Here is a 56,915-nt window from a genome sequence, read left to right on the forward strand (position 1 = left end):
AAAAGTTCCTCCTTTGGGTTCACTATGGATCTCACTTTCAACAAATCCTGGTTATCCTCACTTCAGAGGAAAATAAAAAACCCTCTGGTATTGTTTCTTGATTTCGATGGAACCTTGGCGCCCATCGCCCCCCATCCTGATCAATCTTTTTTAGATTCTTCCACCAAACGGTTGGTTCAGTCTATCTCGAAAAAAATCCCCGTGGTACTTATTAGCGGAAGGGCACAAGCCGATTTAAAAAAACGGGTCAGGTTATCCGGGGTAACTTATGTCGGTAATCATGGTTTTGAAATATCCGGCCAGAACTTTCAATTCCGAATGAAGAATGAAACCCTATGGCGAAAGTTTCTAAAAAACATTCGCATTCAACTGGAAAAGCGTCTGGACAACCTTCCAGGGGTTTGGGTTGAAAATAAGAAAGTTACCTTGAGCGTCCATTATCGCTTGGCCCGGAGAGAGACCAGAGAAAAAGCCAACCAGATCCTTCAACAACAGGTAAAAAATTTTAATGACCAAGGAAAAATCCGTTTGAGCGGGGGAAAAGCCGTATGGGAAATAAGGCCCCCCATCGAATGGAACAAAGGGAAAGCGGTTCTTTGGGTTTTAAAACAGCCCGGTTTTAAGAGGAAGTGGCCGCTATACATCGGGGATGACCAAACCGATCAGGATGCCATGCGATTGATTCGAAACAAAGGAATTGGGATCATGGTAGGGCCCCCTTCAGGTAAAGGAGCCGCCCACTATACGTTGAATAATCCTCGCGAAGTCCACCGGTTCTTGGGGTGGGTTCTAAAAAATACCTCCTTTAAAAACCCCAAAAAAATCCAAAAGAGGTAAATTCAAAAGAAACACAAATGTTTTCCTTCCCCCGCCCACAACCTTTTTGACTTTTCCTCCATTTATTTTATAAAATTACTTTGTTTAACCTTTGGTTTAACGAATCCTTTACGGCTCAGGGTAGAAAAAGAAAACTAATAAATCTCCCCTTGCCCCTCTTTTTCAAAGATGGAAAATTTTGGGAGGCCTCTTTTTTAAAAAGGGGTGAAACCTGAAAACAAAATTCCCCTTTTCAAAAGGGGAATGAGCGGGGGATTTTAAGAAATAAAAATTTTTGGCTCATCGTGGAAGTGAGTGGGTAAAAATTGTTAAAAAGTGTTTAAGATCCATACAGGGCAAGGGTCAAGGCAAAGTCATTCTGTGGTTGAAGCCTTTGAAGTATTAGAGGTTCCTGCAAAATCCAGTTCGTCATTCCCGAATGGTTTTATCGGGAAACCAGGATTCAAAAAATCAACATCTTCTGGATTCCCGCTTTCGCGGGAATGATGGGAAGGGCCTGGATTTCCGCTTTCCCCTGCCTGCAAGTGCCCGCCGGACAGGCGGGTAATGACAAAATTTACCCACTCACTTCCACGATGAGCCTCCTTTCATAACAATAGTTTCTCTTCATACCTTTTTTTCCCCAATTGTTAGAGGATTATATTATAAATTCCCCACAACTATTTGTCATTCAAAAAAACTCGACTTTTGTCAACCTTTTCTCCCTTAAGAAAAATCCTTTTCCAGAATTAAAAGGATGTCGTAATAATTCCTGATCCGTTCAACATATATAACCGGTTCAACTCCCCTCGCATAACCGTATTTTAGATGTCGATAATACTTTTTTTGAGAAAGTAGGGGCAAAGCGTTTTTCACCGAGTGCCAGCTGTTTGGATTTTGGTTTAATTCAGCGGCAATTTTCCGGGCATCTTTAAGGTGAGAAAACCCTACATTATAAGAGGCTAAACCCATCCATGTTCGATCCGGTTCCTGAATATGTTCTGGAATTCGATTAATCATTCTTCTTAGGTATTTAGCCCCGCCGGATATGCTTTGTCGTGGGTTCAAGCGGTCGGTGACCCCGAGAGACGCCGCCGTGGTTTGGGTCAACATCATAAACCCACGGACACCCGTGGGGCTTTTGGCCCTGGGATCCCAATGAGATTCTTGATAAGAAATGGCGGCCAATAATTCCCATGGGAATTGATGCTGTTTGGCTGCGGATTTGATCTGTTGATGAAACTTCGGCAGGCGCTTCTTGATTCTTTTTTTAAAAACCTTAAGATCATAATAATCAAAGAAATCCACATGCCCATAATATTTTTCCATCAAGGCTTTCAACTTTCCATTTTTGGTCACATGGGAGAACCAGGGCTTAACTGAATTTTTTAAAATTTCTGTTTCTTTTGGAAAAAGCCATACCAATGAATCTTTTGGGGAAAGGGAAATGGAAACATTTAATTCGGGCATAAACCGCCGGTGAATCGAAACAATATTGGAATCAGCCACCGTACAGTCCACCTCCCCCTTCCAAACCAAATGCAGAATCTGCTCCGTCGATAAATCGCTTGTGGTCCGCCATTCCAGTTTTGGGTGTTTCGATTTTAATTGCCTCAATCTAGATTCATAGCTGCTTTTTTTTATGACCAAAACATCTTTCCCGATAAGATCTTTTATTTTCCTGATCCGGTTCCCTTTCTGACAGATCACCTGTTGTTCGATTTCCTGGTAAACTGGACCAAATACAAAGTGATCCGACCGCTCTTTTGTTTTGCTAAGCCCCGCTGCTGCAAAATCTCCTCCCCCTCGCTGAAGTTCACTGAGAATTTCTTCCACCGTATCTAAAACCTTAAACGTTACATCAAAGCCTTGTTCACGGGCAAAGGCGGAAACCATATCGTGTTCCGGGCCGGAAAGGTGTCCATCCCGATCTGTAAAATAGGTGGTAGGGGCATTGCGGGTAAGGACCACAATCTTACCGTTCAAAGAACCGGAAAAATCTGAAAAAGGGGTCTCTTCCGCACAAGTTAATAAGGAAACTCCCATAAAAATAATAATCAAGGTGGTTTTGAGAAGGGAATAAACCAATTTAACCTCAACGGAAATGATAAATTGAAAAAAAACCTATCAAACGGCAATCCCTGTGGAGTGGTTAATTGGAAAAACTTTTTAAGAGATTAAGGGAGGGTGAAAAAAACAAGGCCCCAGAAACCGGCTGGGAAAAATCCATGAGATGGTCGTGGACCCCGTCCCCCGATACACCAAACATCCGGTTTAACATTTTTTCAAAAATTTCAGAATTCTTCGCATAAGCAAGGAAAAAAAGCCCCGATTCTCCCATGGCTTTTCCATAAGGAAGACTATGACGAAGGATTTTAAGCTCCTCTCCGCCCTCTTCAATTTCTACGCGGCTAATGTGGGCGGTTGGGGCCTTTTCACCTCCCCCCAATTCCTCACTGTCTTTTTTTCTACGGCCAATGATCTTTTCCTGATCCTTTTCCGAAAGTGTTTCCCATCCTGAAAGGTTATGGACATACCTTTGGGTAAGGACATAGCTACCATCCTTAAACTCCGGATCTTCGGATCCAATTAGGGCCGCATTTGACCGTTCCTCACCCTGGGGATTGGCCGTTCCATCGATAAACCCCGTAAGGTCGCGGGAGTCGAGGTAGGAAAAACCATGAACCTCTTCCAAAACAGTGACCGACCCCTCTAAAAGCAGATTCATACGCCTAGCCAATTCAAAATTCAGATCCTCCCTGCCGGAATGAATATGAAACAGGATATCCCCCCCTGACCGGGGGGCCCTTCGTTCCCCGGACTCAATGGAATGAAAAGGGTGTAAATGTTTAGGCCGTTTTCCAGGGGAGATAATATCCCAAAAATCGGATCCAAAACTCACCGCCCCGGAAAGACCGCTGGAAGGATCCAAATGATGAACCGTCTTAATCAAAGAAGAAAGTTTGGCGCAATGTCTGGCAATGCTCGGCCCATTTTTTTTGGGGTCAATGGCTTTTAAAACAATGAAAAGTCCGAACCGATTAATCTCCTCCAAAATTCCTTTTTGAGCGTTTTCACCCCCCATCACTTATCCTCCCGGAAATATCAAAATTTTTTTTAAAACTTAAACCCTTCCTCCAAAAATAAGCAAAGATCATACCCGCCTCATCTGAATTTCGGGTTTCGTTCCCCCTTTATAGGTACAAATTAACCCCAAAGGCGCCAACCCCGTGGTCCAATTTTGGGGCAAACCAATTTTAAGCCCTATTGTACTATCCCGAAAAGTGAAAAAAAATCTTAAGTTGACTCTATCTGAGGATTGGAAATAAAATCAACCTTCTTTTAAACCATATTTTAGAGATGAAATGATGAGCGAAATAAAAGTCGAACAAAACCCAACCGAAAAAAAACTGAGAGACCTTGGTGTAACCGATTGGCCAATCTGGGCCAAAGAAGCATCAAAATTCCCGTGGACCTATTCCGAAACGGAAACCTGCTATTTCCTGGAAGGGAAGGTTATTGTTACCCTAAAGAATGGAAAATCTGTAAAAATGGGCAAAGGGGATTTGGTCACCTTTCCGTCTGGTATGTCTTGTACCTGGGAAATTTTATCCGCAGTTAAAAAACATTTTACATTTGAATAACATTTTCAAAAATGCCTCAGCCAATTAGAAGGTAAAGGCCATTCCGGTGTTGATCCCCAACCCTCCGCCAAAAAGGGGATCTTTGATCTCATCCCTGGTTCCGTTCACCCCCTCGGCAGTATAATACCCAATCACCCGATAGATAAGAGCTAAATTGAGAACGATTCTTGGGGTAAAATAATAGGAGAGACCCCCGCCAAGGTTCAGGCCAACGCCATAAAAGAACCCGTCTCCTACCGTGGTTGCATTAGCAGATCCATTTTCAACCACTAACCAGGGAATGTTCATACCCGCCATTAGAAAAGGTTGGGCAGGTTGGCTCATGTTAAAAAAATATTTTCCATTGATATTGACCATGTTGTAATCGGCTTCCCCAAATTTTATTCCCAGAAATTTCACATCATGGCGGGATCTCAGATAATCAAGCTCTATGGCCCCCTGGTAAGACCTTAAACCCAACGAAATGCCAAAACCGGTTCCACTTTCGACCTCAGGAACCAGGATCACATCGCTGCCCCCAACCAAAATCATTTCCCCATCAAAATCTCCGCCAATGGTATTAAAGGGAAACATTCCACCAATATAAAACCCATTTTTTGCAAAGGGTTCCTCCTGGGCATTCCCGGAAACAGGTAAAATTAAAAAAAGAATGAAAAAACCTAAAACTATTTTTTTTATTCGAATCAAGGCATTCTCTTTTAGGAAAACATTAATCTTCATAGGACCCCCCCTTGATAAAAATGTTAGGTCAGGACAGCACTCTTCCTCACAATTAGGATGGTTTTTTTTAAAAAAATATCAATGAATAAGACCTATCCAGACCCTAAATTTCATGACCAAGACGTAGGATTTAAAACAGTTTCTTACCCCTTATTTTTTTTAAAATTTTTATATTTCCCGGAAGTTCTCTTCATACCCTGTTTAGGATATTTTTATCGATTTTTGAGGGTATTTTTGGAGGGGAGGGGGATATTTTTGAGATATTCCATTTGATCAAACAATATGTTTTTTTCCGCAACTACCTCAAACTTTCCATTTTGGCCAAAAATCATACCCTCTTGCAATTTCCTTTAATTTAAATAAAAATGGGCAATATATTTAAAAATGCCACCGATTCCATTCCAAACTATTCTAAAAGGAGTCTCCAGGTCCTTTTATTTAACCCTATGGGTTCTACCCTCCAAGGTGAGGCCCCAGATCGGTTTGGCTTATCTTTTCTGCCGAGCTGCAGACACCATCGCAGACACGTCCTTAATTCCCGAAGGTGAACGATTAAAATATCTGGAATTATTCAGGGAACAGTTTCAGTGCCCCTCGGTTTCTTGGAAAACGGTTAAGGAAATTCAAACCAGCCTCAGGGATTTCCAGAAAAACACGGCCGAGGAAACCCTTTTGACCCATTTAGATGACTGTTTTCAAACCTTTCTGACATTTTCTTCTGAGGATCAGGACCGAATCCGCTCATTGGTCTCAACCTTAACAAAAGGGATGGAAATGGACCTGATCCGTTTTCCCCTCCAGAACGCCAGGGACCCTTTTCCTCTTTCCATCGAGGATGAAATGGATCAATATACCTATTATGTGGCGGGTGTGGTGGGAGAATTCTGGACCCGGATGTCCGTGGGACACTTTCAGGCTTTGAGAAATTGGAAGGAAGATGAAATGTGTAAGCTTGGGATACGATTTGGAAAAGGGCTTCAGATGACCAATATTCTCAAGGATCTCTCTAAAGACCTCTCAAAAGGTCGGTGTTATATTCCTAAAACCCTATTGGATCGATTCGAATTAAAACCTCATGATCTCCTTGAACCATCCACCATTCATCAATTAAGGCCCCTTCTCGCCTCATTAATCCGTTTAACATTGGACCACTTGGAAAAAGGATGGGACTATATCATGGCCATTCCAAAAGGAGAAATCCGTCTCCGCCTCGCTTGCCTTTGGCCTCACCTTTTTGCTTTAAAAACCATCGGTGAAATTTACCATTCCGATAAATTACTTGACCCCAACACTACGGTCAAAATTTCTCATGCCTCGGTTTATTCCACCATGTTCAAATCAACCCTGCTGGTTTCATCCAACAAAGGGCTAACCCGGTACTATGACCGGTTAAGGGAAAATATAGTTAAAGCCTTACCATAATAAAGTACCAGCTTAACCCAAACTGTTTCCATAAAACTTCGACAAAAAATAATGTTTCCCTTAGGCTGTCTTCCCATTTTACTATTTCTCCTTTTACTGGTTTTACTTCCCGTTATTTTTGGAGAAATCATGGTGGGGGCTTTACTCAAGCTTCAGCTGGATACTCAAACCGCCCTTCTTCTCCTGATGGGAATCCTTTTTGGAAGCCTCATCAATATTCCCGTGAAACGAATGATCAGAGTACAGGAGGTAGAATCCCACCCTTTAGCCGTTTTTGGTCTTACAGGATTTTTCCCGGAACTAAAAAGCGCCCAAAAAGTAACGGTGGTCGCAGTCAATGTAGGGGGATGTGTGATCCCAACCGGTATTGCTTTGTATGAAATCCTTTTTATATTTTCCAAAGGAATCGGGGCAGCCACCCTGGTGGGGGTTGCCGTATTAATCAACACATGGGTTTGCTACCGCTTGGCGAAACCGGTTAGAGGCATCGGCATCGCGATGCCCGCGTTGATCCCTCCCCTGGTTGCGGCCCTTTCGGCCTTAATTCTGATTCCGGGTGATGGCCCCCCTGTTGCATTCGTTGCAGGGGTGCTGGGGCCATTGATCGGTGCGGACCTTATGCATTTACGGGATATTCCCCGAATTTCAACTGGAATGGCCAGCATTGGAGGAGCTGGGACTTTTGATGGAATTGTGTTGTCGGGAATTTTGGCAGCCTACTTGGTTTGATTTGAATGGCGGAAGAAAGGAACACTAAAACCCATAGGCCAACCCTCCTTTTAACCCTGGAAAGATATCTTTTACCCTAATGGTCCCACCCGAGGTTCCATCGCTTTTCCAGAGTTCAAAACCACTTTGGCCATCGTTTGCAACGAAAAAAAGGGAATGATTAACTTTTGTCAGCAAGGCAGGGTAAGCGCTTCCCAGGGGATTAATATTTTTGACGATGGATGTTCCCTCTGGGGTGCCATCACTTTGCCAAAGCTCCGTACCCAGCACCTCGTCGGTTGCCACAAAATACAGTTTGGCGTCCAAACCCTGAAGATAGGTGGGAAAGGAAGATCGTGTCCCTGGATTAATATCTTTGACCAGGCCGGTTCCGTTTTGTGTTCCATCGGTTCTCCAGAGCTCAAAACCGCTTTTCTCTTCCCGGGCCGGGAAAAATAAGAAATCGTTTAGGCGGGCCACATGGATATGACTCAAAGAAAACGGATAGGAGTCTCCGGGTCCCGGATTGATATCTTTCACAATCCGGGTTCCTCCCTCCGTTCCATCACTTCTCCAAAGCTCAAAACCAAAGGACCCATCATTGGAGGAAAAAAGTAACCCTCCCTTAAGTTCCCCCAGAGAAAATGGGAGAGAATGGTTCACTCCCCGGTTAATATCTTTAACCATTTTGGTTCCCGATTCACTCCCATCGCTTCTCCAAAGCTCCGAACCGTTTGCAGGGTCCTCCGCCCAAAAATAGAGGGTTTGTTTCAATCCGATAAGAAACCCCGGTTGGGACGAAGACCTCCCTGGGTAGATGTCCTTCACCATCACCGTGCCTGATTCCGTCCCGTCACTTTTCCATAGCTCAACCCCAAAAAGTTCATGAAATGCTACAAAATATAATGTCCCATTAACAGAGGTCAGAAATCCGGGAAGGGAATCCCCTAAGGGTTGAATATCCTTGACCATAAAGGTACCCTTCTCGGTCCCGTCACTTCTCCAAAGCTCCAATCCATTAAGTCCGTCATTGGCCACAAATAAGAGTATTCCATTGAGGTGTGTCAGAGAGGAGGGATTGGAAGATTTCGATCCCGGAAATATATCTTTGACCAACAACGTTCCCGCTTCCGTCCCGTCACTCCTCCAAAGCTCAGCCCCATTTTGGCCATCATTGGCCACAAAAAAAAGAACCCCTCCCACTTCCACCAGAAAGTTCTGTGCGGCCAAGCCTCCGCTGGGCTGAATCTTTTTGACCATTCCCGTCCCTCCTTCAGTTCCGTCGGTTTTCCAAAGGGTTCTTACTCCCTCCCCGTCATCCGCCGTGAAGAAAAAAAGATCCTGAAAGGAAGAAGCACCTCCCCCTTGGTCTCCGTTGTTCCCGCTCCCGCAAGAAATTAAAACAAACATTAATAAAACAAATGAAAATTTTTTTAATAAAACCAAATTCTTCGAACTCAAATGGGGCACCATTAGCGATAGGAAAAACAAGTGAGGTAAAAAACTACCTCTTTCTACTACGACATTCCCAAACCGTCAATACTCTTTTTAGAGTATTTTGGTTGTAAAAAAGGTGTAGATCAGAAACAGATTTGATAAAAAATGACATTCCAAGTGGTTTTAAACCTTATTCCAAATTAAAACTTCAGGAAATAAAAAAAAGAGGAAAAGATTGGAAACACACAAATCATTTAGGGAAACCACGTTTTTCCCATAAAGGTCGCCCCTTTACCTTTTTTCTTGTCCCTTTTTCAAAGGTTTGATATCATTCGGGTCATCACCATTTTCCATTCTGAAAATTAAATAATTTTTTTAAAAAAAATGTCCATTGAATTAGAAAACAACCCCCCAAAAAAAAGAAAAAGGCCCATTGGGATTTGGATCATCTGCGTATTTTATTTTTTATCTGTTCTGGGGACATTTTTTTCCCTCCACATGATCTTTTCCGGGTTAATTTCCCTAGGCCCGGAAGAACAGGCCTTTTTTGACAGCCTTACCCTTTTTGACCATGCACTAACGGTTCTCATCACCTTTCTCCATCTTCTGGGGGCGATCGCCCTATTTTTACTTCGGAAAGATTCATTTTATGTTTTTTCTGGGGCCTTTGTTCTAAATATGGGTTCAACCCTCTGGCAGGCATCAACCAAGGAATTGGCTGAGGCCACGGGAGGCACCGGTGTTTTGGGTATAGCCCTGGGGTTAGGCATTGGGCTGATCATATGCATTTACGTATGGCGATTATGGACAAAAGGGGTATTGAGCTAAAATTGCGGCTTTGCTTCTCTATTTCCAATTAGAGGATTTTTTGAATCGTTTTTTCTGGGTAGGAATTTTGATTTTGATAGGGCAATTTGGGATTGCCCAGAAAACCTTTGCACTAACGACTCCGGAGGAGGAACCACCAAAAGAATATACCCTCAACCTTAAAGAGGGGAAGACTCTCAGATTTCTACCCAGAGGGGACCTCTACCCCCCTTATATTGCCGGTCCCCACCGTCCCGGTTTTGCCGCCATTGTGGGGGGAATCACGGATAATGACATTAATAGCGTAGGGGATTTTCGCATTACCCTCAAAGCAGGTGGTCTGTTTGGGGTTTTTCAAATTCATCCCCATAACCGTCCTGAGTTAGGAATTCAATTCAGTTTTGAAGCAGGAATCGATGCCCAATTCGATTTGAATAATTCTCAAGATAACCTGGGCTGGGACGGAAACTTCGGATGGCATTTGACCATGGCACGGCCGGAGGGATGGGCATATAAAATCGCTCTTCTTCACACTTCAAGCCACCTTGGGGATGAACACATCGAAGACACCGGGCGAAGGCGGATTGGATACACACGCCGTGAGTTGGCATTGGGGATCAGCAAGCAGCTCACTCCAGAATTGCGTACCTATGGGGAACTCGGTTGGGGATACAACCCCGGAAACCATGATGTGCAAAAACCGATTCGTCTACAAACGGGGATCCAATGGGAACCCCAAAAAATGATTTTATGGGATTTTTTTAACTGGTATACTGCGATTGATCTATCTACCATGGAAGAACGGGATTGGAGGCTGGATTCGGCGGTCCAGGCGGGCTTTTCCCATTCTGATCAAGAGCGAAGGTACCGCATTGGGATTGAGGTCTACAAGGGCCGACCCACCATGGGGGAATTCTTTCAGGCCAACGAAACCCATATTGCCCTGGGAGTTTGGGTCACCCTGTAAACGCCCCTTCCTATTCAATTAATTTTTAAACCCTCAGTAAGGTTATCCTCACACCTTGATTTACCTTACCTCCCTTATATATAGGGTATGGTTGTTGTCATCGGATGTGTCGTTGGAGCTGTTGTGGTGTTGATTTGCCTTTCTATGGGGCTTTCCAAATCATTTTCCCATTTTGATCATAAAGTGCAAGCGGGGAGCCACTCTTTTCATCTTTTGAATCCATGCCTGCCTTTTTCGTCTCAGGGTACCCAAGCACAGCACGTTCTTTTCCGGTTTCATCCAGGATCACTAACCCGGGACTCCCGTCCGGCTTAAGTCCAAACTTTGCGCGCATCTTACTGTTCTTATCTAGAAACACTAAGTTTGCTCCGGCATGATTGATACTCAAATTAACAGTTACGTTACCCTCCGCGTCGCTCAAAAGCCACTGTGTTCCACCATCAACAGTCGGAACACCACTCAGGGAGGCAATATGTCCCCCATTCTTGTTGCGAAGGGAGATCTCCGGGTTTCCCTCACTGGTCAGGTCAATGTCGAGGCGCTTCTTGCCTGCCTTGTCAAACAGACGGAGCGCAGGGATTCCATCACGATGCCTGGGAACCGGCTCAACACCCAACGTGGCCTGGATTTTCCCTGCCCGGTCTGCAAGGGCCAAGCGGGGTTCGTCATCTGGGGTCATTTCAAATAGGGCCCGAACCTTCCCGTTTGAATCCACCAGTTCAAACCTTTTTGCCCGGACAACTTCCTCAGTCGGCATCTCCTTGCGCTTGGTCATTTCGTCCAGAATGGATGGGGGTAATGCCGGCAATGCATCCGGGTTTCCAGGAGGCATATGCTCGTCTTCTTCATCATGACCAAACGCAACGCCACACCCTAATCCAACGATCACCACAAGGGTAAAGATTGTTCCGTAATGTTTCCAGTTCATTTTTGCCTCCTTAATTCAATAAGACGCTCCCTCATCGGACGATTTCCCAGTTTCGGTCTTAAATATAATTTCCAAGAAAGGTTCCTACGGTTGTGATCCCTCCATCCCGCGTTCTTTCATCAAAGAAATTTTTCCAAAAACATGATGGAAAAAAGATGCGGAATGTTTTGTGAAAGAAATGGTTAGTCATTAAAGTGAAATTTCTCTTTTTTGGAGGGACACAAGTAAGTGTTTGAGTAATTTAAGTTGAGATCATCACACAAAACATTAATTTTTTGGATGATTTTCTTGTTTTTTTCATCCTCCTCGGCCACGTTCTTTTCGTAATCTGCTTCTACCACCACCCAATAGAACCTGGCAGGGAGAATATTATAGACGGGAATGATATATTCTCCCTTGATGAGTTTATATTCCGAACCCTTAAGATCAAGATTAGTGATGACATCAAATTCATGAACCCTATTCTGACCATCTGGATCATCCGATAAATAAATTCCTACGGAGAATGGGCCCGATCTGGCCGGCCCCAGATTCGCCACAAAAGCCTCGGTTTTAACGAACTGCCCCCTTTGGAGATCAATTCGATTGTTATCGATATCCTCGGCAGACAGGCGTTTTACAGTGGCCACAACTAAATCCGCCCCATCGGCGCCGTAAACCCAGGAGAGCAACGGACCGACGCTCGACAGCGTCAAAAAGATAATTCCGATGATCGTCATTCTAAGTATCGGTAACATCATACCCCTCCATTGCATAAACCGTAACACCCGAATGTAACGAATTATTTGTCGACCGGTTCAATCTGGCCCCGGATCTCATTTTTCGGGAACCTACCCGGTTTATTTTGGTTTGGATCCCAACCCGGATCGGTCACGATATTGATATAGGTCTTTCCTTTCCGCATTTTCCCAAGCAGTTCGGCCAGCAGCCGTTCATCATCCTCCCCGGTCTGTTCGGCAAGCATAGGTCCGACCAGATTAAATACGCTTAATGTTCCCTCCGCCAGGACACCCTCGCGCTGCCCCTTCCCCGGAGGAAACGGTCCAGCAAGGGTGGCCACCATCGGTCCACCCTTCCCGGGGGTTCCAAGGTGGAGATTTGCAGAGACCACATGTTCAATTTTGTTTACGGTCAATTTATAATTGAACAGTTTTTTTGCCTCATCAAACCGAAAGACCGCCTTCCCTGTAGCAGGTGTATCTTGACTGGGAACCGCGTTCTCACCATTCAAAACAGCGAAAAATTCCGAAGCCGAATCTGATCCGGCGATTGCCGCGGCTGGGAAAGCGAACTGCAGTCCTATGCATAATACCCAAAAGTACTTTAGTAAAATTAAGGTTTTTTTTATTGGTTTAATAAAATTCTTTTTCATATTTAAGCTCCTGAAAAATTCAAAAAAAACCCGATCTTTCCGAATTAGAAAAACAAAAAATGCCAAGAAGGGCGAAGCTCTTCACCTCGCCCTTCTTTTCCCAACAATTTCTCTCAGTCGTATTTCATACCCGGCCCTTTTTCCCACACAGGGCAAAGTATAGCGTTTAATTATCCTGTCTCCGTGTTTCCTATTAGCCGTTGTCGTCATCCAAAAGAAGGCGTACATGCTTGGCCACACTAGGGGTGCCTTTTTTATTTACAACGAAAAGCATGTAGTCTCCAGCAATCGCCTGAGCGGGTAACGACGGCGCTCGTACGGTCAACATGTCGGCGTTGGGCCCGCTTTGCGTAGTGAACGGCAGCTTCACATATCTGTCATCATTATGCAGTGTGTGCGTTCGAGACCCGGTTCGAATGATGGAAACCGAGTCGATTTCCCTTTGACCGGGGACTTCCGCACCCAGGTCAACCATGACCTGGAACGTTTCCCCATACTCGGTGAAATCAGGTCCAGTCTCGATCACCGGGCGAGGGGCTGGAGTGCCGTCCGCATCAGCGAACAAATAGGGCGGACTAAAGATCTGGGCGACAGAAACGCCCATATCTACGTCCCCTGGTTCATATGTCCGATCCCCTAGACGGACCATCGATGCCCGGTCCCCGGCCATCGTAATCACCGTTCCGTCAGGCATTAGGTTTACGGTCAGGTGTATACTCCCGGCATGCGTCGTCTTGGCCAATGTCTTATAGCTGTTGTTCTTGGGATTAAAGATCGCCCACTTTGTATAATTCCTCAGCTCATACGTCCCTCCTCCGGGTCCGGCACCGCCACGGATCGCCAACGTCCCATCGGGCAGCATGACCCCGTGGACAAAACGGCCTGCCTGATACGTCTGCGCCACGACCTTAAATTCTGGATTCTCATCGGTAAAATCGATCCCCTCAATATCCGCAGTCCGGGTGCCCGAACCGGCCACATTGCCATCAATCACAAACCATTTATGGGACTTGGTGTTGCCGTTTTCATCAAGTTCCACAAAATCGCCTGTCCCGCAGCAGTAGCCATAGCCATTTTGAGCCGTATCGATGTGCGTCCAGTGGTTCTCGGCCGGTATGTTCCGGTTGGGGTCGGCCATTGCCGCCTGGACATTAAGACAATCCAGACTGGATGCACGATTGGGGTCCACCCGTCGCCGGATCGCCCGTGTGTCATTCGCACATCCAGGGGTCGCGCAGAAATTTCTCCACTCCGCGGCCGGATCTGTGGCATCGCTCCTGGGCATGGAGACTTGCGAGCCCGGATAGTTGGGGTCCCCTGAGGGAAAATTTACAGGTGCGGGTTCGCCGGATAGAACACAAAGCTTCCAATCATCTACACCAGGTCCGGTTTGGACCACCGTGCCGGGGGGATATAAGGGAAATGTCCTCCTCGCATTTTCCAGGGCAAAGCCTGTATCCGTAACGGGATCGTATACATCGGCAACCGCAGGAAAAACCAGTGTATTTCTGAAATCCTGATCACGCTGGTTGCGGTTAGAAATTGTTTCGTCCGGTCCTACGGATTGATCCTCATCGTCACCGGCAACCCTGATCGCCCACCCATTTGGAAGGGTCCACCCGCTGGGATACCAGACACCAGTCCGCATATCGGAGGGATGAGAAGGATCCGTATCTTCTCTTATCCGCTGTGAGCAATCCTTCCAGGTCGGGGCGCCGATTGGGGGATTGACCAGGCGATCACCCAAACCGGTTCCGTCTTGGCCGGTCTGTGCTTCCACAAAATTATCCGCAAATGTTAGATATTTGTTTATTATATTCGACTTATTCATCCGCCAATTGGCGTTTTGGCAGGGCTCCGGCCTGTTCGCCCAAGTACCGGTTTCAGGGTCATAGATGTTCATCTTTCTAAACCCGCTGTTGCTCTGCATGTTATGGCCGCCGATGTGAACAACTTTTCCATCCGTCAGTGTCGCATACCCGAGGGAGTAGACGTTGTATTTGAGGCCCTTAGAAAAGCCTGCATTCGAAAAGCTAGCGATGTTCAACAGGGCGTCCTCTTCATCGATCAGGGCGTTGTCAAAAATACCTTCTCCAGTTGGGGAATCCTCCGGGTCTCTTGTCTTAAAAGCATCCGGATGGCCGAGATCCCAAACCTGTGCGTTCTCCAGTCCCCAATAAGCCCTAATGCGATTCTGGATAAATTGTGTCTGGCCTTGTCGCAGCCTGTAACCCCCATATACGAGATGTTTAAAAGAAGATCTTAAACATGGATTGTTGCTTTGTGTGCTATGGGTATTTCCCACAGGGTCAGTTCTAACGACGTCTTCTGAATCGAAAAAGATATTGTTAGGCTCTACTGCATTACTCGGAAACTGGGCCCCCCATTCACTCCGGGGAATAGGCCAGGCCGAATAGGTTGTATTGCTCCCCGGAATCACTGAATTCAATACCAGTTGTTCATAACATTCTTCCGTTGCGACATCCGTTGGTAAAAACTCCGAGTGCCGCCCCTTATAGAGAATTTTGGGGGTTTCCCAATCACTACTGGACCAAATAAAACCGGAACCCACAGCATTGTAAGTCATTGGAATCAATGGCGACAATTCACCACATTTTGAGTCGTCCGTACATGTTTCGGGTTCCCATGTCGTGCCCGGCGCTGGGGGCGGCTCTTCGTCATGGGCAAGTGCGGGCGTTAAACCAGAACCCGCAACTCCGAAAAAGAGTCCAAGCCCTAGGACAACCCCTAAAAAAGCCTTCAAGCTATATTTAGACTTCATTGTTAATCCTCCTCTGATTAATAAAAGTTCCTCCGCCTCAAAAAAATTCCTCCGCAATACTTGTCCACGAATTTATTTATTTTTTCAAATTTTCTCCCTTTTCCCGGGACGGCAAAATTCCAAACGATAAAAGTTCAATAAAATCATAATGAAAAATATCCCGTTCTAAAAATAACCTTAAAATTGATAGAGAAACCCCACCTAAACACTTTCATGTTTACAATTAATTAAAGCAATCCGAATGCCAATAGAAAAAAATGATCAAACTTGTCTAAAAAACTGACCCAACCGATTGAAAATTTTCTTTTTAATAAAGGATAGGAAAAGGGGGGTCAAAAAGGGTGGGAAATAAGGATTTGTTTCATGTAACAGTTGCAACTGTTACATTTGCAACGAATGTAACAGATGAAATATATCCTTTCGGAAATTTAAACAAAGGGCTTTTTTATTTTAAAGGATTTAAAGGCAAATCACGGAAAGGAGGATGATCGGGGCATTATGGTCTTTCAATTTTCTCCAAAGGGTGGTCCTGCTGATTCCCAAAAGTTGCGCCGCCTTGGATCGTTTACCGCCCACCTGATCAAGGACTTTAAGAAAATCGCCGTCTTTCCCTATTTTCTTCCCTTCACCGGCATTGAATGCTTCAACAGCTTTTCCCTTAGGGTCAGAAGGTTCCGGGGAAGAGAGCACTTCTTCGTTTATTTCTAAAACGGACCCGGCGCACAAAATCACCGCCCGTTCAATCATATGTTCGAGTTCCCGGACATTTCCGGGCCAGGGATAAGAAACCAACTTATTCATGGTTTCTTTATCCACATCTATAATCTTCTTATTCATTATGTCTGAATATTTTTTGATAAAATAATAAGCCAGCATCGGAATGTCCTCCCGCCGTTCCCGCAGAGGCGGCAGATTGATGGGAAACACATTCAACCGGTAAAATAAATCCGCCCGAAAGCTGTCATCTTCAGTGACCTTAGACAAGTTTCGGTTCGTGGCGGCGATCACCCGTACATTGATACTGATGGTTCTCGTTCCTCCTACCCTTTCGAATTTCCGGTGCTCTAATACCCTCAAAAGTTTCGCCTGCGCTTCTTTGGGTAGCTCTCCGATTTCATCCAAAAAAATGGTTCCGCCGTCCGCCAATTCAAAACGCCCCACCCTTCGGATAATCGCACTGGTAAATGCCCCTTTTTCATGACCGAATAATTCACTTTCGACCAGGCCGGGTGGAAGTGACGCACAATCCACGGTGATCAGAGAATTATTTTTACGTGAGCTGAGCTGAAAGATTGCCTTTGCCAACAGCCCCTTGCCTGTCCCTGTTTCTCCCGTAATGAGAACGGAGGATTCCGTTCCGGCAACCATTTCGACACGTTTCAAAACCTCCTGGATCACTGGACTTTTTCCAATGATTTCCTTAAATTTAGACTCGGCCTTCATTTTTCTTTGAATGTATACGTTTTCTATTAAAGAAATTCTATTTTTTGCTTCCCTTTCAATATTTTTAGAATTGTTTAAGACCAGAGCGATCGTATGGGATAAATCCTCCATGTAGGGTATTGATTCCATGGGAAAGCGATCACGGCCCCTAGAAGCATAGTTCAGGACTCCAATCACTTTATCCCCATTCAGAAGCGGAAAAGCGCAATAGGATTGAAAATAATTTTTCGAGCAATTTTCGTAACAAAAGGGAAACTTCTTTAAATCTTCTATTTCCTTCATGAAAAAGGATTTTTTGTTTTTGAGGATCCACTCGGCGGATGTTCCAGTTTGGGGGATCACCAGAATCGAATTGGAATGAATCTGTTTATTTTCGATATGGATAAAAAAGCATTCCAAATCCGTTCCGTCGGGACTGGGCAAAAGAAGCCCCATTTCATCAAAAGGAACGGTCTTACGAACCGCGTCGGCAATTTTCCCGAACATGGAACTCAAATCATTTTGAAACAACCCGGCTTCCAGGACCCTGAAAATAGTATTCCGCTCCGCCAGGATGCGTTTGACTTGTAGTACCCGTCGGCTTAATCTTTCTTTTAAAATCCTGTTTTTATGATGATAGATACGGCTGGAACGGGTTATTTCCAGCACAAATCCAAGATTCCTTGTAAGGGTTTCTAAAACTGTAACCTGTTCTTCGCTGATATCAATGTTTTCAAAAACCCCAAGGATGAGGAGACCCAAATCCCTTTCAAAATGCACAATGGGAAAAACAAAAAGATTTTTTAAATTTAAATGACGAAGTGCCGGAGGGGGCGGTCGTTTACTGAAGGTCCCGCTAATATTTTTTGTAAGAAATTCTCCCTGATCAAGGAAATCCTGAATCGCTTTTTCCGAAAAAAGTTGTGTTTGAAAACCATGTCCTTTCCAGGCCCCCCCTTTTTCTTCAGGTCGGAGGGCAACAGCCCAAAAATGGTCCTCCCAAACAGAATTTAGAGCTTCAACAAAAACTTGGGGGATTTGTTGGTTATTCTTTTCTTGGACTTGTGAATTTAAATGGGATTGAATCAAATTCAGTTTTCGAAGGATGGTTTCCCCACCTTTTGAGGTATTTTCATTTTCAAAAAACATCTTATACCTCTTTTCAACCTAGGAAATCTCACAAAAATAAAAAATTTCCTAAGGGTAAGTTAAGATAACTTCTTATTCATCTTTTTGAAAATTGATTTTGGAAAAGAACTTACAATTTAAGAAATATAATGATAATTGCTCAAACCACCCATTAAGGCCTATATAGGAGTTAAAAGAAAAAAGAGGAAAATAAAAACGGTGAAGGGCTGAGAACACAACCCTGCTCCTTTTAAAGGTTTCGGAAACGGTAGGCAGAATAATCCGTATAGGGAGAAGGTTCAATCATATTTATTATAAAAAAAATAGTCAATAAAAATCATAAACTTTTTCTATTATTTCAAATAGATCCTAATCATTTATTCTTAAAAAATTACTAATAAATTTATATAAGAAAGTATAAAGATGGGGGGGGGAAATGTTTAGGACCATATCAACCAGTTAATATAAAAGTCCTTTTTCCAATTACAAGCCTCAAAAGGATACTACATTTTTCTTGAGGCTTTAGGGTAGATTCAAGTTTTACGGAAAACACCTAAAACTAAATCGAATCCCAAAACTCCAACAGAGGAGACTTTATAAAAAAAACGTTAATTTATCTTTTAAGTTGTGTTTCGGACCTATTTAAGGAATTTTTAGGGGTTGGGACACCGGAAACGAGGAATTCCCTTTGGGAAACTTTTTTAGAAATCCTCCAAGGTTTTCTCAGAACCCCTGGAAGTGTTAAGTAATCCGGTTGCTTTTTCAATTTTTATCCGATTAGAAGGGGTATCGGGGGCCAATTTTTTAAAATTTTCTAACTCCTTTTCTGCTTCCACAAAATTTCCTTTTTCAATTAGTGCAAACATTAAATTGGATTGGGCCATTGCATTTTTTGGATTGATGCGAATAATAGTCCTGAATTCTTCAATCGCTCCATCAAAATCCTCTTTTTTAAATAGAGCACTCCCGAGCCCAAAGTGAATCATCATATCTTCCGGCTTTAGGCGGGTCGCTAAACGAAACTCCTCAACCGCTCCATCAAGATCCTCTTTTTTAAAAAGTGAAATTCCGAGGCCTTCATGGGCTTCTGCAAAGTTGGGGTTCAGGCGAATCGCGGTGCGAAATTCCTCAATCGCCCTATCAAAATCCTCTTGGCTAAGAAGTACATATCCAAGACCCTCATGGGCCGCTGCAAAGCGGGGGTTTATCCCTATCGCGCCACGAAACGCTCCCACCGCCCCCGCTCCATCCCCTTTTTCAAACAGTGCCCCGCCCAAGCCAAAGTGGCCCATTGCATCATTTGGGTTTAGGGGAATTGCAATACGAAACTCCTCGATTGCACCATCAAGATCCCCTTTTTCTAAAAGGGCCGTTCCAAGATTATAATGGTTGTTTCCATCTTTTGGGTTTAGGCGAATAGCGGTCCGCAATTCCTTAATGGTATTATCAAGACCTTCCCTCATTGGGTTCTCAATTTCCTGACGCAATTGGTTCTCATTCCCCTTTGGGGAGCCTTTTAAACTATTTACATCACACCCCATTACCATCCCTATTAGGAAAAGGGGAAATAAGGCGGAACCCAGTATATTTGCTTTCCCATTCATTTTTTTCCTTCCTTTTCTCATTCAAATTTATATTCCAACATTTTTAAGAAATTTTTTTAAAGTTATTTTGGGACAATTCTTTTTAAAAATATCAGGCTATTCCTAAACCTAATTAATTTCAATATCAATTTCAGACAGCCCTTTAATGTATTGGAATGCCTCATTAAAAATTGAGGGATTTATTTTTATATTTTAAGAAAATACTTTTGGAGCCCTAAAAGGTTTTTCAAGGCGGAAGGTAAATATTTTTAGAATTAAAATAGAACTTGTAATCGGGTAATCGGGATAAATCCAAAGGGGCTATTTTTCCAAAAAAAAACGCTCGTACAAGTCTTTCAACTCGATACGGGCGTTTACGTATTCCCGAACAGCTTGATTTTTTTTAGGGAGATTTAACTCTTTAGGCGATCCACCACTGTTAAATCCATTTTTTCGCTTCCACTTTTTCTCGTAATCAGATGGGAAAAATACTCTTTCCCTGTTTCCTGATCGCAAAGAATGTGGCCCTTAAAATGCCCGCTTTCAACCCAGGATTTCCATGTAACCCATTTGGAAGGTAACATAGATTCTAATTTCAATGCCACTGCTTCTGGGCTTACCGTACCGGGAAAGGTAAGGATCTGGTTGTTCTTTCGCTCTAAAGTATATACAGGTACTTCAATCACTTTCGGACACCCCTTCTTTCTTCAAAAGTTCAATCCATTCTGCGAACCATTTTTGGAATTTTTCCAAATTTGCCGCTCGCAAGGGAATCTACCCTTTTATTTAAATCCTATCAAACATTGATTCCGACTAAATCAATTTTAATAATGGGATCACTATAGCAGGTTGGGGGCCATTGTCAATTTAATAAAAATTAAAAGGTCCCATAAAACCTCAATAAAACCTATAGGTTCATTATCGTTAAGGAATTTAAATAAGAAGGGGGTGAGAAACAGGATTAGGTTGGTGTCCCCCCGGGATCCGATCACGCCCCGCGCCAAAGGTGCAGAATATAATAATGCCGAAGGCATCACCTCGGGACGAGCTTTGACAGTATGAATGGGGTGAACCACTCTGTTGGGACAGTTTGGAAAAAATACCCTTGTCTTCTCCCCTGGATTTTCCTATTTAATCAAAAAAAAGGTGGAACATTCCCTTTTCTATTTGAAAAAAGATAGGGAGGGAGATCTTTTTTTTCCCCTTAACTCCACCCGTTAATGGGTTACCCTTTCATTTACCCCTCGACCCAAAAGCAGAGGGAAATGAGAGAACACCCGTACTGGGGCCTTTTTAGAACCTGATGTAAACCATGAAATTTTAAAAAATTGCATTACTTTACTTTCCATGATATAGTAAAGCAAATCGAAACCATACCAAAAAGGAGGAAACAAATGGGTCATTTAAAATTGTCATCTAAAAACCAAATTGTTCTTCCAAAAGAAGCCCGAAAGGCCATGAATGTTCAAGGGGGAGATGAGCTGCTTGTGGTTGTCAAAGGCAGGGTTACGCTCCTTATGCCAAAACCCAAAAATTATCAAAAGGCGCTTTCAGGGAAGGGAAAAACCCTTTACCCAAAAAATTATTTAAAAAAGGAACGAGGTTCATGGTAACTCTTCAAAAATTGAAAGGTTTCCTTAAAAAACACCAAAAAGTGGGTTTAGACTCTAATATTCTAATTTATCTGATTGAAAACAACCCTCATTATTCCCGTCTAACAAAGGAAATCTTTCAAGCCATTGAAAAAGGTCAAAATCAAGGAGTCTGCTCTACTTTGTCACTTCTAGAAGTCCTTGTACAACCTTATCGGCTGAAAAACGATGAACTGGTAAATCAATTTTATGGACTATTAACCACCTACCCCTACCTCATTTGGGAAGAGTTTTCCTCAGAAACTGCCGATATCGGCGCAAGGTTTAGAGCACAATATAACCTAAAAACACCGGATGCAATCCTTGCCGCCACAGCGTCTCATTCCGGTGCCACCGGGTTTATCGGGAACGACGTTCAGCTGAAAAAAGTTAAAGAACTGGACGTTTTAATCCTTTCCAGGTAAACAAATCCAAAAAGAGACCTACCAATCAATGTCAGCCCCAAATCCTATCTCAAATACTGGACCGATTTCTGGGGGAGGTCGGTCTCAATATTGTTCTTTGGAAATATAGCGGAGGATAGGCCGTTTCACTTGGTAAGTTCAAGGGGAGGGAGAAAAATAATGACCCTAAATTCTTATAAAATAACACGCTTGAATAAAATGACCATACGGGGGTTCAAAAAAAATATAAATCTTCCCATCGAAAATATCAAATAGCTATTGCTCTTCCCGAAAATGGGATGGAGAAATCGAATATATTTGAGGCTAAAGATTGGTGTCCCCAGCGGGATTCGAACCCGCGTTGCCGCCGTGAAAGGGCGATGTCCTAGGCCGGGCTAGACGATGGGGACACAGGCTGGTTGTTTTAAAAAATGTTGGAGGTTAAAGGTTTGAGGAAAAGGAAAATGGTCTTAATTCTTCTTCCCCCTTACACCACACTCGTTACGCCTCACCCGCTTTTAAAACCCAGGCCGCCCGTCGCAAAAGCGAGGATCCGGCTTTGCCGTGTCCGAAGCGCGGGGTCTGGGGGCATCGGAGGACCTTTTCTCCTTTCCCTTCCGCACGGGCCCCCAGTTAAAATGGTGAGCCGCCTGGGATTCGAACCCAGGACACCCGCCTTAAAAGGGCGGTGCTCTACCAACTGAGCTAGCGGCTCTCTATGTTTCATTCATAAAAGACCCCCGCAGCAAAACTGCGGGGTATTCAGAGGAAAAACTAAATCCTCAAATCCCCCTTTGGAAAAGGGAGAACCTAAGCGGTCACCCCGTAGCTCGCTACGAGGAATAGCAAGTTAAAGACCCCCGCATTCAACAACCTTAAACCACATTTTGAAGGCGAATGGTCTCACTTCTTTTAGATCCCGTGGAAATGATTTCAATCTTGCAATTAACCAGTTCTTCCAAACGTTTCAAATACACTTTTGCATTTTCGGGCAATTTTTCATAGGTTGTCGCACCGGTACTCAAATCATCCCAACCTTTCATGGTTTCGTATACCGGCTCCAGATTTTCCAAAATTTTTAACTCAGAGGGCATCTCTTCAATCATTTGGCCTTGGTATTTATAACCGACGCAAACTTTGACTTCTTCCTGCCGGTCAAGAACATCAATTTTCGTCACCGCCAGACTTGAAATGCCGTTCACCCGCACCGCGTGACGTACTGCAACTGCATCAAACCAACCGCAGCGCCGCGGCCTTCCGGTGGAAGCCCCGATTTCATGGCCCCGTCGTTGAAGCGTCATCCCTAACTCGTTATCTTCCTCCGTCGGAAACGGTCCGCTCCCCACCCGGGTGGTATAAGCTTTGGTAACCCCTAGCACTTTATTGATCCGTGTAGGCCCGACCCCCGAACCTGTGCAAGCGCCGCCGGCTGTGGTATTGGAAGAGGTAACATAGGGATAGGTTCCCAAATCCACATCCAAATGGGTTCCTTGAGCTCCTTCAAAGAGAACATTTTTCCCCTCATCAATGGCCCGATTGACCAAAACTGAGGTATCCACAATGGTGTCCTGAATGGCTTCGGCATAACCCATGTATTCCTGATATACTTTTTCGACTTCGAACCCCTCCACATTATATAGGCCTTCCAAGATAAAATTCATATCGTTAATATTCACAGCGAGCTTTTCACGGAAAATCTCCGGATCAAGAAGGTCTGCCATTCTAATTCCAACCCGGGCCATTTTATCCGCATAAGTGGGCCCAATTCCCCTCCCGGTGGTTCCGATCTTCCGACTCCCTTTTAGTTTTTCACTCTCTTTTTCAATGGCTTTGTGATAGGGCATAATCAAATGGGCATTTTTGCTGATAAACAAGTAATCTTTTAAAATAAAACCCCTTGATTTCAGGCTATCCATTTCTTCAATTAGCGCCTGAGGATCCACCACCACTCCATTGCCGATGACACAAACCGTTTCGGGGTGCAAAATCCCCGTAGGAATTAAATGTAAAATGAACTCTTCCTCATCCACCACCACCGTATGTCCCGCATTATGGCCTCCTTGAAACCGGACCACCACATCCGCTTCCTCGCTCAGAATATCAACGATTTTACCTTTTCCTTCATCCCCCCATTGGGTTCCAACCACAACCATATTTGCCATAGTTTAAAAGTCCTCAAAAAAAAACTCTGCAATACTCCTTCAGAGTCTTAATTAAATAAGAAAAAATTCGTGGTTATTCTAGTCTTTCGTTCAAGTTTTTGTCAAGGTAATTCACCAAAAATACAGAGAATTATTGAGGAAATGGCAACGGTAGAATGTCATCCAACGATACGGAAAGGTTAGTAGGTCCGTTCCTTGGGAGGATATTTCGTAATGTTTACATTAACGGTCTGGAGCCGGGGACCTTCGTCACTTGAATAAATGAGAATATGTTTCAACCATTGCTGATCATTCCGGTTCGGAAAATCCTTGCGTGTATGAGCCCCCCGGCTTTCTTTTCGTTCAATGGCACCCACCACAATGGTCTCTGCCACTTCCAGCAGGTTTCTGATCTCAAGGGCCCACAACAGTTCTGTATTAAACTTTTTTCCGTGATCATCTAAAAATACATTCTGATATCTTCCTTTGAGTTCGTTAATCTGTTCCCTCGCCTTTTCCATTTGCTCCTGCCGCCGGAAAACCCCAACCAGACTGTTCATGACCCGTCCCAGCTCTTCCCTCAGTAATCCAACCCGTTCCCCGTCCCTGCGGTGAAGGAGTTTTTCTATCCGTTTTTCTTCTGCTGGCAAATGTTGCTCTCCCACCAACACTTTATTGATATTTTTCACATACTCGGAACCTCGGATCCCGCTTCGTCTTCCGAAAACAATGGTGTCGAGGAGCGAGTTGCCTCCAAGCCGGTTCCCCCCGTGAACGCTCACACAGGCGCATTCCCCTGCGGCAAAAAGACCGGCAATTTCCGTTTCCCCCCAAACGTTGGTCCGAATTCCCCCCATGGAATAGTGGGCCCCCGGGCGGACAGGAATCGGAGATTCAACCGGATCCACCTCCGCAAAATCAATGGACAGCTGCCTGATCTGGGGAAGACGTTCCAGAATTTTTTCCTTTCCCAGGTGCCGTAAATCTAAAAGGACGCAATCATCAACACCCCTTCCCTCTTCGATTTCGATGGCCTCCGCCCGGGAGACCACATCGCGGCTGGCGAGTTCCATGGCATTGGGAGCATACTTTCCCATAAAACGGTCCCCATTGGAATTAATCAAGTACCCGCCCTCTCCACGGGCCCCTTCAGTAATCAAAATCCCGGATCCTTTTAATGTGGTGGGATGAAACTGCACAAACTCCATATCCATGAGGGGCGCACCCACATGGTAGGCCAAACTGATCCCATCCCCCGTATTGATGATGGCATTGGTACTCACTCCATAAACACGCCCAAAACCCCCGGTCGCCAGTATGACCGCTTTAGCCCCGATGGCATGGAGTCCTCCATTGATCAGATCCCAGGCGATTACTCCTTTGCAGACACCCTCTTCTACGATCAGGGAGGTGACATACCATTCCTCATAAACGGGAAACTTCCGTTTTAAGAGCTGTTCATACAATACATGAAGAATGGCATGGCCGGTTCGATCTGCGGCATAACAGGTCCGGGGAAATCCTGCGCCGCCAAAAGGCCTTTGAGCAATCCGCCCTTCTTCATCACGGCTGAAAATAATTCCCATCTGCTCTAACGCCAGAATATCTCCCTTGGCTTCCCGGCACATAATTTCAATGGCGTCCTGATCCCCTAAATAGTCACTGCCTTTAATCGTATCAAAGGCATGGTCTTCCCAACGATCATCGGGACGTAAGGCCGCATTGATTCCCCCTTGGGCTGCCACGGAATGGCTGCGAACCGGATGGACCTTTGAAATAAGTGCCACACTCACATCGGAGGGAGTTGCAATGGCAGCCCGCATCCCCGCTAATCCCGCACCGACGACCAAAATGTCATAAAATCTCATTTACTAACCTTTGAAATGAAATTCCCCGCTTCTAGACAATGGGATAATAAAAAGCCCCCGCCCTTAATCCCTCCCCACAGGGGGGAGGGAAGTTTGGGGGGTGGAGAATGTCATAAAATCTCATCGACTAACCTATAATTAAAACCTTTTTATGAGAGGGGATTCCATCGAACATCTAAATCCTTTACCGCCTTTGTTTCATCCAAACGGGAAATGGCAGTGGTTAAAGGTGCCCCTTTGACCTTTTCGGGATTTTCCTCTATCTCCTTTGCAATGGCAATCATGGCATCGCAGAAATGATCCAAGGTTTCTTTGGACTCTGTCTCCGTAGGCTCGATCATAATGGCCTCATCCACCACTAAGGGAAAATTGACCGTGGGGGGATGAATTCCAAAATCGATTAACCGCTTGGCAATATCCCAAGCATGAACTCCTTTATTTCGGAAACGTTTGGCCGAAAGAACCACCTCATGCATACAGGGACGGTTATAGGGAATGGGGTAAAACCCCTCTAACCGCTTCCGGACATAATTGGCATTGAGAATGGCATTTCGGCTGACTTCTTCAAGCCCCGGCGCTCCCATTCGTCGAACATAGGAATAGGCCCTTACCAAATTTCCGAAGTTCCCATAAAAACCGTGCAGCCTTCCAATGGAATCGGGGTGATCATAATCAAAATAAAAGCGTTCTCCGTCACGCTCAACGGTAGGAACCGGCAGGAAAGGAACCAATCGTTCTCCCACACCGAGAGCACCTGCTCCCGGGCCCCCTCCTCCATGTGGAACGGTAAAGGTTTTATGAAGATTGAAATGGACCACATCGAATCCCATATCTCCGGGACGGCAAAGATCCAAAAATGCATTTAAATTGGCGCCATCCAGATATAAAAGGCCACCTGCTTCATGAAGAATTTTTTGAATTTGCAGAATGTCGCGTTCAAACAAACCCAGGGTATTGGGATTGGTCAGCATAAACCCGGCGCAATCCTCATTGACATGGCGCTTTAAATCCTCCAGGTCCACCAGCCCGCTTTTATTTGAACGGATGGCCTGAACGGAATAGCCCGCGATGACCGCGCTGGCAGGATTGGTTCCATGGGCAGAATCCGGAATCAATACATGTTTTCGGGGGTTGCCCTGTTTTTCGTGGTAGGCCCGCATCATCAGCAAGCCTGCCAATTCCCCATGAGCCCCCGCCGCAGGTTGAAGGGTGACCCGATTCATTCCGGCGATTTCCCCTAACATTTCGGCCAATTCATACATCAGCCTCAACGCACCCTGGGATAAGGATTCAGGTTGAAGAGGGTGCAGGTGAAGAAAACCAGGGAGGTTGGCCAGGTCTTCATTAATCTTTGGATTATACTTCATGGTGCAGGAACCCAAGGGGTAAAATCCCAAATCCACTCCAAAATTTTGGGTAGAAAGACGGGTATAATGCCGAACCACTTCACCTTCACTCATCTCAGGAAGTTGATGCTCCCTTTCCCTTAAATACCGCTGGGGTATCAATTCCTGAGCGGAGACCTCGGGAACATCTAAGGCTGGCAATGTATATCCTCTTCGTCCGGAAACCGTTTTTTCAAAAATGAGTCCTTCTTTCATTCTCAATTCCTTATCATGATCACTGTTGAATGATTCGTTATAAAGCATTGGCCAAAGATTCGGCCATCCAGTCGATATCTTCTTTGGTTCTCTTTTCAGTGACACAAACCAAAAGGTGTTGTTTAAATTTCTTCCCCAGATGTCCAAGATCGGGTCCGATGAGTACGCCGGCCTTCTCCATTTTTCGGGAAAGTTTTTTAAAAGAGCTGGGCACTTTGAGGACAAACTCCTTGAAAAAGGAGTTTGAATAAGCCAGTGAAACCCCTTCGATATCACACAACCGCTTCTGGGCATAATGGGCTTTTTGCAGCGACTGATAAGCCACTTCCCGGAGACCCGCTTTTCCCATCAATGCTAAATAGATGGTGGCGGCCAGCGCATTCAATGCCTCGTTGGTACAGATATTTGAGGTGGAGCGTTCCCTGCGGATATGCTGCTCCCGTGTTTGAAGCGTGAGGCAGAAACCCCGGCGACCCTTTGTGTCCACGGTGGCTCCGACAATTCGGCCGGGCATCTGCCGAATGTACTGACGTCGGGTGGCAAAGAAACCCAGGTAGGGGCCTCCAAAATTCATGGCGTTTCCGAGGCTTTGCCCTTCTCCTACCACGATATCGGCGTCATACTCGCCGGGACTTTTCAAAAGTCCCAGGCTGATAGGGTCTACCATGACCACCAGCAAAGCACCGACGGCATGGGCTTTTTGCGCCAGCAGGGAAACATCTTCAATACAACCGAAGAAATTGGGCGTCTGCACCAAAACCGCAGCGGTCTTTTCATTAATGGTCCGATCCACCGTTTCTGAATCGATTACCCCCTGGTCCTGTGGAATTGGCTTTAAAGAGGATTTTAACCCTCTAAAATAGGTCCCCAGCACATCGCGATAGTTGGGGTGAATGGTGGAGGCATAGACGATTCCCGTTCGTTTGGTCACACGGGTGGCCATCCAGGCCGCCTCCGCCAAAGCACTGGCCCCGTCATATAAAGACGCATTGGCCACTTCCATTCCGGTGAGTTCGGAAATAAAGGTTTGATATTCATAAATGGATTGCAAAACCCCCTGGCTCATCTCCGCCTGATAAGGGGTATAGGCGGTGTAAAACTCGGACCGGAAAATCAGGTGGGAAACCGCGGCGGGAATATAATGATCATACGCCCCTCCCCCCATAAAATGGATCATTTCCCCCGCATGTTTATTCATTTGGCTGATGGTGGGGATTTCCTTTTGGAGTTCCAGCTCGGTCAAGGGGTTGGGGAGGTTTAAATCCTTTTTTAACCGGACCTCTTCAGGAATGTCTTTCAGCAAATCTTCCCAATGATCCACCCCAATTATTTTGAGCATCTCTTCCTGCTGCTTTTTAGTATTTGGAATATATTCCATTTATTCAATCCTTTTATTTTTTTGTGCCCTTACCTTTTTTGCGATAAAACGGCATGTCAACAATTTCTGCGGGAACGGCCTTTCCGCGAATTTCCACTAATAATTCCTCCCCCGGCTCCGCAAAGGAAGTGGAAACATATCCCATTCCGATCCCTTTGCCAAGCGTAGGGGAATAATTCCCGCTGGTGACCACACCCACTTCCTTTCCTTCGGAATAAAAGGGACAACCCTGGCGCGGAACACCCTTTTGGACCAGTTGAAATCCAACCAATTTCCGTTGAAGCCCTGTTATTTTCTTCTCCAGCAAAACATCCCGTCCCATGAAGTCGGGCTTCTCCAATTTGGTCACCCACCCAAGGCCGGCATCCAAGGGATTGGTCTCCTCATCGATTTCATGACCGTAAAGGCAATACCCCATTTCAAGCCTCAGCGTATCCCTTGCCCCCAGCCCGATGGGCTGAATCCCCTCTTCTTTTCCTGCGGACACAAGGGCATCCCACACTTTTTGGACATCGGCTTTTTCAAGAAAAAGTTCAACGCCCGGTTCACCGGTATACCCTGTCCGCGCCACCAACGCCTGAACCCCGGCCACCTTATCGACTTGAAAGGAGTGAAGCTTTTGAGAAGCCAGGGAATAGGAGGAGACTTTTTTCAGCACCGCCTCAGCACGGGGTCCTTGAAGTGCAATCTGTCCCGTTTCCAAGGTGCGGTCGTTGACGGAAGCTGGAAAATTCTGAACCTGTTCCTTGAACCATCCTGCGATTTTTTCCGTATTGGAAGCATTCACACAAATTAGGAACTGATTATCCTCTTTGCGATAGACGAAAATATCATCCATAATGCCGCCCCGTTCGTTTAAAACCAGTGAGTATTGAGCCCGGCCCTTCGAGAGACGCTCCACATCATTGGAGGTCAATTTCTGCAAAAAAGGAACGGCGCCTTCTCCTTCCACCCAAATCCGGCCCATATGACTGATATCGAAAAGGCCAACAGCCTGCCGGACCGTACGGTGCTCTTCCAATACCCCTGTATAGGAAAGAGGCATCTCCCAACCGGAAAATCCAACAATTTTTGCTTTCGCTTTTTTATGAAATTGAAATAAGGGGGTTTGTCTCATGAAATCGTCTCTGGTTTAATTTGCGCTCCGGTTGGTACCTCCAAAAGAACCTTAATCCAACCCAACCTTTTAAAATTTTTTTTACTCGAATTGAAATGGGTCTTTTAATTCATTCCCAGGTAAGCCCCTTTAACCATGGGATTATTTAAAAGGGAATGGGAATGTCCCTCAAGGACGACCTTTCCGGTTTCCATCACATACCCCCGATGGGCAAGAAAAAGGGCCGCGTGGGCGTTCTGCTCCACCAGCAAAATAGTTACTCCCCCTTCACTGATTTCCTGGATTATTTCAAAAATCTTTTCCACCATCATGGGGGCCAACCCCAAAGACGGTTCATCCAAAAGGAGAAGTTGTGGGGCCGACATCAACCCACGCCCAATGGCAAGCATCTGCTGCTCTCCCCCACTGAGTGTCCCTCCCATCTGATTCCGCCGGTCTTTTAAAAGGGGAAAAAACTCAAAGATCCGGTCCAGCTCCCTTCGAACTTCTTTTTCCCCTGTTAAACAAAAACCTCCCAATTCCAGATTTTCCAACACCGATAAACGGGGAAAGATGCGTCTTCCTTCGGGAACCTGAGAAATTCCAAGCCGGACCACTTCATAGGAGGGGCACCCTTCAATCCCGTTCCCCAGAAAAGAAATCTTCCCCGCTTGGGGTGCCAAAACACCGGAGATGGTCATTAAAGAGGTGGACTTTCCAGCCCCGTTGGACCCGATTAGTGCAACAATCTCCCCTTCCCGAACCTCAAATGAAACCCCTTTGAGCGCTTCAATGGGGCCGTAATAGGTATGTACGTCCATCAAAGTTAACATATAAAAAAGAAAAAAATGAGGCTTAACCCATTGAGTCCGAACTAACCCTGAGCCCCTCTTCCTAAATAGGCTTCGATCACCGATGGATTCTGTTGGATGTCTCGGGGGATTCCCTCCGCAATTTTCTCCCCATGATTCAAAGCATAAACGTTATGAGAAATTCCCATGACCATTTTCATATCATGTTCAATTAAAAAAATAGAAATTCCTTGTTTCAGAATATCCTGGATTAATCCCATGAGGCTTGCAGTTTCATTGGGGTTCATTCCCGCAGCGGGTTCATCCAACAGGAGAAGTTCTGGATCAGCCGCCAAAGCACGGGCTATTTCCAACCTTCGTTGCACACCAAATGGTAATTCCCGGGCCCAAACACCCGCTTTTTCCAATAAACCCACGAATTCTAACAACTTTAATCCCTTAGATGCAAGTACTCTTTCTTCTTCAAGGACCCGATGATTTCGGATCAGGGCTCCCCAAACCCCTGCTTGGCTTCGGGAATGGGCTCCCACCATCACATTCTCCAGTGCAGTCATTTCGGCAAAAAGCCGGATGCTTTGAAAGGTCCGGGCAATTCCATTTTTTGCATATTGATGGGGTTTCCATTTCCTCATAGGCTGACCTTTAAAAACCAGGTTTCCCGTATCCGGCCGGACCAATCCCGTCACACAGTTAAAGAGTGTGGTCTTTCCCGCCCCGTTTGGACCAATTAAAGCGGTAATTTTCCCCTTTTGAATGCTTAAATTAACCCCCGACAGGGCGGTCAGCCCGCCATAGGTCTTGGTTAACTGCTGAACTTCAAGAAACGTTTTAATTTTTATTTACCCCTGCAGCTTGCTCCACCCCCACCTTCCCTCTCCCCAATCAGGGGAGAGGGACTAAGAGAGGGCGGTTTTATTCCCGGTTTGAAGTTCAACTTTTCTCCGGGGGTTCCCGATCAACCCCTGGGGCCGAAAAATCATCATCAACACCATGGCTCCACCAAACAAAAGCATCCGGTAGCTCTCAAACCCCCTGAACATTTCAGGCAGAACAATTAAAACCACAGCACCCAAAATAACTCCGGGAATACTGCCCATTCCCCCCAAAACCACCATGGTCAGGATGAACACCGATTCAAAAAAGGTAAAGCTCTCCGGAGAAACAAAAGCCATCTTCGCGGAAAAAAACACGCCGGCCAATCCCGCCCAAAAGGCCCCTAATCCAAAAGCTAAAATTTTCATCCGTGTGGTATCCACTCCCATGGCCTGAGCGGCCACTTCATCCTCCCGGATGGCCATCCAGGAACGGCCGACCCTGGAATGAATCAGCCGGCTCACGGCGAAAACCGTCAAAGCGACAATCAAAAGAATGAGATAATAAAGATGAATGGGGTCTTGAAGGAGAAAAGAGCCGAGAGAGGGTCGAGGGATATTTAAAATACCGTTGGGACCGTTGGTGACGCTATCCCAATTTTTTAAAATCAGATAAATAATCTGAACAAACCCCAACGTGACAATGGCAATATAATCACCCCGCAACCGTAAAGTGACCAGACCCAACACCACCCCCAATGAACCGGCCGCCATTCCCCCAATCGGAAGTCCAATCCAAAAAGGAACCCCAAATTGTGTTGAAAGAATGGCGTAGGTATAAGCACCAATGGCATAAAAAGAAATATAGCCCAAATCCAAAAGACCAGCCATTCCAACAACAATATTTAACCCCAGAGCAAGGACGACATATATTCCCGCTGTGGTCAGGACATCCAGGTAATAGTTGTTCATATCCTGGGGAATTAAAATCAAACCACCCCAAGCGACAATCTCTAGGATTTTTTGCTGCCACGGCCTGGGTCTCCATTGAAGAATTGGATCGCCCCATTTTTTGGAATTATTCCAGAACGATTGAAATTGGGAAGATTGTGAAAAGGAAATCACCCCCTTCCAAAACAAACCCCCAATGGCAATGACACCTGCCATGGCGAGAGAATTCTTAAGACCCATTAAGGGAAGGACTAGAATCCCAATCCAGATTGGAATGAAAAACCACATAGTTAGACCCTATTTCATGCTAAAAAAAATTGTATTTCTAAATCCTGAGCTTCTCAATTCCCTCCTTTTGTAAGGAAGGGATAGGGAGGTTAGAGATTTTTTTACCCCCCATCAATGAATCAAGACGTCATTCCCGCGTAAGCGGGAATCCAGAAGTTGTTGATTTTAAAGAGCCTGGATTCCTCCCTGCCGGCAGGCGGGCCCGATAAAACATTCGGGAATGATAGACTCAGGTTTCAACACCGCCAAAATACGTTAGTGAATTTACGAAAAAGAGCACTTAGCATATTCCTAATTCAAAAATCTGGAAACACCCATATTAAGGAAAGATTGGGCATTCAGAGGGCCTGGGAATTTATCATACATTCATGGGTTTCCGGTCGAAATGAAGGGCTGAAATACCCCTACCTAATGGGAAATCCCTTTGATTTGTATGGATTTGAAATTAGGACATTTTGAAAAGTAAAGGGGAAAAACAAAATCCAGGTTCATTTCCAAATTCAAAAATGATATAATTTTTCCCATGCGAATTGGTTTTTTTCAATTTTATCCGATCTTCGGGGATATTCAAACAAACGTAGATCATGTTTTGAAATCACTTTCCCGGGTTTCTGCTGACCTCATTGTTCTTCCTGAATTTTTTAATACCGGATATCAATTCGTTTCCAAAAAGGAGGTGAAGGAACTCTCCGAACCCATTCCAAATGGTTATACCTCCAAACGCCTTTCCCAATGGGCCCGTGAAAATGGAATATTCCTAGTTGCCGGCCTTGCTGAACAAGAGGGAGAACAGTTTTATAATTCAGCTATCTTGGTAGGACCTCAAGGGGTTTTCTCGGTTTATCGGAAAATACACCTTTTCAATGAGGAGACCCTATGGTTCTCTCCTGGAAACAAAAACTTTGAAATTGTTGAGGTGAAAGGAACCCGAGTAGGAATCATCATTTGTTTCGATTGGATCTTCCCCGAAGCGGTAAGGACACTGGCCATAAAAGGGGCGGATTTAATCTGCCATCCTTCGAATCTTGTCCTTCCCTATTGTCCCAATGCAATGGTAACCCGGGCCATTGAAAACAGGGTTTTTACCATCACGGCAAACCGAATTGGAAGTGAAGAACGGAATGGGAAAGAAAAGCTAACCTTTATTGGCCAAAGTGAGATTGTAAGCCCAGAGGGACAAATTCTCCACCGTGCGTCGGAAAATCAGGAAGAATTTCATGAGGTGCAGATCAACCCTTTAGAGGCCAGAAAGAAACAAATTAACCCTTATAACCACCTTTTAAACGACCGGAAACCTGAACGATATACCTCCTAAAACCCGGGCTCCGTATCCCCCTAACCTGTAATTCCTTTCACAATCCTGTCAAAAAATGCCAGATTCTGGACAGTTTTGGAGAACCTTCATTTTTAAACCATTTTCCATTTTTTAGAAATAATATAACTTGTTGAATTTTATAAATTTTTAATTTTAAGGTTAGTGGCCACCCTTATCCGAAACGGCATAAGTTTTGCTCTTCTATCAATCCCAAAAGGAGGAAACCATATGCCGATCGAAACCAAAGAACAGGAACAAAAGGGTTTCAGGATGTTAACCATAAAACAGGTGGCTCACTTCCTTTGCGTAAACGAACGTACCATTTACCGTTTGATTAAAGCCCATAAAATTCCAGGGGTGAAAATTGGGGGCCAATGGCGTTTTTCTGAGCAAAACCTTCAAACGTGGATTGAAGAAAAAATGGAAACTAAAACACATCTCTTTAATGAAACCGACGAATAACCGCCAACCTCCTAACACCCTCTCCCTTTTGAGCGCCCTTCTCTTCTTGACAGAACTCTCATAAAAGGAATATGATGCAGTCGGAAAACCAACCGAGAAAAGGGCCGAAATAGACTTGCAAATGGCAAAATTAAACCCTACCCAATTGGGAAAAGGTGGTCTTTTTATCTTCTTCATCATTTTTCCTTTTGCCATTCCCGCCCAAGCCGAAGAAAAAAAAGTCCATGTCATTTCATATAACGGCGTCATTAATCCCGTTGCAGCGGAATACATCTCCAAAGCCATTTCAACCGCAGAGGAGGATAGAGCTGAAGCCCTGGTCATTCAACTAGATACCCCGGGGGGCTTAGACCAATCCATGAGAATTATCATTAAAGAAATGAACGCCTCTTCCGTTCCGGTCCTTGTTTATGTTTCTCCCACCGGAGCGCGGGCGGCCTCCGCAGGTGTTTTTATTACCATGGCCGCACATGTTGCCGCAATGGCCCCTGGAACCAATATTGGAGCTGCTCACCCGGTTGCTTTAGGGGGTGGGGAAATGGACAGTGAAATGGTCAAAAAAGTCGAAAATGATGCGGCCGCGTATATTAAGTCCATCGCACAAAAACACCACCGGAATGAGGAATGGGCTGAAAAAGCGGTGAGAGAGAGTGTGTCGGTTACGGAAGAAGAAGCCCTCAAACTCAACGTAATTGACCTCATCGCGGAAAACCTCACTTCTGTCCTGGATAATATCGAAGGCCGGGAGGTCTCTACCTCAGCAGGACCCCAAACCTTGCACACCAAAGGAAAGGATTTGAAAACCTTTGAAATGGGAACCCGCTTCAAAATTCTTCAAGCCCTAAGCGATCCAAATATCGCCTTTCTCTTAATGAGTCTTGGAATGATTGGCCTTTTTTTTGAGCTTTCCAACCCCGGTTTAATCCTCCCCGGAGTGGTGGGGGCCATTTCCTTAATCCTGGCTTTTTACTCTTTTCAGACACTGCCGATAAACTATGCGGGTTTATTATTGATGATTTTTGGACTCATTCTTTTTATCGCTGAAATTAAAATTATCAGCTACGGTCTTCTCAGTGTGGGCGGGGTAATATCCATGGTTTTAGGATCCATTATGTTAGTGGATTCGGACGTTCCCTTTTTGAAAATTTCCCTAAGCGTCATTATTCCCGTTGTCCTCTCCATGGCCCTTTTTTTTGCCATTGCAATCCAATTGGCCCTAAAAGCCCACAAACGGAAACCGGTTTCAGGAAAAGAAGCTCTTATCGGATTAACCGGATTAGCGGACACCAAAATATTCGAGGATGGAAAAGTATCAATCCATGGAGAGCTGTGGGATGCAGTGAGCCAAACCCCTATACCGAAGGGAGAAGAAGTAGAGGTTTTACAGGTGAATGGTCTGCGGTTACAGGTAAAAAAGCGAATTTAATCGAAGGGAGGTTTATCCAATGTCCCAACTGGGTACTTTAGGCATCATCATCATTGTAATTCTTTTCCTGTATAGCGCCGTTAAGATTCTCCAGGAATACGAAAGAGGGGTAATTTTTATGTTGGGCCGTTTTTGGAAAGTCAAGGGACCCGGATTGATCATCCTCATTCCCCTCATTCAGAGAATGGTCAAAGTCAGCCTTCGATTAATTGTGTTTGATATCCCCCCTCAGGATATAATTACCCGTGACAATGTCTCCGTGAAGGTCAATGCGGTGCTTTATTTCAGAGTGATCGATCCTCAAAGGGCCATTATTGATGTGGAGGATTTCTTTTATGCAACCTCTCAATTGGCCCAAACCACGCTTCGGTCTGTTCTTGGGCAGGCGGAATTGGATGAGCTTTTGGCAGGCAGGGATCGGATCAATCATGAACTTCAGCAAATTTTAGATCGTCAGACCGACCCTTGGGGAATCAAGGTCGCTAACGTAGAGGTAAAACATGTGGATCTTCCCCAGGAAATGCAGCGGGCCATGGCGAAACAAGCCGAAGCGGAACGTGAGCGTCGGGCTAAAATTATCCATTCTGAGGGTGAATTTCAAGCGGCGCAAAGATTATCCGATGCCGCAGCCATTATTTCCACGAATCCAGCCGCCCTAACGCTCCGCTTTTTACAAACCCTCACCGAGGTGGCCGTGGACAAAAATTCCACAGTGGTATTCCCCGTTCCCTTGGATTTAATCACCCCATTTCTGAAAAGAGAAAAAGGAACTTCATCCTAAACGCTCAACGGGTTTGACGGACAGGACTTTGGAAAGATCCACCAATTTCAACAAGACTTCAACTCATTTGAAAAATCCTACTTGGCGAAAAAGCGGGTTTTTTTTCACCCAAACCCTCACAGGGATTTGGGGAAAGCAGGAGATAGGAGTTTTTGCATGAGGCAATTTGCGGTCATTGGGCTTGGACGTTTTGGGTATAGCGTGGCCGAAACCTTAATCAAGAAAGGCTTTGAGGTGCTGGCCATTGATATTGATGAAGCGAAGATTGAATCCGTCAGTGATTTTGCAACCTACGCGGTCCAATGTGATGCGACAGACGAAAAAGCCCTGAAAGCCGTTAGCACCCAAAACGTGGATGTTGCCGTGGTCAGTATCGGTGAAAATATAGAAGCCAGCATTTTAATTGTCATGACCCTGAAAGAATTAGGGGTCAAGGAAATCATTGCAAAAGCCGTGACCCCCACTCAGGGAAAGGTTCTTCAAAATCTGGGAGTAAACCGCGTCATTTATCCTGAGCGGGACGCGGCAATCCGTCTCGCCCACAGCCTCATTGCTCCAAATATTTTAGAACATTTGGAACTATCTCCAGGCTACAGCATCATCGAAATTCCGATTCCCTCCAAACTTGTCGGAAAGCGATTAAAAGACAGCGAAGTTCGAACCCATTTTAATGTGAACATTATTGCCATCCGGAGAATGAATGCTCGACTGGTAAAAGGAAAGGAGGTGGTTGAAGAAGAGGTGAATTTTAATCCCTCTGCAGATGAGACCCTCCATAAAGAGGATATTTTGGTGGTGATTGGAAAAGAAGAAAACCTTGAACGGATCAGCACCCTTCAATAAAAATGGCTTATTTGATCGCTTTAACCATTTCTCGAAGAGTTTTTAAAACCCATTTTTTCTTTGGTGGTCGCAATTGATTTAATAACGCTTGAATGCTCCGATCCAAATCTGTTTTCTCTTTCACTAAGGACACCCTGGACCCAGACGGGCCGCCCTTTTTATCCATACCAGTCAATAGCTAGTCTATGCTCACATTTCCAAATCTGGCAATCTTTAAAAGCAATTCAGGAGAAGGAAACCTCCCCTTCTCGTATCGACAGACATAGTTTTGCTTAACACCGAGCCGTTTCGCAAACCGTTCCTGCGTCATGTTTCCACGAACATCCCTGATCCTGTCACCAATGGTTGCCCTAAATTTTTTTCCCATCGACACTTTCCTTTTTCTGCCCTTTTCCGAGAATAAGTTTTTTTTTATGATAATGATCACACACAGGGTGAGCGGAGTATAAGGGGTCCCTAAACCCTTTGTCAAGATTAGTCAAAAAGAGAAAAACCCCTCAAAGGCCTTTTCCCTTAAGAAATTCCAATACTTCTACCATATCCGGTGGAGGGGGAGAAGAGAACTCTAAAAACTCTTGACTGATTGGGTGTAACAACCCTAAGACCCAGGCATGAAGCATCTGCCGGTGAATTGGGCGCCCTTGGATAAAACGTCCACTGCCCTTCCCGTATAACCGGTCTCCAACAATGGGGTGACGCAACCAAGAAAAGTGTACTCGAATTTGATGGGTCCTCCCCGTCTGGGGAACCACCTCCATTAGGGTTGCTCCTTTCAAAGACTCCAAAACACGGTAACGGGTAATAGCAGGTTTTGGGCTGTTCGTACGGGAAGAAATTTTTTTCCGATGGTACGAGTCTCGGCCAATAGGAAGGCTAATTTCACCGGATTTTTGGTGTGGATTCCCCGCAACCAACGCTAAATATTTTCTACGAATGAAATGACCTTTGAATTGTCTTACCAGGGAAACATAAGCGTCTCTGGTTTTGGCCACAACCATCACACCAGAGGTATCCTTATCTAACCGGTGAACAATGCCAGGCCGTTCTCCCTCACCAATGTCTTTTAAAGAAAAACAGTGATGAAGTAATGCATTGACCAGGGTTCCTCGATCATGCCCAGGTGCAGGATGGACCACCAACCCGGCCGGTTTGTTTAAAACGATCAAATCACCATCTTCATAAAGAATTTCTATCGGAATGGATTCGGCTATTAAATCCAATGAAGCGCTTTTTGGAAGGGTGATTTCAATCTGCTCCGCTTCCCGAAGGCGATAGGAGGGTTTCACCCTATGACCGCTTACCAAAACCCCTCCCGTGCGGATTAATCTTTGAATGGTCGCCCGGGAAAGAGGAATTCCATGAGAAACCAGAAAATGGTCCAGTCGCTGCGAGATTTCCTTTGGGGTAATTATAAAAACGCTTTTTTTCTGGGAAAACATCGGAGTGAAAAAAAATTTAATGGAAGTGAGAGGGCAAAAGGGAGGAAAGAATATGATGAATATTTTTATCGCGATCTTTTCTTTTTTTACTGGAACGCTCTACCTGAGAAAGAAAGGTGCGAATAAACTTATTGTCCGGATCACTTTGGCGAACCACCTCCCATTGGGCCAGGGCATCCTCGATCCGAAATTGACCCAGATAAATGACGCCTAAATCAATACGGGCTTGGAGGTTTTCCGGATTAAGTTCCAAAGCTTTTTTCAGCATGGCCAGGGCATGCTCCTCATCACCGACCATTTTATAAGCCCAACCCAATTCCCTGAGGGTTTCGTCATTGTTAGGAGAAAAAGTTACGGCTTTCCTCCACACTTTAATGGCAGCACGCCAACGGGACTCCCGTGAGTAAATAACCCCCAAAAGGTGGTTTGCGGAAACATGATTACGCTCCAATTCCAAAACCTTTCTTAATGCAGCTTTCGCCCCAGGGAAATTTCCCTGCTCAAATAAAATTTTCCCTTTTAACTCAAAACCTTCCAGATAGGATGGGTCCTCTCCAAGGACTCTTTGGACATATCGAAGGGCCAATTGACGTTGCCCCTTTGTATGATAGGCGGTGGCGACATTAAAGAGAAGGTCAGGAGAAGAGTCTTTAAAAACCCGCTCTAATTTCCGGTAAATAGCCAAAGCCTCATCCACTTTTCCTTGCACCAGGTAAATATTGGCCAGATTAAAATTATTTTGATAATCATGGGCATCCATTTTAAGGGCCTTTTGAACCACCCCGATGGCCGCTTCCACATGCCCAATCTGTAAATAGATATCGGTCAACTCATAATAAGGGGGAAGATAAGAGGGGTCAATGACCATGGCTTGCTGAAGGTATTGGACGGATTTAAGCCAATTCCCTTCATCCAATAGGGCCCCCATCGCCTTATTCATAAACCGTTCGGCTTCACGTGCAACAGGAGATTGGACTTTCCGATGCTTAGGCATTATCCACTTTCTTGAAACAAAAAGTCACGGTCTGCTTTTCCCTTTCCTTTTAAAAAAAGGATCACCAGTAGGGCCAAACCTACACTAATTGAAGAATCCGCAACGTTAAAGGCCGGCCAATGGTACCTTCCTATATAAAAATCTAAAAAATCTACAACCGCCCCTAACCAAATTCGATCGATCAAATTTCCTAACGCTCCCCCAAGGATAAGGGAGAACGCAAGATGGGTTCCCCACGCCTTATCCGGCGACTTTCTAAAAAATAGCCCCAGCAGAATCACTGCTAATATACCGACAATCGTCAAAAAAAGAGTTCTCAAACTACTTTCATGATCGGCAAACAGTCCAAATGCTGCCCCAGGGTTGTGAATATGGGTAAGATTAAAAAACCCTTTAATAATGACATGGGATTGATGAAGTTCCATTGTGCGTTGGATTAAAATTTTAGTGAATTGATCTAAAATAATAATCCCCCCCATAACAATTGTCAAGGTATGGTACTTGCGTTTCAAACCTCAAACCCTTTTGATAAAACAGAAGCGCACCTGGAACATAATGTTGGATGTTTTTTTTCAACCCCAACAGAAGGTAAATACATCCAGCACCGTTCGCATTTCAAGTATACCGACCGTTTGACACGAACCGCAAGACCTTTCATCGTTTCACCGGGAAAAGGCGGGGGCACCTCTTCTTCATGAGTCGTGGAAATGGAATTCTCCGGGAAACCTTTTGAAATTGGAAAAATATTTACGGTGGATACAATGAAAAGTGACGGCATCTCCTTTTCATACTTGCGTAAAAACTCCAACAATTCCTCCTCTGCAAAAAGATCAACCGAGGCTTCCAGCGGATGCCCAATTTCTTTTTTTTGTCGAGCTTTTTCCAAAGCCTTGGATACATCATCGCGAATTTGAAGGAGCTTTTCCCAACGCTCACAAAGATGGGAATCGCCCGTTCCCATATCAGGTTCGGGAAAAAGTGTCAAAAAAACACTAATTTTCCCTTTTTCATCATTTAAAGATTTCCAAATTTCATCCGCTGTAAAGGACAGCACGGGAGCCATTAATTTAGTCAAGGCAACCAATATGTCATACAAGACCTGCTGGGCCGCCCTGCGTTCAATGGATTTTGGTTGTGTTACATAAAGCCGATCCTTTAGGACATCCAAATATACCGAACTTAAATCTACTGCACAAAAATAATTTAAAGCGTGAATCACAATGTGGAATTCATAATCAGAATATCCGCGGCGAACTTTTTTTACCAATTGGTCCAGGCGCTCCAAGGCCCAATGGTCTATTTCAAAAAGAGCATCTGGTCTTACTCGATCTTTTTCAGGATCAAAATCATATAAATTCCCCAATAAGAAACGACAGGTGTTTCGGATTTTTCTGTAGGTTTCCGCCAATTGCAATAGAATTTCGGAGGAGACCCGAACATCCTCCCGAAAATCAGTTGACGCCACCCATAACCTCAAAATTTCGGCACCATATCGGTCGATAACCTCCTGAGGAGCCACGACATTCCCCGCCGATTTGGACATTTTTTTGCCGCTGCCATCCACCACAAACCCATGGGTGAGAACAGCCTGATAAGGCGCTCGCTGATCGGTTTGGAGGGAAGAGAGCAGTGCACTATGAAACCAACCTCTGTGCTGGTCAGAACCTTCCAGATAAAGATCCGCGGGCCATTTTAAATCGTCCCGTCTTTTTAAAACGGCAGCATGGCTGACGCCCGATTCAAACCAAACATCCAAAATGTCATTTTCTTTCTTAAAACGCGTACACTTGCAATGGGGGCAGGAAGTCCCTTTTGGCAACAGATCTTCATCTTTTTTAGAAAACCAAATATCGCTTCCCCCCTCGTGTTCCATTTGGTCCGCAACATAGTTAATTACCTCAGGAGAAACCAGGGCTTTTTCACAACCCAGACATGTAAAAGCAACAATGGGAACACCCCAAACCCTTTGGCGGGAAATACACCAATCAGGGCGATTTTCAATCATTCCAAAAATACGATCCTTTCCCCATTTAGGTACCCATTGAACCCTATCAATTTCCTCCAAAGCCCTTTTACGAAGGTCATTCACGCTCATGGAAATAAACCATTGTTCTGTAGCACGAAAAATTACGGGGTTTTTACACCGCCAACAGTGAGGGTAGGAATGGGAAATGGCCTCTTCTTTAATCAACATCCCCAAATCTTTAAGATGGTCTATAATTTCCGGGTTGGCTTTAAAAACCTTTTTCCCGGCAAAAATCCCCGCCTCCGGCAAAAATTCTCCTCGGTGATTAACCGGTGTGAAAACTTCTAATGCATACCGAAGACCTACCTCATAGTCTTCTTGTCCATGACCCGGAGCGGTATGAACGCACCCGGTTCCTTGTTCCAAAGTTACATGCTCGCCCATTACAAGAGGGACATCCCGGTCCAACCAGGGGTGGCGGCAAATGACCCCTTCCAACTCGCTTCCAGCCCAAATTCCCTCTTTTATCCGAAAATCATTTTTCTTAAATTGAAATGCCTCCATACACGACTCTATTAAATCTTGGGCCAATAGAATTTCTCCAACTGGAGTCTGGACCATTTGATATTGAAATCGAGGGTGAAGTGTAATTGCCATATTTCCCACCAAGGTCCAGGGCGTGGTGGTCCAAATGGCCACATGGGTTCCTCCTTGACCATTGATCGAAAATTTTTCATTGGAAAACTTAACCGGAAATTTTACGAAGATAGAGGGAGAATGGTGTTCCTGATATTCCACTTCGGCTTCAGCCAACGCCGTTTCGTCAAAAGGACACCAAAGAACAGGTTTTTTCCCCTTGTAAACCCCTCCGGCAGCCACCACCTTTCCAAATTCACGGACAATCGACGCTTCATAGGATGGGGCCATGGTCAGATACGGATCTTCCCACTGACCAAATACCCCCAACCGCTTAAATTCTTCCTTTTGAAGATTAACAAATTTCTCGGCATACTCCCGGCAGGCCTGCCGAATGTTTAACTTACCCATCTCTTTTTTCTTTTGGCCCAAGCTCTTTAACACCTGAAACTCGATGGGGAGGCCGTGACAGTCCCACCCCGGCACAAAAGGGGAAGCTTTTCCCTCCATGGTTTTCGATTTGACCACAATGTCCTTGAGAATTTTATTTAACGCATGGCCCATATGGATTCGACCATTGGCATAAGGAGGGCCATCATGAAGAATAAAAGGGATACGGCCGGTTTGCTCCGCCTTTAAAAGAAAATTCAGGTTTATTTTTTCCCACCACTGGAGAATTTGGGGTTCCCTTTGCGGAAGGCTGGCTTTCATCGGAAAGGAAGTTTTCGGAAGGTTTAATGTTTCTTTATAATCCATGGTTTTTATTTTTCATAAAATTTTTTAATGATACTAACATAGTTTGGTGGGGATGAGTCAATATTTTCACCCTCCTTACCACCTCCTGCTCAACCCGGAGGCAAAAAATCAAATGAAAGTTTTCCAAGACGGTAATCCTTTTGGGCCCTCTCATACCGAGCAGGGGTTCCCAAGTCTAACCAATAATCCGTGGTTTCATATCCAAACAACTTCTTTCCCTGGACTACCAATTTTAAATAGGTATCGGTAATGGAATGAAACACGGCCTCCGGGAAAAACCTAAAAATCTCGGGGTCTAAAATCTGAATGCCTGTAAACATAAAAAGGTCCAGGGGTTGTTGGAAGCGTTTGGGTTTTCCAAGAAACCTTTGGACACGACCAGTCATATCCCGTTCGATGACCCCATACCGCTTCACATCTGGATCCTTTCGGAGAACCAGCGTTCCCATCCCCCCTTTTTCTTGGTGAAAAGAAAATAAATCATGAAGGTTGAGGTTTACCAAAATATCCGCATTGATTAAAAGGAAAGGCCCGCTTTTAAAAAACCATTCCATTTTTTTTAACCCTCCCCCTGTTCCCAGGAGGGTTTCCTCTTCTGAATATATAATTTTCATCCCAAATTTTTCACCCTGCCCCACCTTCTCCTGAATCATTTTTCCATTATGGTGAAGGTTAATGACAACCTCTTTAATTCCATAATGGCGCAATAAAAAAAGCGTATAGAAAATTAAAGGAACTTTCCCCACGGGAAGAAGGGGTTTTGGACAATGGTCTGTTAACGGGCGGAGGCGTGTCCCTAATCCTGCCGCCAGTATCATGGCTTTCATGAATCTTGAAATTCCCTAATATAAGGCTTAAGGAGTTGAAACAAAGGAGTCAGAGAAGGATACCGGCATAAATTTTCTTTCACATACCCCAAAGTGGGTGCCACAAAAGGAATAAAACGGGGATTTTTTTTGACCTCGGAAATGTAAATAAAACGCCCAGCGGCTTTAAGGTTTCTCTGAATACTCATTAAATCAAATCTTTCCCTAAAGTGGAGAGGATCTAAAATGGGTTTAGACGACTCTTCTTTTCTTTTTAAAAAATAATCCAGAAGCTGTTGGATCAGGTCATTGGGAAGCGAGACATACGAATCCCTCAAAAGGGAAGCCAAGTCATATAAACAGGGACCCTGAAGAGCATCCTGGAAATCAATCACCCGAACTCGGCTCTGATGGATCATCAAATTCCGACTGTGAAAATCCCTGTGGGTAAAACACCGGGGTTCTTGGGAGAGTTGATCAGATATTTGAAAGAAAAACCCTCGAATTTTTTCACGATCGGAATTCTTGATTTTCATCCCAATTCTGGCCTCAATGCCAAATTCCAAAAAATGATCAAATTCCCACATTAAAAGAGGGGTGTCAAATACCCTTTCAAAAGCAAGGCACGAACCCTGGGATGGGTCTGAGCCACAGGACTGAAGACGCAATAACTCATCAACCGCCTTCAAATAAAGGGATTCCAATGAGGAGGATGAGCATTTCGCAATTTCATGTTCCAAGGTTTGATCCCCAAGATCTTCTAAAAAAATTAACCCTTCAGATTTTTCGTAATGAAAAATTTCAGGAACCCCGATCCCGTTTCTGGTTAAAAATTTTTGAATATTAACAAAAGGAAGTTCTTGGATACGGGAAGGTTTTCCGGTAACTTCTTCCTCAGAAGCCTTAAAATTTTCCGGATCCGAAAGCTCCATTAGAACCATGGAGGACCCAAAACCATTTTCTAAAAAAAGACGGTAATATCTTCGATTGGACGCATCCCCCGGAAGGGGTTCAACCTGGAGGTTTTGAGAACCCCCCTTAAAGTTTACCTTAACAATTTTCGATAACTTTTCTAAATCCATATTAACGTCTTTTTTAAGATAGTCGTTTCACGAAAAAATATTCTGCCACCAAAACCTTGGGCTGTCAACGCACCATCGGTTGTTTTCTCTGTAAAATCCTACAAAAACCATCCTTCCCAATAACGGATTTACATTTGAGAAAGTCTCTTGGCAATTTCGAAAGCTGCCCCAATCCGAACGGCCTTAACCCGTTTGAGCCCTTTCACCTTCATCAGCTCTTCTAAGGACTGTTGGGACAAATTTTCCAAGGACTGAAACCGGATCATGAGATCTTCTGCAATTTGTTCTGCTGACCAGCCGGGCAAGCCAGACCCAATTAATATGGCCAACAGATCGGTATGACTACAGCGGGAGGCCCCCAAGCGGTAAAATTTTCCCCCGGGATGATGCCATTCCTCCCATTCCTTTTTAGGGTCAACTTTTTCCATTTTTACCCCTTCTATGGATTTTTTTATAGCCTGGGTAACACCTAACAGGTTTTTTCTTGAAGTTCAAGAAAATATCGGTTTTCAAAACCCATCAGGAACCCTTTTCCAATTAAACCCGGGTCATTCCGAAACTCCATTATGGAAGAGCACATTAAATTAAGTTGAATTTACAGGAAACTTTCTAGAAGGGTTTTTCTTCTATACTGAAAAGGAAAGGATAGAGACAAACATTTCAAGGAAAAATTAGAATGGAATTAAGGCTAACATGAGGGGTTCAATCCGCTTCAGGTTCAGTACCCCCGTGTTTGTGGGTGACCTTATCTTCATCAAATAGATCGGCCATTTCTTCATGAATGGATGGGAACTCATAGGGGTCCTGAATGACATTTAAAGACTGATCTTCCTTCTTTAAGGACTGATCTTTCTTCTTTTTTGCCTCCTCTGGGAGACCTTCTTTTTTCTCTTTTTCTTTTTTCTTTTCCATCAATCACCCAACCTTAGTTTTGGGCTATTATACGAAATTCACTTGGAATATACAACCACAAACTCAACCTCCTAAAACCCAACCAACAGGATCACCTATGAGGGACTGGACATATGGGACTCTCCCCCTTTTTTCAATGGGTTTCTTTTAACCTAGAAGGGATTGGGGAAAAAAAATCCTCAACAACACTTTTCTTCATCTTCCTTAGGGGCACAACTTCCCACCGGAGCGTTGACTTCCACAATGGTACGGTCAGGCTCAACAATGGTAAACCAATGAGAGTAGGGGTCTTTTAGTAATTTTTCAACCGTATCGGTACAAACCTCCAAAGCATCGTTCCTTTGAAAGAAATGCCCTTCTTCATCCATTACAGCCTTAAACGGCCCTCGATATATGGCCTGATGCCCCAAATATTCACACCTTCCTTTTTTTTCAAATTTAAAACCACGGACCGTTACAGAATAAAAGTGGTACCCCTCTACTTCTTTCCAATAATCCTTTTTTAAAACTTCAAGGCCATAAAACCCTGCCTTTTCCAATCCTGCCAAAAACTCCTCCTCGGTCAGGGCCCCGGAAAGACATTCCCCCCATAGCTGCTCATTAATCCGGATATGGGGAGGGGTGGGGCGATCCGAAACAATATCCGATATCACAATTCTCCCCTGGTCCTTTAATACCCGCCACATTTCCGAAAATACCTGATTCTTATCTGGGGATAGGTTAATGACACAATTGGAGGTTATAAGATCCACCGATTGAGACTCTGCCGGTATTTTTTCCAGGTAACCTTTTTGAAAATCCACCACATCAAATCCAAGATTTTGAGAAACTGAAACTTTATTCCGTCGGGCCACCTCTAGCATTTGGTCCGTCATATCCACCCCAATGACCTTCCCTTCCGGCCCTACCTTTTTCGCGGCAATAAAACAATCAATTCCTCCCCCGGACCCCAAGTCCAGCATCCATTCTCCCGGTTTCAGGCCTGCAAGGGTTACAGGGGACCCACACCCATAGAAGCGTTCCAAAACCTCCTCTGGTATATGCTGGATTTCCTCAAGATCATAATGAACGGGACAACAAAGCTCCGCCTGAGGCTTTTCAGCGGCCTTTCCATAGAACTTTTTAACGATCTGATGAGGTTTTTCCACATCGAAGGAAAGCACACAGTTGGAATGAAGGGTATGCACCTGGTTCTCTGTCAAAAGTTCCAATCCCGTGGTTCCACAAACCAAGGCTCCTTCCCCCATGGCATGGAATATCACCGGAGAAGAATATCCGGATCGGTCATTTAAGGCCTCCTTCTTTTTTCTGGAAAGGTCCAACATAATATCTCGGACCATCTCTTGGTAAAAGGAATCATACGGATCTTCTTCTAATATATTCCCATTTTTTTTCCGGGTCTCACTCAAAAAATAAGTATGCTCTTCATCTCCTCCCCCCGTCATAAAGCGAAAGGGATTTTCCTTGATACCGGCTTTACGCATCAGGGTTGCAGCCCGGAAGGCCTTTGCCACAGGACTATTGAACCAAAATTCCTGGATGGAGCCAGCCACCGCATCTCCCATATCCAAAGAAGGGTGGTTCGCAAAGGCGGCGGATGGGAAAAGGTGTCCATTTGAATATAAACACAAGCTATCCCAACAGGCATTACTCAAATCGTATTTGGTTCCAGGTTGAGAATTCACACGCATCTTAAAAGACTCATAATTATCCAGGACAATCCCTACTTCCTCCGAATTCTTCTTAACGGTTCGAACCAATTGGAGAAGCTCTGGATTGCTTGGAATGGAATTTCCGTTTCCACATTCCAACAACCGTCCTCTTCGATGGGGCCACATTAAATGAATGGATTGGGCCCCCAATGATTTTGCCAAAAAAGGAAGACCCGAAATATCTTGAAAGTTTTCATTTGTAACCACGGCCGTTAAGGAGGTATGAAACCCTAAATCACTTACCAGACGCAATCCCTCCGTAATCTTAGCAAAGGTTCCATCCCCCCGAATGGGATCATTAAAATGCTTGGTAGAACCGTCCAAACTGACTTGAAGGAAAACTTTATCCCGATCCACCTCATTTAAGCGCTTTAACCGACCATCCTGAAAGAGGGTGGCATTGGTCAAAATAATCAATTCTGCTTTTTTGTTTTGGGTAATATGCTCGATGAGATCAAAAATATCCTTTCGCAAAAACGGTTCTCCACCTGTAAAATAAAATCGGCGAGCTCCCAGCTGGTAGGCTTCATTAATTACCTTCATAAGGTTCTGGGTGGAAAGGCCAGGGTCTCCCCCAGGGTGGGAGCTAACCAAACAATGGGTACAGGTTAAATTACATGAATTATTCGTATGAATCCAAAATTCATTGAGCTTAACGGGTTTTAAGTAATCTCCTCTTCCCGTATAGGGAGCCCGCTCAACAGGATCTAAGAAAAGCATTTGATGTCGGATGCCCGCTTTTACGAAATCATACACATGGAGCCAGGCCACGGCACTGTCCAACCCATATTCTTTTCGGTATTCCTTAATCAGGTCACCCAAATTCCTTTTCCCATCCACCAGATTTAAAATTTGACCTCCCCGCTCATCGGTTGAAATCCAATTCGGGGCTTCATCATCCACAAAAAAATGGATTTGATTATTTTCAAATTGAACCCACCTAGGCCGAAACAAGATAGTGGAATCCTTCAAATTCATCGTATCCTCCTCATGCTAAAATTAGGCAAACCCATTTTTCCTATAAATGGCAAGATTTTGATAGCATAAAACACCGCCAATGTAAATAATGTAGTCTCCATTACACCCCCCTTGAATCCCCTTGAGTCCATGGAGGACAATCTGTTAAAATAGATCATTTAGAGTTTCGTAAAGCCGCACAATGATTCTTACCAAAGAACCCAAAAACCAGATGGCCTTTAAGGAACGCCAAAACATCTGATTTTATTAGAACAAAGGTCCTTTTGGAGTAAATCAGGAAAAGAAGAAATACCATTGACTCAAAATTTTAAAAAAAATGCAAACGGGGATTTCGGGAAACCAGAATCGGGTTATCGGGATCTTTTCCGCCTCTTCTCGTATTTAAAACCCCATTTAAAATCCCTCACTTTGGCAGCTCTTTTGTTAATGGGGGTTTCAACCATCACTCTTGGAATTCTTTGGAAAATTCGTGGCCTGGTCGATCTCGTCATGGTACAACATGATTTTTCTGCCCTCACAACGACCATTTATATTTTGGTGGTTTTCTTCCTTCTGCAAAGCATCCTCTCCATCGGGCAAAGCTATATGGTCGCCTTGGTAGGGCAAAAAATTATAGCTCAATTTCGGAACAGTCTTTTCCGGCACCTGGAAAGTCTTTCTTTGGGATTTTTTTCAAAAAGGAGAACAGGAGAAATCCTTTCCCGGTTAACCAATGATGTAGGAACGATTCAAACCATTTCCACCACCGTTCCGGTTGATTTGGCCAAACAGGGGGTAATTTTATTGGGAGCGGTAGGAATTTTGATCTATATGAACTGGAAACTTTGTTTAATGATCCTCATCGTTGTTCCCTTTGTGATCCTTACCGCAAAGGTTTTTGGCCGAAAATTAAAAGCCCTTTCAACGGCCGTCCAAGACCGAATGGCAGAGACCTCAACGATTTTGGAAGAGGTGATTTCCGGAATTCGGATTGTAAAATCCTTTGTGCGAGAAGATTATGAAGCGGACCGATTTAAGCACACGGTCAATCAAACCCTTGATTTGGCCTTGAAAAAAGCGTGGGTTTTTGCGGTTTTTATTCCCGTCATCACTTTTTTAACCCTGATGGGTGCAGCGGGCGTTCTTTGGTACGGGGGTTACCAAGTCATTCAAGGGAACATGACCCCTGGGGATTTGGTGGCTTTTGTTTTATACGGGGGAATCCTCATGGGACCCTTTTCTTCCTTTGCAAGGGTTTTTTCCCAACTCAAAGAGGTCCAGGGGGCAACCAAACGGGTTTTTGAAATTTTGGATCTTGAGTCCACTATTCCCCAGAACCCACAGGCTCCCCCTCTCCCCCCCCTTCAGGGAAAAGTGACCTTTCACGGCGTGGGGTTTTCGTATGAGCCTGGAGCCAAAGTACTCAAGAATATATCATTCAAAGTCGCCCCCGGCCAAGTGATCGCCTTGGTGGGACCCAGTGGGGCAGGAAAAACCACCCTACTCAATCTCCTCCATCGTTTTTATGACCCAACCGAGGGATGGATCGAAATTGACGGACAACCGATTCGGGAGGTCCAATTAAAATCTCTTTATTCCCAATTCGGGTTGGTTTCTCAGGAGACGATTTTATTCGGTGGAACCATCCGGGAAAATATTCTTTATGGCCAATTGGATGCAGGGGAGGATGAGATTGTGGCAGCCGCCAAAGCGGCCAATGCCCATCCATTTATATCTGCTTTACCCCGGGGATATCAAACCATCGTGGGGGAGAAAGGAATTAATCTTTCCGGGGGGCAACGACAACGAATTGCCATTGCCCGGGCCATTTTAAAGCGCCCAAGACTTCTATTGCTGGATGAGGCAACTTCCTCTTTGGATAACGAGTCTGAAATGCTCATTCAAGAAGCATTGCAAAGACTCATGGAAGGGAAAACCACCTTTGTGATCGCTCATCGGCTGACCACGGTACAGAATGCCGATATTATTTTAACCCTGGAAGACGGGGAAATCGTAGAAAAAGGAACCCACACGGAGCTTTTAAATTTAAAAGGACTCTATCATCATCTCTATACAGTAAAATGGGAAAAAAGTGAGGATTGGTTAATCCATCACGAAAAATAATTAAGACAACGGTTAGAACCACTCAGGATGGAGGATTAAAAAAATGGGTGAAACAGAAAAAAATAAAGGAAATCAACCCCAAGGTTTAGAAATTGAATGGACAGAGGAAGCAAAAGATCTAATGAAAAATGTTCCCAGTGTGGTCAGGAAAGCAGCCATGAAAGGGGTAGAAACCTATGCTAAGGCCAAGGGTTTTCAAAAAATCGATGCCAACCTCGTGGCCCGGGCAGCAGAAGCCCGGGAAAGGGGTGAGCCCTTGGATAAGGAGGGCCAGGAGGCCCCACAAACCCCATCCAAAAAAGCGGTTCGGCGCCAATATGTTAGTTTTTTGTTCTACAAAGTTGATCCAGCCTGGCGTCGCCTTTCCCTATCCACACGAGAACAAGGGAAAAAAGAGTTCTCTACCATCGTTAACCAATATACCCAAAATGACCAAATAATCATCCGGACCTTCTCTACGGTGGGAACACGAAGCGATTGCGATTTTATGATGTGGCGGATCAGCTACTCCCTGGAGCTAATTCAGGAATTTACCGCAAAACTTTTAGCCACCCAATTGGGACAATACCTATTGACCCCCTATTCTTATCTGGCCATGAGTAAGCGGTCCGTTTATGTCGATAAGATTAATCCAGAGCATGAAGAGCAAAGACTCCGAATTGTTCCGGGAAAAGCACAATATCTTTTTATATATCCCTTTGTAAAAACTCCAGAATGGTATTTGCTGACCAAGTATGCCAGGCAGGGTATGATGGATGAGCATATCGAAGTTGGGACGAAATTTCCATCGGTGAAACTCAACACCGCCTATTCCTTTGGGTTAGACGATCAAGAATTTGTGGTGGCCTTTGAAACCGACAAACCGGATGAATTTTTAGATCTCGTGATGGAATTACGGGAAACCCAGGGACGCTTATATACAGAAAGAGATACCCCTATTTTTACATGTATTTCTCGGGATTTAAAATCCATGTTAGACCTGCTTGGGGGTTAAACAATGGGGGAAACAGTGGACCCCCGGAAAAAATCTTTTAAGATTCGCTCCGCCGCAAGGGTCCCCTGGTGGATACAATCTGGAATTCCGATCCCTCGATAGGAGGAACCCGTTAATACCAGGCATGGAAATCCTCGGAGCGCTTCCTCAATAAGGTCCAACCGGTTTTGATGACCCACCGTATATTGGGGGGTTGCGTTGTCCCAACGAAAAACCTTTGAAAACACCGGTTCTGCGGAAATCCCCATAATGCCCCGAAGCTCTTCTCGCACCACTCGGATCATTTCCTGATCCCCCAGGGAAAGAATTTCCTGTCCCAAGGTTCCTCCCAGAAAACACCGTAGAAGCACATGGCCAGGGGGTGCCCGATAGGGAAATTTTGTAGATGTCCAGGTAGCTGCCAAGATTCGGCGACCTTCAACCCGGGGAACAATAAAACCATATCCATCCATAGGCCGAGGAATTTCTTCCTGACGAAAACCTAAGGAAACAGTTGCCGTAGATGCAAAAGGGATTTTTTTCAGCGTCCCTGAAAGGGCGGGAGAAAACCCTTCTACCAGTCGAGCCGCCTGAAAGGCGGGAACCGTTAAAACCACGGCATTGGCTTCCATCACTTCCCCCCCTTCTATCATCACCCGGTAAGATCGGGGTCCTTTTGGTTGAATCTGTTCCACTTTTTTTCCAGATACCATGGAAAAAGGAGACAAATGCTTGACCCACGCATCCACCAATTGCCCGGTCCCTTCTTTCAGCGTGACAAAGGTGGTCCATTTTATTCCTTCTTTGTTTGGTTTGTTTCTTAAACCCTTTCGTCTTTCAAGAAGACCCCGAATTAAACTTCCGTATTCCTGTTCAAGATCATAAAATAGCGGAAAGGCAGATTTTAAACTCATCCGCTCAACATCTCCTGCATAGATTCCGCTGAGCAAAGGCTCCACAAGCCTGAGCAATGCTTCTCTACCCAGTCGCCGTCGAACAAAAGCAGCAACAGATTCATCTTGAGTGCCCCTGAACTTGGGAAGAACCAAATCTCCTAGCATTCGAACCTTTCCCCAACCAGACAACACAGAGGAAGTCAAATAGGGAAATAGACGGGTGGGAACCAATAGGCCCTGTGGTAGCTCAAGGAGTTGTCCAGCCCGAAGGGTATACACACGCTGTTGCTCACGATTGGTTTCAATCAATTGGGAAACCAGGCCTAGCCGCTCGCACACCTCCAAGGCCCACGGTTTGTAAGACACAAATGATTCAGGGCCCCCTTCAATTAAAAACCCTCCCTCCCTTTGTGTGATGATTTTCCCACCAAACAGATGGGACCCTTCCAACAGCGTAAAGGAGATGGGACTTCCTTGATGACGGGCCTCCTGAAAACGGTCTGCAGCCCCTAGCCCTGAGACACCTCCTCCCACAATGATGACTTTGAATGTTGAACGGTTCATATCAAAAATGTTTGGGCCTTTTCATTCACAAAAAAAAAATAGGAACCGGAAATTTGAGCCTAAATTCTAAAATAATGATTTTAAATCGATGTTTTTTGGAAAAGCAGAAGGGAAAATAAAAACGGAGAAGTTTATCCACGGGAAAGGAGCCTTAAAGAATCTTTAATTAATTGCTCCACGGAGGGAGCAATCTGGGCCCCTTTTAGTAACTGTTCAATGGCATCCCGGCCTTGAGCCTTGGGATACCCCAGATAAACCAATCCTGCTAAGGCATCGTTTCTAATACGCTCCTGAGGTTCCGAATTGAAAACATACCCCACAGAAGATTGAATAGGAGAAACAGGAAGGCCCCCTATCTTTTCTTTTAACTCCAAAGCCAGCCGTGCTGCTGTTTTTTTCCCTACGCCAGGAATGGAAGCCAACCGCCTAACGTCCCCCTTTTCGATGGCCATTTTAATATCGGGAACCGAAAGCCCAGACAGAATATTCAAGGCAAGCCTGGGACCCACTCCATTCGTGCCAAGCAAAAGCAGGAAAACATCAAACTCATCGGTGGTGAGAAAACCAAAAAGTTGAAGGGCATCTTCTCGAACATGGGTATGTGTAAACAGAACGACCTGCTCGTTCACCTCCGGAAGACCGTAAAAGGAAGATAAGGGTAGAAAAACCTTATACCCTACCCCGTTCACATCCACGATTAGATACTGAGGATTTTTAAAGAATAGCTTACCGGTTAAGGATGCAATCATTTCCAAATTTCTTTCTAAAGACATCGCTTAAAAAATCAGGACACTAAAACCCTGATTGATCAGTCCCGGGTTGGACCAATCTTTGCAACCGATCGGAATGAAGATGACAAATTGCCGCTGCCAACGCATCAGAAGCGTGTTGCGATGAAAATTCTTCCTGAAAGGATAAAAGCCGAGAAACCATTATCTGAACCTGCTCTTTCCGGGCAGCACCGTAACCGGTAACTGCCAATTTGATTGCAGTGGGGGAATATTCAAAAAGAGAAAGGTTTCTTTCCTGTGCCGCTAATAGGGCAACCCCCCGAGCCTGACCCAGTTTTAATGCTGCTTTAAAGTTTTTCCCTACAAAAGTGTCCTCAACAACCATGATCTGGGGGTGATATTGATCAATTAACTCAAGCACCTTGTTGTGGATTGTTTGAAGACGAAGGGGAAGGGGGGAACTCCAGGAAGTCTTAATGGTTCCCGAAGCAATGAAACTCAGTTTATTCGTTTTATAATCAACAATTCCGTATCCGGTGGCTACTGTCCCAGGGTCAATACCCAGCGCACGCATCGCCTTTTCCTGTATTATGATTTTGCCGCCGCCTTTTCGATAACATCATCGGGAATATCAAAATTAGCATAAACGTTTTGGACATCATCATGGTTTTCAAGAGCCTCCATGAGGCGCAACATCTGCTCGGCCTCCTTCCCTTCCAATTTAATATGGGTTTGAGGAATGGCGGTAATCTCTGAAAGGACCATTTCAATGGATTCTTTTTCAAGAACTCCTTTTACCCCTTCAAAATCCTTAAGAAAAGTAAAAATCTCATATTGGTTTCCCTCTGTTTTCATATCTTCGGCACCTGCCTCTAAGACCATCCCCATTAGGCGGTCTTCGTCAATTTTTTCATGTTCCACAACAATGTATCCTTTTTTTTCAAACATCCATGAAACACACCCCGCTTCTCCCAAATTTCCCCCATTTTTTCCCATTAACTGCCTGATTTCTGAAATGGTTCGGTTCTTATTATCGGTCATGATTTCAATCAAAATGGCCACCCCTCCGGGGCCGTACCCTTCATAAACCGTTTCCTCATAATTGACTCCCGGGAGCTCACCCGTCCCCCGTTGAATTGCTTTTTTAATATTGTCCGCGGGCATGTTGCTCTCTTTCGCTTTTGCTACAGCAGTACGAAGACGGGGATTTCCATCAGGATCTCCTCCACCCAGCCGAGCGGCAACGGCAATCTCTTTAATGATTCGTGTAAAGATTTTTCCTCTCTTGGCGTCAACCGCGGCTTTTTTATGTTTGGTTGTAGCCCATTTTGAATGTCCGGACATCGATTTCCTCCTAAAACCTAACAGGATGTTGAAAAACTCCGAATCCGTCATTCCCGAATGGTTTTATCGGGAATCCAGGCTCTTTAAAATCAACAGCTTCTGGATTCCCGCTTTCGCGGGAATGACGACCTAACGCACAAATACATACTTTTCCAACACCCTGCTAATGATAAAAAAACCCTTTGGGATCGTTTTATTTCAAGGGCCCATTTTTTATGGCCAATGAATTTTCGGTCCCCCCGAGGAAGGTGGGGTTGATGGTTTAATCTAAGATTCTCCCTTATCCAAATTTTTTACCACAACATTTTTAGGTTTCCATTCCCCTTGTTTCTCTTCTAACTCGATTTCTAGGGACAGGTTGAAAATTATTCGCTGGGGGTTAGCCCCTTCCTCCTTTTGAGACATTTCAGAAATTTTTTCTTTGTCTCCCTCAAAAGAAGGAACTTCCTTTTTGATATCCACCGAAACAGATACGGAAGATTGGGTGGTTGCAGAAACCTTCTCTTCAACAGAGGGGTTTTCAACCCCTCCCCTTGGCTTGGACCCCCGGGAAAACCCAGCCGAAACCGTTGCCTCCGATGATTCTTTGGAAGGAGACCCGACAGGGGATACTTCACCAGTCCGAATTCCTTCCCGTTTACTCAATGATCGTCTCAGGTCCTTCACCACCACTTTTCCAATTGCCTTCAGCGTCTCTACAACGCCTTCTCCGGAAACAGCGGCTGCTTCGAAAACCGGAACGCCCCTTTCATTGAGTTGTTCATTGAGTTCTTCAAGGCTCAAGACCTCCGGTAGGTCCCGCTTATTATACTGGATCACGAAAGGGAATTGGTCGAGATTAATTCCCTCTTCGGACAGGTTTTGTTTTAAATTCTTTATACTTTGAATATTTGAATCGAGAGCCTCCCGCTGGGAGTCTGCAACAAAGACAACTCCGTCCGCCCCTTTTAAAACCAGCCTTCGGGTCGAATTGTAAAAAACCTGCCCGGGAACGGTATAGAGATGAAAACGAAGTTTAAAACCATTAATTTCACCGACGTCCACGGGAAAAAAGTCCAGAAAAATGGTCCGGTCCCCATAGGTGGGAATGGTGACAAGCTTTCCTTTCCCCTGAGCGGACAACCGCTGGTATACTTGTTGGATATTCGTTGTTTTACCGGAAAGACCAATTCCATAATAAACTATTTTTGCATTGATCTCACGGGTTGCATAGTTAAAAAGAGCCATTCGGAAAGGGGTAAGATCCTCCTCTAAGTACTTAATAATTCGAGTTTAATCAGCAGATTCAATTAATGTCTTTTACCATAATCATGGGGGACTGTCAATGAAACAGATCCTCCCAAGAACATATATGGACCCATCCCGTTTCGCAAGGATGTTTTTCAATTGAGGCAAACAAGGAACAGATTGCTTACATATATCCGGCCTGTGAGTGGAAATCTGATTAGTTTCCTGGCCCCGATGGAATCCGCGCACTC

General features: G+C 44.8%; 49 protein-coding genes, 2 tRNA genes and 1 pseudogene. 16 read left to right on the forward strand and 36 right to left on the reverse strand.

Annotated elements, in window-relative coordinates; all coding sequences use genetic code 11:
• Positions 1 to 24 precede the first annotated feature (24 nt).
• Both otsB and VGB26_10445 read left to right on the forward strand, forming a co-directional pair.
• Positions 25 to 837: a trehalose-phosphatase gene (gene otsB, locus VGB26_10440; GenBank protein ID HEX9758200.1), complete on the forward strand. Its 813-nt coding sequence runs from the start codon at positions 25 to 27 to the stop codon at positions 835 to 837.
• A 315-nt stretch (positions 838 to 1,152) separates the two neighbouring features.
• Positions 1,153 to 1,323, forward strand: a complete 171-nt coding sequence (locus VGB26_10445) for a hypothetical protein (protein HEX9758201.1) — start codon at positions 1,153 to 1,155, stop codon at positions 1,321 to 1,323.
• A 219-nt stretch (positions 1,324 to 1,542) separates the two neighbouring features.
• On the opposite strand, the gene mltF is transcribed toward VGB26_10445, so the two are convergent.
• Entirely contained in the window at positions 1,543 to 2,904 is a 1,362-nt protein-coding gene (mltF, locus tag VGB26_10450) for a membrane-bound lytic murein transglycosylase MltF (protein ID HEX9758202.1), read from the reverse strand.
• A 64-nt stretch (positions 2,905 to 2,968) separates the two neighbouring features.
• Positions 2,969 to 3,901: a Dyp-type peroxidase gene (locus VGB26_10455; GenBank protein HEX9758203.1), complete on the reverse strand. Its 933-nt coding sequence runs from the start codon at positions 3,899 to 3,901 to the stop codon at positions 2,969 to 2,971.
• Between the two features lie 280 nt (positions 3,902 to 4,181).
• On the opposite strand from VGB26_10455, the gene VGB26_10460 reads away from it, so the two are divergent.
• Positions 4,182 to 4,460 (forward strand): cupin domain-containing protein, encoded by a 279-nt coding sequence (locus tag VGB26_10460; GenBank protein HEX9758204.1) that lies wholly within the window; start codon positions 4,182 to 4,184, stop codon positions 4,458 to 4,460.
• 24 nt (positions 4,461 to 4,484) lie between these two features.
• On the opposite strand, the gene VGB26_10465 is transcribed toward VGB26_10460, so the two are convergent.
• Positions 4,485 to 5,180 carry an outer membrane beta-barrel protein gene (locus VGB26_10465; GenBank protein HEX9758205.1) on the reverse strand — a complete coding sequence of 232 codons (696 nt, stop codon included), beginning with the start codon at positions 5,178 to 5,180 and terminating at the stop codon, positions 4,485 to 4,487.
• A gap of 384 nt (positions 5,181 to 5,564) precedes the next feature.
• On the opposite strand from VGB26_10465, the gene VGB26_10470 reads away from it, so the two are divergent.
• Positions 5,565 to 6,602 (forward strand): phytoene/squalene synthase family protein, encoded by a 1,038-nt coding sequence (locus VGB26_10470; GenBank protein ID HEX9758206.1) that lies wholly within the window; start codon positions 5,565 to 5,567, stop codon positions 6,600 to 6,602.
• Positions 6,603 to 6,653: 51 nt separating this feature from the next.
• The gene (locus VGB26_10475) at positions 6,654 to 7,331 is read left to right on the forward strand and encodes a DUF1614 domain-containing protein (protein ID HEX9758207.1); all 678 of its coding nucleotides are present in this window, start codon (positions 6,654 to 6,656) and stop codon (positions 7,329 to 7,331) included.
• Between the two features lie 24 nt (positions 7,332 to 7,355).
• On the opposite strand, the gene VGB26_10480 is transcribed toward VGB26_10475, so the two are convergent.
• Positions 7,356 to 8,771, reverse strand: a complete 1,416-nt coding sequence (locus VGB26_10480; protein HEX9758208.1) for an ELWxxDGT repeat protein — start codon at positions 8,769 to 8,771, stop codon at positions 7,356 to 7,358.
• Positions 8,772 to 9,245: 474 nt separating this feature from the next.
• On the opposite strand from VGB26_10480, the gene VGB26_10485 reads away from it, so the two are divergent.
• Together VGB26_10485 and VGB26_10490 are read left to right on the forward strand one after the other, a co-directional pair.
• On the forward strand, positions 9,246 to 9,575 hold the full coding sequence (locus tag VGB26_10485) for a hypothetical protein (GenBank protein HEX9758209.1): 330 nt from the start codon (positions 9,246 to 9,248) through the stop codon (positions 9,573 to 9,575).
• Between the two features lie 40 nt (positions 9,576 to 9,615).
• Entirely contained in the window at positions 9,616 to 10,521 is a 906-nt protein-coding gene (locus VGB26_10490; GenBank protein ID HEX9758210.1) for a DUF1207 domain-containing protein, read from the forward strand.
• Between the two features lie 142 nt (positions 10,522 to 10,663).
• Here the strand turns inward: VGB26_10490 and VGB26_10495 are convergent, their stop codons facing one another.
• The 7 genes from VGB26_10495 to VGB26_10525 all read right to left on the reverse strand — a co-directional run bounded on the left by VGB26_10495 (position 10,664) and on the right by VGB26_10525 (position 20,422).
• Complete coding sequence (locus VGB26_10495; protein ID HEX9758211.1) at positions 10,664 to 11,449, reverse strand: hypothetical protein; 786 nt, start codon at positions 11,447 to 11,449, stop codon at positions 10,664 to 10,666.
• A gap of 182 nt (positions 11,450 to 11,631) precedes the next feature.
• Positions 11,632 to 12,189 carry a hypothetical protein gene (locus VGB26_10500; protein ID HEX9758212.1) on the reverse strand — a complete coding sequence of 186 codons (558 nt, stop codon included), beginning with the start codon at positions 12,187 to 12,189 and terminating at the stop codon, positions 11,632 to 11,634.
• Between the two features lie 41 nt (positions 12,190 to 12,230).
• Entirely contained in the window at positions 12,231 to 12,821 is a 591-nt protein-coding gene (locus tag VGB26_10505; GenBank protein HEX9758213.1) for a CHRD domain-containing protein, read from the reverse strand.
• A 193-nt stretch (positions 12,822 to 13,014) separates the two neighbouring features.
• Positions 13,015 to 15,408 (reverse strand): galactose oxidase early set domain-containing protein, encoded by a 2,394-nt coding sequence (locus VGB26_10510; protein ID HEX9758214.1) that lies wholly within the window; start codon positions 15,406 to 15,408, stop codon positions 13,015 to 13,017.
• Between the two features lie 654 nt (positions 15,409 to 16,062).
• Entirely contained in the window at positions 16,063 to 18,174 is a 2,112-nt protein-coding gene (locus VGB26_10515) for a sigma 54-interacting transcriptional regulator (GenBank protein ID HEX9758215.1), read from the reverse strand.
• Between the two features lie 680 nt (positions 18,175 to 18,854).
• A complete protein-coding gene (locus VGB26_10520; protein HEX9758216.1) occupies positions 18,855 to 19,757 on the reverse strand; it encodes a tetratricopeptide repeat protein in 903 nt (300 codons plus the stop codon).
• A 392-nt stretch (positions 19,758 to 20,149) separates the two neighbouring features.
• Entirely contained in the window at positions 20,150 to 20,422 is a 273-nt protein-coding gene (locus VGB26_10525) for a hypothetical protein (protein HEX9758217.1), read from the reverse strand.
• 708 nt (positions 20,423 to 21,130) lie between these two features.
• On the opposite strand from VGB26_10525, the gene VGB26_10530 reads away from it, so the two are divergent.
• Positions 21,131 to 21,349, forward strand: coding sequence for an AbrB/MazE/SpoVT family DNA-binding domain-containing protein (locus VGB26_10530; protein HEX9758218.1), 219 nt, complete (start codon positions 21,131 to 21,133; stop codon positions 21,347 to 21,349).
• A complete protein-coding gene (locus VGB26_10535) occupies positions 21,343 to 21,792 on the forward strand; it encodes a PIN domain-containing protein (GenBank protein ID HEX9758219.1) in 450 nt (149 codons plus the stop codon). The genes VGB26_10530 and VGB26_10535 overlap by 7 nt, the downstream gene beginning before the upstream one ends.
• A gap of 311 nt (positions 21,793 to 22,103) precedes the next feature.
• Here the strand turns inward: VGB26_10535 and VGB26_10540 are convergent.
• The 10 genes from VGB26_10540 to VGB26_10585 all read right to left on the reverse strand — a co-directional run bounded on the left by VGB26_10540 (position 22,104) and on the right by VGB26_10585 (position 32,718).
• Positions 22,104 to 22,181: transfer RNA gene (locus VGB26_10540), tRNA-Glu, on the reverse strand.
• A 229-nt stretch (positions 22,182 to 22,410) separates the two neighbouring features.
• Positions 22,411 to 22,486 (reverse strand) — tRNA-Lys (locus VGB26_10545).
• 160 nt (positions 22,487 to 22,646) lie between these two features.
• Positions 22,647 to 23,933: an adenylosuccinate synthase gene (locus VGB26_10550; protein ID HEX9758220.1), complete on the reverse strand. Its 1,287-nt coding sequence runs from the start codon at positions 23,931 to 23,933 to the stop codon at positions 22,647 to 22,649.
• Positions 23,934 to 24,112: 179 nt separating this feature from the next.
• Positions 24,113 to 25,780 (reverse strand): FAD-binding protein, encoded by a 1,668-nt coding sequence (locus tag VGB26_10555; GenBank protein ID HEX9758221.1) that lies wholly within the window; start codon positions 25,778 to 25,780, stop codon positions 24,113 to 24,115.
• A gap of 149 nt (positions 25,781 to 25,929) precedes the next feature.
• On the reverse strand, positions 25,930 to 27,387 hold the full coding sequence (gene gcvPB / locus VGB26_10560) for an aminomethyl-transferring glycine dehydrogenase subunit GcvPB (protein ID HEX9758222.1): 1,458 nt from the start codon (positions 27,385 to 27,387) through the stop codon (positions 25,930 to 25,932).
• 31 nt (positions 27,388 to 27,418) lie between these two features.
• Positions 27,419 to 28,759, reverse strand: coding sequence for an aminomethyl-transferring glycine dehydrogenase subunit GcvPA (gcvPA, locus tag VGB26_10565; GenBank protein ID HEX9758223.1), 1,341 nt, complete (start codon positions 28,757 to 28,759; stop codon positions 27,419 to 27,421).
• Positions 28,760 to 28,772: 13 nt separating this feature from the next.
• Positions 28,773 to 29,876, reverse strand: a complete 1,104-nt coding sequence (gene gcvT, locus VGB26_10570; protein ID HEX9758224.1) for a glycine cleavage system aminomethyltransferase GcvT — start codon at positions 29,874 to 29,876, stop codon at positions 28,773 to 28,775.
• A gap of 104 nt (positions 29,877 to 29,980) precedes the next feature.
• Positions 29,981 to 30,688, reverse strand: a complete 708-nt coding sequence (locus VGB26_10575; GenBank protein ID HEX9758225.1) for an ABC transporter ATP-binding protein — start codon at positions 30,686 to 30,688, stop codon at positions 29,981 to 29,983.
• A gap of 41 nt (positions 30,689 to 30,729) precedes the next feature.
• Positions 30,730 to 31,506, reverse strand: a complete 777-nt coding sequence (locus tag VGB26_10580) for an ABC transporter ATP-binding protein (protein HEX9758226.1) — start codon at positions 31,504 to 31,506, stop codon at positions 30,730 to 30,732.
• A 57-nt stretch (positions 31,507 to 31,563) separates the two neighbouring features.
• Positions 31,564 to 32,718, reverse strand: coding sequence for a branched-chain amino acid ABC transporter permease (locus tag VGB26_10585; protein HEX9758227.1), 1,155 nt, complete (start codon positions 32,716 to 32,718; stop codon positions 31,564 to 31,566).
• 523 nt (positions 32,719 to 33,241) lie between these two features.
• Here VGB26_10585 and VGB26_10590 point away from each other — a divergent pair.
• The 5 genes from VGB26_10590 (at position 33,242) to VGB26_10610 (ending at position 37,545) form a co-directional block, all read left to right on the forward strand.
• The gene (locus tag VGB26_10590; protein HEX9758228.1) at positions 33,242 to 34,033 is read left to right on the forward strand and encodes a nitrilase-related carbon-nitrogen hydrolase; all 792 of its coding nucleotides are present in this window, start codon (positions 33,242 to 33,244) and stop codon (positions 34,031 to 34,033) included.
• Between the two features lie 228 nt (positions 34,034 to 34,261).
• Positions 34,262 to 34,495 carry a helix-turn-helix domain-containing protein gene (locus VGB26_10595; protein HEX9758229.1) on the forward strand — a complete coding sequence of 78 codons (234 nt, stop codon included), beginning with the start codon at positions 34,262 to 34,264 and terminating at the stop codon, positions 34,493 to 34,495.
• Positions 34,496 to 34,616: 121 nt separating this feature from the next.
• The gene (locus VGB26_10600; protein ID HEX9758230.1) at positions 34,617 to 35,921 is read left to right on the forward strand and encodes a nodulation protein NfeD; all 1,305 of its coding nucleotides are present in this window, start codon (positions 34,617 to 34,619) and stop codon (positions 35,919 to 35,921) included.
• 19 nt (positions 35,922 to 35,940) lie between these two features.
• The gene (locus tag VGB26_10605; GenBank protein HEX9758231.1) at positions 35,941 to 36,702 is read left to right on the forward strand and encodes a slipin family protein; all 762 of its coding nucleotides are present in this window, start codon (positions 35,941 to 35,943) and stop codon (positions 36,700 to 36,702) included.
• Positions 36,703 to 36,858: 156 nt separating this feature from the next.
• The gene (locus tag VGB26_10610) at positions 36,859 to 37,545 is read left to right on the forward strand and encodes a TrkA family potassium uptake protein (GenBank protein HEX9758232.1); all 687 of its coding nucleotides are present in this window, start codon (positions 36,859 to 36,861) and stop codon (positions 37,543 to 37,545) included.
• A gap of 178 nt (positions 37,546 to 37,723) precedes the next feature.
• Here VGB26_10610 and VGB26_10615 read toward each other — a convergent pair whose 3' ends face one another.
• The 10 genes from VGB26_10615 to VGB26_10660 form a co-directional block, all read right to left on the reverse strand.
• Positions 37,724 to 37,912 (reverse strand): helix-turn-helix transcriptional regulator, encoded by a 189-nt coding sequence (locus tag VGB26_10615; protein ID HEX9758233.1) that lies wholly within the window; start codon positions 37,910 to 37,912, stop codon positions 37,724 to 37,726.
• Positions 37,913 to 38,042: 130 nt separating this feature from the next.
• Complete coding sequence (locus tag VGB26_10620) at positions 38,043 to 38,984, reverse strand: RluA family pseudouridine synthase (GenBank protein ID HEX9758234.1); 942 nt, start codon at positions 38,982 to 38,984, stop codon at positions 38,043 to 38,045.
• 16 nt (positions 38,985 to 39,000) lie between these two features.
• Positions 39,001 to 39,978 carry a tetratricopeptide repeat protein gene (locus VGB26_10625; protein HEX9758235.1) on the reverse strand — a complete coding sequence of 326 codons (978 nt, stop codon included), beginning with the start codon at positions 39,976 to 39,978 and terminating at the stop codon, positions 39,001 to 39,003.
• Positions 39,978 to 40,490 (reverse strand): signal peptidase II, encoded by a 513-nt coding sequence (gene lspA / locus VGB26_10630; GenBank protein ID HEX9758236.1) that lies wholly within the window; start codon positions 40,488 to 40,490, stop codon positions 39,978 to 39,980. The genes VGB26_10625 and lspA overlap by 1 nt, the downstream gene beginning before the upstream one ends.
• Positions 40,487 to 43,336 (reverse strand): isoleucine--tRNA ligase, encoded by a 2,850-nt coding sequence (gene ileS, locus VGB26_10635; GenBank protein ID HEX9758237.1) that lies wholly within the window; start codon positions 43,334 to 43,336, stop codon positions 40,487 to 40,489. The genes lspA and ileS overlap by 4 nt, the downstream gene beginning before the upstream one ends.
• An 89-nt stretch (positions 43,337 to 43,425) precedes the next feature.
• On the reverse strand, positions 43,426 to 44,163 hold the full coding sequence (locus VGB26_10640) for an NDP-sugar synthase (protein HEX9758238.1): 738 nt from the start codon (positions 44,161 to 44,163) through the stop codon (positions 43,426 to 43,428).
• On the reverse strand, positions 44,160 to 45,224 hold the full coding sequence (locus tag VGB26_10645) for a phosphotransferase (GenBank protein ID HEX9758239.1): 1,065 nt from the start codon (positions 45,222 to 45,224) through the stop codon (positions 44,160 to 44,162). Before VGB26_10645 ends, VGB26_10640 begins: the two co-directional genes overlap by 4 nt.
• A 128-nt stretch (positions 45,225 to 45,352) precedes the next feature.
• Entirely contained in the window at positions 45,353 to 45,652 is a 300-nt protein-coding gene (locus VGB26_10650; protein ID HEX9758240.1) for a UPF0758 domain-containing protein, read from the reverse strand.
• Positions 45,653 to 45,926: 274 nt separating this feature from the next.
• On the reverse strand, positions 45,927 to 46,136 hold the full coding sequence (locus tag VGB26_10655; protein HEX9758241.1) for a hypothetical protein: 210 nt from the start codon (positions 46,134 to 46,136) through the stop codon (positions 45,927 to 45,929).
• Positions 46,137 to 46,315: 179 nt separating this feature from the next.
• On the reverse strand, positions 46,316 to 48,826 hold the full coding sequence (locus VGB26_10660) for a methyltransferase domain-containing protein (GenBank protein ID HEX9758242.1): 2,511 nt from the start codon (positions 48,824 to 48,826) through the stop codon (positions 46,316 to 46,318).
• 294 nt (positions 48,827 to 49,120) lie between these two features.
• Between VGB26_10660 and VGB26_10665 the strand changes: the two genes are divergently transcribed.
• Positions 49,121 to 50,929: an ABC transporter ATP-binding protein gene (locus VGB26_10665; GenBank protein ID HEX9758243.1), complete on the forward strand. Its 1,809-nt coding sequence runs from the start codon at positions 49,121 to 49,123 to the stop codon at positions 50,927 to 50,929.
• Positions 50,930 to 50,972: 43 nt separating this feature from the next.
• Positions 50,973 to 51,923, forward strand: a complete 951-nt coding sequence (locus VGB26_10670) for a chlorite dismutase family protein (GenBank protein HEX9758244.1) — start codon at positions 50,973 to 50,975, stop codon at positions 51,921 to 51,923.
• Here the strand turns inward: VGB26_10670 and hemG are convergent.
• The 5 genes and pseudogenes from hemG to VGB26_10695 form a co-directional block, all read right to left on the reverse strand.
• Complete coding sequence (hemG, locus tag VGB26_10675; protein ID HEX9758245.1) at positions 51,920 to 53,362, reverse strand: protoporphyrinogen oxidase; 1,443 nt, start codon at positions 53,360 to 53,362, stop codon at positions 51,920 to 51,922. The two genes, VGB26_10670 and hemG, sit on opposite strands and share 4 nt — an antisense overlap.
• Positions 53,363 to 53,493: 131 nt before the next feature.
• Positions 53,494 to 54,111, reverse strand: coding sequence for a Holliday junction branch migration protein RuvA (gene ruvA, locus VGB26_10680; GenBank protein HEX9758246.1), 618 nt, complete (start codon positions 54,109 to 54,111; stop codon positions 53,494 to 53,496).
• 43 nt (positions 54,112 to 54,154) lie between these two features.
• Entirely contained in the window at positions 54,155 to 54,667 is a 513-nt protein-coding gene (gene ruvC / locus VGB26_10685; protein ID HEX9758247.1) for a crossover junction endodeoxyribonuclease RuvC, read from the reverse strand.
• 14 nt (positions 54,668 to 54,681) lie between these two features.
• Complete coding sequence (locus VGB26_10690; protein ID HEX9758248.1) at positions 54,682 to 55,437, reverse strand: YebC/PmpR family DNA-binding transcriptional regulator; 756 nt, start codon at positions 55,435 to 55,437, stop codon at positions 54,682 to 54,684.
• A gap of 648 nt (positions 55,438 to 56,085) precedes the next feature.
• A pseudogene (locus VGB26_10695) lies at positions 56,086 to 56,664 on the reverse strand (ADP-ribosylation factor-like protein).
• Positions 56,665 to 56,915: the final 251 nt, after the last annotated feature.

Source organism: Nitrospiria bacterium (genome assembly GCA_036397255.1).
Lineage (GTDB): Bacteria > Nitrospirota > Nitrospiria > DASWJH01 > DASWJH01 > DASWJH01.

What these genes read in the sequence shown, in the direction of transcription:
- otsB (HEX9758200.1), top strand. Translation starts at nt 25, where the DNA reads ATGGATCTCACTTTCAACAAATCCTGGTTATCCTCACTTCAGAGGAAA.
- VGB26_10455 (HEX9758203.1), bottom strand. Translation starts at nt 3,901, where the DNA reads ATGGGGGGTGAAAACGCTCAAAAAGGAATTTTGGAGGAGATTAATCGG.
- VGB26_10460 (HEX9758204.1), top strand. Translation starts at nt 4,182, where the DNA reads ATGATGAGCGAAATAAAAGTCGAACAAAACCCAACCGAAAAAAAACTG.
- VGB26_10465 (HEX9758205.1), bottom strand. Translation starts at nt 5,180, where the DNA reads ATGAAGATTAATGTTTTCCTAAAAGAGAATGCCTTGATTCGAATAAAA.
- VGB26_10470 (HEX9758206.1), top strand. Translation starts at nt 5,565, where the DNA reads ATGCCACCGATTCCATTCCAAACTATTCTAAAAGGAGTCTCCAGGTCC.
- VGB26_10475 (HEX9758207.1), top strand. Translation starts at nt 6,654, where the DNA reads ATGTTTCCCTTAGGCTGTCTTCCCATTTTACTATTTCTCCTTTTACTG.
- VGB26_10485 (HEX9758209.1), top strand. Translation starts at nt 9,246, where the DNA reads ATGATCTTTTCCGGGTTAATTTCCCTAGGCCCGGAAGAACAGGCCTTT.
- VGB26_10495 (HEX9758211.1), bottom strand. Translation starts at nt 11,449, where the DNA reads ATGAACTGGAAACATTACGGAACAATCTTTACCCTTGTGGTGATCGTT.
- VGB26_10500 (HEX9758212.1), bottom strand. Translation starts at nt 12,189, where the DNA reads ATGATGTTACCGATACTTAGAATGACGATCATCGGAATTATCTTTTTG.
- VGB26_10505 (HEX9758213.1), bottom strand. Translation starts at nt 12,821, where the DNA reads ATGAAAAAGAATTTTATTAAACCAATAAAAAAAACCTTAATTTTACTA.
- VGB26_10510 (HEX9758214.1), bottom strand. Translation starts at nt 15,408, where the DNA reads ATGACTTACAATGCTGTGGGTTCCGGTTTTATTTGGTCCAGTAGTGAT.
- VGB26_10515 (HEX9758215.1), bottom strand. Translation starts at nt 18,174, where the DNA reads ATGTTTTTTGAAAATGAAAATACCTCAAAAGGTGGGGAAACCATCCTT.
- VGB26_10520 (HEX9758216.1), bottom strand. Translation starts at nt 19,757, where the DNA reads ATGAATGGGAAAGCAAATATACTGGGTTCCGCCTTATTTCCCCTTTTC.
- VGB26_10530 (HEX9758218.1), top strand. Translation starts at nt 21,131, where the DNA reads ATGGGTCATTTAAAATTGTCATCTAAAAACCAAATTGTTCTTCCAAAA.
- VGB26_10535 (HEX9758219.1), top strand. Translation starts at nt 21,343, where the DNA reads ATGGTAACTCTTCAAAAATTGAAAGGTTTCCTTAAAAAACACCAAAAA.
- VGB26_10550 (HEX9758220.1), bottom strand. Translation starts at nt 23,933, where the DNA reads ATGGCAAATATGGTTGTGGTTGGAACCCAATGGGGGGATGAAGGAAAA.
- VGB26_10555 (HEX9758221.1), bottom strand. Translation starts at nt 25,780, where the DNA reads ATGAGATTTTATGACATTTTGGTCGTCGGTGCGGGATTAGCGGGGATG.
- gcvPA (HEX9758223.1), bottom strand. Translation starts at nt 28,759, where the DNA reads ATGGAATATATTCCAAATACTAAAAAGCAGCAGGAAGAGATGCTCAAA.
- gcvT (HEX9758224.1), bottom strand. Translation starts at nt 29,876, where the DNA reads ATGAGACAAACCCCCTTATTTCAATTTCATAAAAAAGCGAAAGCAAAA.
- VGB26_10575 (HEX9758225.1), bottom strand. Translation starts at nt 30,688, where the DNA reads ATGTTAACTTTGATGGACGTACATACCTATTACGGCCCCATTGAAGCG.
- VGB26_10585 (HEX9758227.1), bottom strand. Translation starts at nt 32,718, where the DNA reads ATGTGGTTTTTCATTCCAATCTGGATTGGGATTCTAGTCCTTCCCTTA.
- VGB26_10590 (HEX9758228.1), top strand. Translation starts at nt 33,242, where the DNA reads ATGCGAATTGGTTTTTTTCAATTTTATCCGATCTTCGGGGATATTCAA.
- VGB26_10595 (HEX9758229.1), top strand. Translation starts at nt 34,262, where the DNA reads ATGCCGATCGAAACCAAAGAACAGGAACAAAAGGGTTTCAGGATGTTA.
- VGB26_10600 (HEX9758230.1), top strand. Translation starts at nt 34,617, where the DNA reads ATGGCAAAATTAAACCCTACCCAATTGGGAAAAGGTGGTCTTTTTATC.
- VGB26_10605 (HEX9758231.1), top strand. Translation starts at nt 35,941, where the DNA reads ATGTCCCAACTGGGTACTTTAGGCATCATCATCATTGTAATTCTTTTC.
- VGB26_10610 (HEX9758232.1), top strand. Translation starts at nt 36,859, where the DNA reads ATGAGGCAATTTGCGGTCATTGGGCTTGGACGTTTTGGGTATAGCGTG.
- VGB26_10615 (HEX9758233.1), bottom strand. Translation starts at nt 37,912, where the DNA reads ATGGGAAAAAAATTTAGGGCAACCATTGGTGACAGGATCAGGGATGTT.
- VGB26_10620 (HEX9758234.1), bottom strand. Translation starts at nt 38,984, where the DNA reads ATGTTTTCCCAGAAAAAAAGCGTTTTTATAATTACCCCAAAGGAAATC.
- VGB26_10625 (HEX9758235.1), bottom strand. Translation starts at nt 39,978, where the DNA reads ATGCCTAAGCATCGGAAAGTCCAATCTCCTGTTGCACGTGAAGCCGAA.
- ileS (HEX9758237.1), bottom strand. Translation starts at nt 43,336, where the DNA reads ATGGATTATAAAGAAACATTAAACCTTCCGAAAACTTCCTTTCCGATG.
- VGB26_10640 (HEX9758238.1), bottom strand. Translation starts at nt 44,163, where the DNA reads ATGAAAGCCATGATACTGGCGGCAGGATTAGGGACACGCCTCCGCCCG.
- VGB26_10645 (HEX9758239.1), bottom strand. Translation starts at nt 45,224, where the DNA reads ATGGATTTAGAAAAGTTATCGAAAATTGTTAAGGTAAACTTTAAGGGG.
- VGB26_10650 (HEX9758240.1), bottom strand. Translation starts at nt 45,652, where the DNA reads ATGGAAAAAGTTGACCCTAAAAAGGAATGGGAGGAATGGCATCATCCC.
- VGB26_10655 (HEX9758241.1), bottom strand. Translation starts at nt 46,136, where the DNA reads ATGGAAAAGAAAAAAGAAAAAGAGAAAAAAGAAGGTCTCCCAGAGGAG.
- VGB26_10660 (HEX9758242.1), bottom strand. Translation starts at nt 48,826, where the DNA reads ATGAATTTGAAGGATTCCACTATCTTGTTTCGGCCTAGGTGGGTTCAA.
- VGB26_10670 (HEX9758244.1), top strand. Translation starts at nt 50,973, where the DNA reads ATGGGTGAAACAGAAAAAAATAAAGGAAATCAACCCCAAGGTTTAGAA.
- hemG (HEX9758245.1), bottom strand. Translation starts at nt 53,362, where the DNA reads ATGAACCGTTCAACATTCAAAGTCATCATTGTGGGAGGAGGTGTCTCA.
- ruvA (HEX9758246.1), bottom strand. Translation starts at nt 54,111, where the DNA reads ATGATTGCATCCTTAACCGGTAAGCTATTCTTTAAAAATCCTCAGTAT.
- ruvC (HEX9758247.1), bottom strand. Translation starts at nt 54,667, where the DNA reads ATGCGTGCGCTGGGTATTGACCCTGGGACAGTAGCCACCGGATACGGA.
- VGB26_10690 (HEX9758248.1), bottom strand. Translation starts at nt 55,437, where the DNA reads ATGTCCGGACATTCAAAATGGGCTACAACCAAACATAAAAAAGCCGCG.